Here is a 57,671-nt window from a genome sequence, read left to right as displayed (position 1 = left end):
AAGCAAAGTTCTTAAGCCGTTTAAATGAGTAATAAAGCTTTAACTCTCGCCGCTGCACATCGTCCCCCAGCGACAAGATATAGCCCTCTAAAGACGCCAAAATCTCGCGCAGCTCAGGGCTTAGCTCTGGCAATAACTCAGCCATACTTTTATCCGTGCCACGCGGTTTAACTAAGGTGTGGGCGGGCACTACAGATTGCACATTGGGGGTATTGGCAGCCTCTAGCAGCAATAAATCTTCTCCAAATAAACGATAACGCACCAGCTCAATCTGCCGGTTCATTTGCTGCACGGCATGCTCATCGTACTTGGTAAAATCAGACGCAATACAAATCACCCGAGGCCCGCTCCAATCAATAGCATCCGCCAACGGCTTGTCATAGCGCTCCATCACCAAGAGCTTGAATTCCGCCTGATGATCCATCAGCCAGTTTAAATAAAACAGACCCTGATTAATCACGCTTTCAGATTGCGAACGCTTGTATTCAATAATCACTGGGCAATTATTTTCATCCAAGCCCAGCGTATCAATCCGCCCACCATGCGTTTTACCCGTCGCATATTCAGAGGCCAAAAACCGCACCCCCAGCAAAACGTCTAAATTGCGCTCAATCAGTGTTTGTAGCGGCTTTTCCAAATCTGAAGCACGGCCCTTTAAGCGCAGCGCTTTATGCTGGGAAAGTTGAAAAAGCTGAATATCACTCATGCTTGTTTCCTGTTTTATTTAAAGGCAGCTGCTCTGCCATGTCTTCCAACACACTGATCTGCAAATGCTCGCCCTCAGCCTCTAGCAAAGCTCGCCGCTGAGCCGCAAACTGCTGATACTCCACCTCGGCATGTGCGTCTGCCTGCTGTTTAGACGCAGAACCCGCATCTGGCAACACATCCCGCTCGTTAAAAGCCAAAAAGGCATTCAACTTATCTTCCCAATCTTTTAAAAAAACCTCTTTACGGCGTAAGGCTTGGTCTTCGGCGTAATCCAGCCACATCACCACAATCCGGTTTAGCTCGCTAATTTCTGCCTCAAGCAAATAATTTTTAGCGACGGTGATATCCGCCTTTTGCACGCGGCCAGATTTCCAACTTTGCAGCCCCATATTCGGCTGATTGCTATCGGTCCGCTCGATGATTAACTCCGCCGCCGTTTTACCCGTCACCGCAAAATGCAGCTTATTTTGAATTACACGGAAAAACTGCGAGGTTTGCGCCAACGAAGGCGAATAATCCGCCGCCAGCGCAAAAATCTCCCGCACCCGTAAATACATCCGCCGCTCACTGGCACGAATATCGCGGATACGCTCAAGCAGCTCATCAAAACGATCCGGCACGCCCGACCCCGCCACCGGCGGATTCTTCAGCCGCTCATCATCCAGCGTAAAGCCCTTAATCAAATACTCACTCAAACGCTCCGTAGCCCAACGCCGAAACTGCGTACCACGGGCAGAGCGAACGCGGTAGCCCACGGCAAGGATGGCATCGAGGTTGTAGTGATCAAGGTTGCGGCTGACTTGGCGGGACCCCTCGGAACGAACTATTAGGAATTTCCTAATAGTTGCCTCAGGCTGCAGTTCCGCATCGGCATACAAGGTTTTCAAATGCTCATTGATCGTTGGCACTTTCACTTGAAAAAGCTCAGCCATCAGCGCCTGAGTTAACCACAGCGTATCTTCAACAAAACGACACTCAACACGAGTACGCCCATCGCTGGTTTCGTAGAGCAAAAACTCACCGGCGAGTGGAGCTTGCTTCTTTATGCCACTTGTTTCAGACATTTTCATTAACCTTTCTTGCCAATTTACAAACATCTTAACCGCCACAGATTATATGCACTGTTGGACTTCGTAAGCTTAACCCACCCTACTTGCTTCATCATCATAGATCTTAAACTTCTGGCCATGTTAATTTTTAACAGCTACAATGTAGCCATAAAAAATTAACATCGGAAAGATAATGGACCAAGCAATCGTCATCAGTGAACACGCCGATACTGAGCTGAAAATTTCCCATCTTGGACTCACCTTAAGTATTGCTCAAAAAGTAGCCCGTGTTGCTTCTGCAGCTAAAGCTTCGACTTTGGAGATTGATGTGGCGTTTGCTCCCGGCATGCTTGCCCACATATATGGGAATCGTCAGCTCCGTCTTGCACTCCTTCCATTAGGGTGGCGGTTGGGGCGTTTCAATAATGTTGAGACAGTAATTAACGATGATTTAGGGGTTCAAATTATCTTTCAAAACGTAGATATGGCATGCGTTCCTAGCCATTCTCCTCAGGCAATATCCAGCAAAGGCGCTGGTTCACGACAGCTAGTACAAAAAGGTATCCAAGGAGAACTTTGGGATCAACCGAATCTTAACCCAGCGGCTGTTGAAAGCCAGAATGACAAACGTGGTGTTACCCCATCGGTCTGGATGTTCTGCGTTAGTGATGATGGAAAACGTTTACGTGCAGAGCTATCTAAACCAAATCCTTTTGAAGGCAACCAATTAGAAAGCTTTAGCAAGCGCATCTTTGTTCTTGATGAAGAAACAGGGCCTCAGCCAGATATTGATATTAAATCATCCTCAAATGGGGACGATGATGAAGACTTCGACATTGAAGTCAATGTCGCAAGAAAGTGAGAATGTATGTTTAACTGCAGCAAGCTGGCCCTTGCCAGAAAAAGGCGGCAGCTTACCAAAAAGAATTTGGCAGAGAGATCTGGAATCACGGCTGTCACCCTAACAAGACTTGAAACAGGGATAACAACAGATCCTTCAATGGAAACTCTTCAAGCATTGGCTGGCGTATTAGCATACCCAGTGGATTTTTTCTTTGGAGAAAACTTCGACGAACTTACGACCGATGCGGCAAGCTTTCGTAGTCTTTCAACAATGAGTGCAGCTCAACGTGATGCCGCCTTAGGAGCAGGCCAAATTGCATTCTCCCTCACAAAATGGATCAATGCTCGTTTCGATTTGCCCGCTCCAGACCTACCGGACCTACGTGAAGACGACTCAATTTCAGCTGCTGCCTCTGTTCGGAACCATTGGGGTATAGGGTCCAAACCTATACCAAAACTGCTCTCCCTTTTTGAAGCTAAAGGCATTCGTGTTTTCACGTTGGCAGAAAGAAATAAGAATGTTGATGCGTTCTCATGTTGGAATGATGGCACCCCATATATCTTCCTTAACACTTTTAAATCTTCAGAGCGCACACGCTTTGATGCTGCGCATGAACTTGGTCACCTGCTTATGCATAGACATACCCCCTCTGGGCATCTGAATGGAGAACGGGAGGCTGATATGTTCGCAGCTGCTTTTCTAATTCCCCAAGATGATTTAATCAGCCACATGCCCAGAGTGCACTCCCTCAAGCACTTAATTGAAAAAAAAGCTCGCTGGGGTGTATCTGTGGCTGCATTGGCTCGTACAGCATTTAACAATAAGCTTATTAGCGACTGGTATTACCGAGATCTTTGTAAACAAATGAGTATGTTAGGGTATCGAACGGTAGAGCCCGAACAACGGGAGCCAGAGAAATCAGTGGTATGGAAAAAAATATTAGAAATGCTCTGGAAAGACGGAATTACCAAATCACATATCGCCAAGGAACTTTGTTTACCTATTGACGAAATTGAAGCATTAATCGGACCATTAGTTAACATTAATGTACCGACTCGAACAACTGAGTTTAAGAAACTATCAGTGGTTCGTTAATTGTTCGATAAATAGCAATCGTCACATCATCAAATAGACCGACAGGGAATATACGGCACTGTAAGCTTAAGTATCTAAATTGCATCAAAAAAAGCCCTCACAATTTCGAGGGCTTTTTTCATTTTCTAAGTTATTAATTTTTCATTAACTCGGCAGATATTTCACTTTCTTTGCCACTCGACACCCATCAAATATCCACATTCCGCGCAATCAGCGCGTTCTGTTCGATAAATTGACGGCGCGGTTCTACCTGGTCGCCCATCAGGGTGGTGAATACGGCATCCGCGCCTAGGGCGTCTTCTACGTTTACTTTCAGCAGGCGGCGCACGGTGACGTCCATAGTGGTTTCCCAGAGTTGTTCTGGGTTCATTTCGCCCAGACCAGCTCTGGATGGCTACGTTGCTGCGGATGAGGCCCAGTAGCCATTCGATGGCGACGTTAAAGTTGGTCACAGACTAGATTTGCTCGCCGCGTTTTACTTTAGCGTCGTCACCCAGCAGGCCGCTCAGCATGCCAGTGGTTTTGCGCATTTGCGCGTAATCCCCGGATAGCTCGAACGCGCCCACCAATGGCTGCGCGACTACATTGCTGATTCAGTTGAAGCACCTTGGGTTAGGCACTGCTCATTGCTGTCTATTACTTTTTCGGCAAGGCTAAAAACCAGTACAAATTGCATTGGCACAAACCCAAATAAGTAAAAAAGTTCTGTCTAAAAAAACCGACAAGGTACTTTACGATTCACTTAAGCAGCAGTGCATGAAGCAAACTATCAAATACCCATCAAGTAAAAAATAAAAACCAAACCATTGATTTTAAATAACTTTTTACATTAGCCGCACCATTGTTGCTCTATCTATCAAATACCCATCAAGTAACTCAAGCCCAGCATGGAACATACTTACGCAGCTTAGGTGGAGCCAATTCATCATGCAGCTTAATGACTTGAGCACTAAGCGCCTCTTTAAGTAAGCGCGAAGCAGTTGCACTATTCTTTGCCTAATAAAAAAACCAGCTATGCCTAGCTGGTTTTTTTGACTATCTCAACAATAAGACTACTCTTCAAAAAATTCAAATACATTTACTCAATCGTAAAAAACCACAATTATTATCTTAGATAATCACATTATTCCAGCAAGCCGCTTAACAACTTCAGGCACAAAACTACTCTTCGCAGGCTGCTCTGATAACCCCAGAAGGTGATAAATTTGCCCACCAATACCAGGCTTTACCTCGCCATCTGCATCTTTAGTACTATCCTTTGCAAAATAAATAAACTTAAACAGACTAGATATATGCTCAGGGAATTCCTCTTGTAGGTTTTGTTCTGACTTAGAATGCATAACAGGAGAAACTATATAAATATGCTTAATATTTATCAATTTCTCAATCAAAGCCAATATATTAGTCCGAACAACACAACTACCAGAGATAACAGACTTAACAATAATTAAAGAGTCAGCTTTTTCATAACCTGGTTGTAAGAATTTATGGACAATCGGTGCAACGCTTCCACCAGGAATTGAATAGTGATTATTCCAAAACACGGCAGTTAACGTATTTTTATGCTTTATCTGTAGTGTTTCTAACACACCATGAGCCAAGAAATCTGCATCTTCAGCAGTTGAAGCAACTAAACAAGTAGATTCCTCAGAGACTTCTCGCTCCAAAACGTCACCAAGTTGGCGTCCAAGAACGACCATTGCTCCTCGATATGCCTCAGGAGCGCTTGCTGCGTCAAGCAATGCATTCAGTGCTTTCTTCGCTACTTGATCGGCGTAACGGCTATAAGTTCGAGTATCAATACTCATTGCGAACCTCTATCATTTATTTCTCAGTACCTATTAGCGCTTCGGCAGCATTTTTTCTCATCAAGAAGTTTAAAAACTGCATGGGAGTCGAAAGTGTGCCGATCTCGTCTGAATCAGGTGTAACAACATTGCAAGCCAAGCCTACTTCAAGGCCATTATAGCTAACAATAAAACTCGCGGATTCTACACGCACAGTAACATTGTTAAAAGTATAGCACTTCTCAAGAAGCCAACTAGGTACCTCTGTACGTTCAATCACCGTGTCTACAAAGATATTGGGCTTACCCAAAGCTTTTGCACGCCCTAAAATGTCGTCGACCATCCTTGGTCTATCCGCATCCGTTCCCCAAATAGCCAATACCAGCTTAAATGCAGAATCAAGCAAAGATAAATCACTGGAGCCACATAACGCTTCAAGATTACTACGCAAGGGTTGAAAATCACACAATAACCTTGTAGTACTTGTATCCTGATAAGGAAAGTACTCAGAGTAGCACCTCTCCTTTAAATCGCTAGGAATTTTAGATTCATTATCCCTTGCTTTAATGGGGCAAGAAACCAATAAAACTTGAGTACTTATATTTACTTCATGGAATTCAGTATCAATTTCAAGCTGCCTGCGGAAACGCTCCTCCATCTCAGCATCCCAATTAGCAGGAGCCCCTGATGAATTTTTTGCTTGGTAATTTGTTTTAGCCCTAATCGATATTTGGCGAACACAAAGATCATCTACAAATGCGATATCTTGACTTGAAATAGAAAAATCATGCAATTCGTTGGATGGATTGGCAGCAAGTTCAAATATTTTCGCGGCAGCGTAAAAAGCTTCATATGCAGTGCCTTTTTGGTTACTATCCCCTCCCCGCCGGATATGAGCCAAATAAACCGCGGCAGCAGATCCATACTTTCCCTTAACAAATTCTGTCACACTCATACTTCGCCTCTAACAGTAGATGCTAGCAATTATTCCAACAATTACAGAAATATATTTATTAACGGCATAAAACAAGCTTATTCATATTTTTGCTCATTATTTAAAAAAGCCAGTTTTTACAAACTGGCTCTCTTAAAAAGATGCACAAAACAACAATCAATTTCTAATTATTTATTAAAACCCATTACCCATAAAATCAAATATCCACATTCCGCGCAATCAGCGCGTTTTGTTCGATAAATTGACGACGTGGTTCTACCTGATCTCCCATCAGAGTGGTAAATACCGCATCCGCACCCAAAGCGTCTTCTACGTTTACTTTCAGCAAGCGGCGGACGGTGACGTCCATGGTGGTTTCCCATAGCTGTTCTGGGTTCATTTCGCCCAGACCTTTATAGCGCTGGATGGCTACGTTGCGGCGGATTAGGCCGAGTAGCCATTCGATGGCGTCTTTAAAGTTGGTCACCGACTGGATTTGCTCGCCACGTTTTACTTTAGCGCCGTCACCCAGCAGGCCACTCAACATATCGGCGGTTTTGCGCATTTGCGCGTAATCGCCAGATAGCAGAAAGGCTTCATCCAGATATTGAATGGTGGATACACCGTGCTGACGGCGGGATACCTTGATCACAAAGCTTTCTTCTGAGCGATTAAAGCTAAAGGTGTAACGCGGGCTATTTGGGGTGGCGACTTTTTCTAAGGCAGCAGTCAGTAGATCAACGCTTTGCTGTGCTTCGGCTTCGGTGCTCAAGGCCAATGCAGGCAAACCGATCATGGCTTGCAAGACTGCGGCATCGATAAAGCGGCTATGCCTGTCGATCACGGCTTCAGAGGCGAAATATTGGCGGGCCAATTTTTCTAGCGCGTCGCCAGCAATCGCTTCCGCATCTGCGCTTGGTAGCAGCGATGCGCCGTTTAAGGCTTGGCGCAGCAGGTATTGTTTTAGCTCTGCTTCGTCTTTTAGATAAGTCTCGCTCTTGCCGTGCTTAATTTTGAATAGTGGCGGCTGGGCGATATAGATATAGCCGCGCTCAACCAATTCTGGCAGTTGGCGGTAGAAAAAGGTGAGCAGCAGGGTGCGGATGTGCGAGCCGTCCACGTCCGCATCGGTCATGATAATAATGCGGTGATAGCGCAGTTTGTCGATATTAAAATCGTCTTTACCAATGCCGCAACCCAGCGCGGTAATCAGCGTGCCAACTTCTTGGCTAGAGATCATTTTATCGAAACGTGCACGCTCTACGTTCAGGATTTTACCTTTTAAAGGCAGAATCGCTTGAAACTTACGATCGCGGCCTTGCTTGGCAGATCCACCCGCAGAATCACCCTCGACGAGGTAAATTTCAGATTTTGCAGGGTCTTTTTCTTGGCAATCGGCCAGCTTACCCGGCAGGCCAAGGCCATCTAACACGCCTTTACGACGGGTTAGCTCACGAGCGCGGCGAGCTGCATCGCGGGCACGCGCTGCATCCACAATCTTGCCGCAAATGATTTTGGCATCGTTTGGGTTTTCTAAGAGGAAATCAGCCAAAGCTTGGCTGATTACTTCGCTGACTACTGGGCCAATTTCGCTGGAAACCAGCTTATCTTTGGTTTGGCTGCTGAATTTTGGATCAGGCATTTTTACCGATAACACGCAGGTCAAGCCTTCGCGCATATCGTCGCCAGAGGTTTCTACCTTGGCCTTTTTGGCGTGATCGTTTTGCTCAATATATTGATTGAGGGTACGGGTCATCACTTGGCGCAGCGCCGTCATGTGGCTGCCGCCGTCGCGCTGCGGGATATTATTGGTAAAACATTGCACGGATTCTTGGTAAGAATCATTCCATTGCATCGCGACTTCTACAATCATGCCGTCTTTTTCGCCAACCGCATGGAAGATATGCGGATGCAATACGGATTTATTGCGGTTCATATATTGCACAAAGCCGCTTACGCCACCTTCATAGGCAAAGTTTTCTTCTTTGCCATGGCTGCGATCCAGCAATTGGATTTTTACACCATTATTTAAGAAAGACAGCTCGCGAATACGCTTTGCCAGAATCTCGAAGTGGTATTCAATCAAGCCAAACGTCTCGATCGAAGCCATAAAGTGCACTTCGGTACCACGGCGCTCGGTGTCGCCAATCACGGCCAGCGGGGATACCGCTTCGCCCTGACGGAACTCCATGCTGTGCGCTTTGCCATTACGGCGAATCGTTAGCTTTAGCCAATCAGATAGGGCATTCACCACCGATACACCCACACCGTGCAAGCCGCCAGAAACCTTGTAGCTATTCTGGTCAAACTTACCGCCGGCGTGCAGCTCGGTCATGACGATTTCGGCGGCAGAGCGCTTAAATTCGTCGTCTTCTTTGATATCAGTAGGAATACCACGGCCGTTGTCTTCCACACTGATGGAGTTATCAGCATGAATAATCACTTTAATGGTGTCGCAATGCCCTGCTAACGACTCGTCAATGGCGTTATCCAGCACTTCGAACACCATATGGTGCAGGCCGCTGCCGTCCTGTGTATCACCGATATACATGCCCGGACGTTTCCGAACGGCTTCAAGGCCTTTCAGAATTTTAATGCTATCGGCGCCATATTCTTGTTGCTCAGACATTGCTAATTCCTTAAATCAACATACGAGCTTGGCCTATTTGATGACCAAGCTAAATTTTTATAAAGATGTGCGCTGTATGTTCAAGCCCAAAAGCTTGAAGAAAAGCCAATCAAAATCATAAAAACAGTGCGAATACTTCTTCGCAACAGACATAAATCTAACATCTTACAAATGCAAAAGGCCGGGGCAACCCCGACCTTACCCGTCAACTTACCGAGGCTAGATGCGCATTGGCATGACGATATATTTGAAATGCTCGTTATCTGGAATAGTCACCAGTACCGAGGAAGTCACATCGCCAAACGAGAAATGCAGTGTTTCAACCGATGTATTGGTCAGTACGTCCAGCAAATATTGGATGTTAAAACCAATATCCAAAGGCGCGCCGCTGTAATCGACTTCTACTTCTTCCTGCGCTTCTTCCTGCTCATTGTTATTACACATAATTTTAAGCAGGCCGTCGGTCAGCACTAAGCGCACACCACGGAATTTTTCGTTCGATAAAATCGCAGCACGTTGCATCGAGGCTAACAACATCTGGCGCTCAATCAACAGGCCTTTATCATTATTTTGTGGAATCACACGGTTGTAATCGGGGAATTTACCGTCCACTACCTTGCTGTGAATCACAATATTGCCAAAAGCAAAGCGCACTTGATTGCTGGCGATATCAATGGTGACTTCGTCATCCGAATCGGCCAGTAATTTGTACAGCTCTAAAATGGTTTTGCGCGGCAAGATCACTTCGTTCTTAGCGAAATCACCCGGAATTTCTGCCGAGGCAAAGGCTAAACGATGGCCATCGGTAGCAACCAGTTTCAGTAGATTGCCTTCGGTAACCATAAACAAGCCGTTCAAGTAATAACGGATGTCTTGGTGTGCCATCGTAAATTGCGTACGGCCAAGCAGGGCTTTTAACTGGCCCTGTGGCATACGGATTGTGGCGCGCAAATTGGTATCTACTGCCAGTTGCGGGAAATCAGCCGCGGGCAGCGTTTGCAGATTAAAGCGGCTTTTGCCTGCCTTAATCGTCAGACGACCATCAGCCTCTTCCATGCTCACCACGGTTTTATCCGCAATCGCACGCAAGATATCAGACAGCTTTTTAGCTGCAACTGTAATGGCGAAATCATCGCCAGAAAAACCTTCCGCCTGACGGCTACTGATCTGAATTTCAAGATCGGTGCCGGTAAAAGACAGGGCGTCACCATCCTTCCTGATCAACACGTTAGAGAGGATGGGCAGGGTGTGCCTGCGCTCAACAATACCGGTGACCGTGGCCAGCGGCTTCAGGAGCGCATCGCGTTCGGCTTGCAAGAGTTGCATGGCGCCTCGTTCCGAAAAATGGGTTTAACCGCAGGATTCTAACCGATTTACAGCATGTGTAGGGAATGAATGGCGCTTCGCCATGTTAAATAAGCACAGCAGCATTCAAACTTACAAAACCCGCCGTTATTTATACAAAACGCATAAACGCACATTGTATTCAAACAGGCGGTAATGCAGCGGCGGTATGACCCGCCACGCTAAAGATTAACTACGCAGCATTTGCAACAACACACCGTACTGGTGAGCAATTTCGCTATCACTACCGCGCATTTCTTCAATGGTACGACAGGCATGTAAGACCGTAGTGTGATCGCGCCCGCCAAAAGCTTCACCAATTGCCGGTAAAGACATTTGGGTTAGCTCTTTAGTCAGCGCCATGGCAATTTGCCTTGGCCTTGCAATATCACGAGTGCGCTTTTTAGAGTGCATGTCTGCAATCTTGATTTTATAAAAATCTGCGACAGTTTTCTGAATATTTTCTACCGAAACCTGACGGCTACCAGACGCTAAAATATCTTTTAGCGCTTCTTTAGCTGCATCTAGTGTAATCGGCTGATTGGTAAAGCGCGAATAAGCCAATACCCGTTTCAGCGCACCTTCAAGCTCGCGCACATTAGAGCGGATATGTTTTGCCACAAAAAACGCCACATTGGCATCAAGCTTAAAGTTTTCACGCTCGGCCTTTTTCATCAGAATTGCCACGCGCATTTCTAGCTCAGGCGGCTCAATAGCAACCGTTAGCCCCCACGAGAAGCGCGAAGTTAGGCGCTCTTGCAGCCCATCAATTTCTTTTGGATAGCGATCTGAGGTAATAATAATTTGCTTGTGCGCTTCAACTAATGCGTTAAAGGCGTAGAAAAATTCTTCTTGGGTTTTATCTTTACCCACAAAAAACTGAATATCGTCGATCAGTAGTAAATCTAGCGAATGGTAGTAACGCTTAAACTCATCAAACGCTTTGTGCTGGTAAGCGCGCACCACGTCTTGCACGTATTTTTCGGCGTGGATATAACGAATCTTTGCACCAGGATTGCGCTGATGCACATAGTTACCAATAGATTGAATCAAGTGAGTCTTACCCAGGCCCACACCACCATACACAAATAGCGGGTTGTAGCTTACTCCTGGGTTCTCTGCTACCTGGATAGCCGCAGCGCGCGCCAACTGGTTGGCTTTACCAGTAACCAGCGTTTCAAAAGTAAAGTTAGGATTAAGCCGCGTGGTTTCGTGATTGGCCGCAGAAACGCTGATCACCGCTTTGGCGGGCACAGGCTTAGCAGCACCACCCTCTTGGCTACTGGCTTGTAACGCAGCCACCGGTCTTGGCATTACACCAACACGCAAAGCAATAACCGGCGCATCACCACCTTCGGCAAAAGCCGCAGCGGCTTCTTCAATCATCCCAAGATAACGATCACGGATAAATTGTAAAAAAATCTGATTAGGCACGATCAGGTTTAAACCCTCATCGGTCATTTCAACCGTAAGCGGTTTAATCCAAATACGAAACTGGTCCGCGCCCAAACGACGCTCCAACTCAGTAAGGCAGTGGGGCCAGCAATTTTCCAGCACAGACATAGGGGTATCCTGTTCGCCGTGATTTGCTCATACACAATACAGCCCCGCACTGGAGGCTCACGACGGAAACGGTGATGTTTTCAAAAGAGAACGAGGAGCGATTGTACCGCTTCATCCACGACTTATCCACAGCCCGATCATGATGGCGCTCAATAAAATGCATTGACACAAGGGCATAGAAGGCATATAAACGGCGGTTTACTTCGATTTTGTTTGGCAGGGATCCAATATTATGAAACGTACATTTCAACCTTCAGTTATCAAACGTAAACGCACTCACGGTTTTCGTGCCCGCATGAAAACCGTTGGTGGCGTTCGCGTTATCAACGCTCGCCGCGCAAAGGGCCGCAAGGTTTTGACCGCTTAATTGCGGGCAGAACCTTGATGCTAAGCTTTGTTGGGACACTCCCAAACTGGTTTTGCGCGCAATATGCGCCTGCTGAAAGCGGATGAATTTTCATCCGTTTTTAGTTTGCGCTGTTCTTCTTCCAACGATTTCTTTCAAGTACTTGGTAAGCCCAACGGGCTAGATCACGCTAGGCTTGGCGTTGTCGTCGGAAAAAAAACAGACAAACGGGCAGTAGGCCGCAATTACATCAAACGCACAGTACGAGAAACATTTCGTCTGAACGCAGATAAAGTAACCGGCATCGATCTGGTAGTACGTGCACGTCGACCATTTGGGCGAAAAGAAGGCGCTGCAGCACGTGAAGCACTTATTTCACTGCTCGGCAAGATTCACAAATGTCGAAAATAATCGTCGCCTTACTAACACTTTATCGGTTTACTATTAGCCCGCTCCTTGGGCCCCGCTGTCGCTACACGCCAACTTGCTCCCAATACGGCATTGAAGCCGTGACACGCTACGGTGTGATAAAAGGGGGCTGGCTAACTACTCGCCGGCTGTGCCGTTGCCATCCTTGGGGTGGATGCGGCCATGATCCGGTACCATAAATCCGCATACCATTTCGAGCACCAATGGATACCAAGAGACTTATCCTCTTTATCGCGTTGTCATTCGGCATTCTCTTCTTCTGGCAGAAGTGGATGGAACAGCGTTACCCTCAAATAAAAACCACGCCTGCTGCTACAGCAAGCGCCACCAATGGCTCTACACCCCAACAAGCTGCCCCAGGCCAAGCACCTCAAGATGCTGGCAGACTGCAACGCGGTCAGCGTATTACGGTAAAAACCGATCTCTTCAATGCTGAAATTGACACCAATGGTGCCGATCTTCGCCGTGTAGAGCTGCTTAAGCATGGCATGATTGATAATGCTAAAAAGCCATTTGCACTGTTACAAGACGAAGGCGAGCATATCTATGTTGCCCAAACCGGCTTGATCGGTGATGGCCTGCCTACGCATAAAAGCATTTTCACCAGCACGCAAAGCGCTTACCAATTGGCCGATGGTCAAAATGAAGTAGCGGTTCGCTTAGAAGCTGCAGGCCCAGATGGTGTAAAAATCGCCAAGGTGTATACCTTTAAGCGTAATAGCTATCTGATTGATGTGAAGTACGAAATCGTTAACGGCACAAGCAAGCCTTTAACAGCCTCGGCTTACTTCCGCCTGCTACGTGATGGCAAAACACCTGAAGGCAGCGGCGGCCATATGGGCGCAACCACCTTTACTGGCCCAGCTGTTTACACCGAGAAGAAGAAATTCCAAAAGGTAGAATTCAGCAAGCTAGATAAAGGCGAAGCCGATTATGAGCAAACCGCCAAAGACGGCTGGGTGGCCATGTTGCAACATTACTTTGCTACCGCATGGATTGTATCCCCAGTGGGTGCCCCTGCAGTAGGCGGTGAAAATGGCGTTCGCTACGAGCTGAAAAAGCTGCCAGATGGCTTGTACTCCGCCGGTGTGATTGTTGATTTGCCAGCGATTGCAGCCAATGCCAAGTACGAAACAACGGTGCCATTGTTTGTTGGCCCAGAAGAAACACGTGTACTTGAAACCGTATCGCAAGGCTTTGATCTAATTAAAGATTATGGTATTTTCACCATTTTCTCTAAACCTATCTTTGCGGTAATGGATTTCATTCACAAGATAGTAGGCAATTGGGGTTGGTCGATTATTCTACTGACCATGCTGATCAAAGCGATGTTCTTCCCACTCGCCGCTGCCAGCTACCGCTCAATGGCTAAAATGCGCAAGCTTGCACCGCGCATGGAACAGCTCAAAGCGAAGCACGGCGACGATAAGATGAAATTCCAGCAAGCCGTGATGGAAATGTATAAAACCGAGAAAGTGAACCCGCTAGGTGGTTGTCTGCCAATGCTGGTACAAATTCCTGTGTTTATTGCACTTTACTGGGCACTACTGGCATCGGTTGAATTGCGCCAAGCACCGTGGATGTTCTGGATTACTGACTTATCAGTGAAAGATCCTTACTACGTACTGCCAGTATTGATGACTATTTCGATGTATATCCAAACATCGTTATCGCCACCACCGCCAGATCCGATGCAAGCTAAGATGATGAAGATTATGCCGCTGATGTTCAGTGTGTTCTTCTTCTTCTTTCCAGCTGGTTTGGTACTGTACTGGGTCGTTAATAACGTGATTTCTATTGCCCAGCAATGGTATATCACGCGTAAGATTGAAAATGCAGATAAGGTTACTGAAGCGAAAGCCTAAGCTTGCAGCCTTATCAAAACGCCGCCCTAGGGCGGCGTTTTTACATTCACCACTAAAACCCAAATCTTGAAATATGCTCACAAAACAGTCCTCACTCAAAACCTAGCCATAAATACCATCCGCTCGATAAAATAAAGAGTGCCTGTGCTTAGATTTTTCTGTGCAACCCCGTATTTCAAGATTTGAGTTTTAAATATTTAAGTGATTAGATCAATATGCTCTACACCCCCGATACCATCGCCGCCATTGCCACCGCCCCAGGGCGAGGTGGTGTGGGCGTTATTCGCATTTCTGGCCGTCATTTAGGCGATATCGCCGATAAGCTGATCGGCAAGCCGCTTACCCCCCGCTATGCTCACTTTGCCCGCTTTAAAGCCGCAGATGGCAGCGTGGTAGATGAAGGGATTGCCCTGTATTTTCCCGGCCCCAACTCTTTTACCGGCGAAGACGTGATTGAGCTGCAAGGCCACGGCGGGCCGATTGTGATGCAAATGCTATTAGCGCGCTGCATTGAGCTGGGTGCTCGCTTTGCCGAAGCTGGGGAGTTCAGCAAACGTGCCTTCTTAAACGATAAAATGGATTTGGCTCAAGCCGAAGCCGTAGCCGATCTAATTGATGCCCAATCTACCGCCGCCGCAAAATCAGCGCTTAAATCACTGGATGGTGCGTTCTCACGCGAAATCCATGTCTTGGTCGACGAGCTGATCACACTACGTATGCTAGTAGAAGCCACACTCGATTTTCCCGAAGAAGATATCGATTTTCTAGAAGCCGCCAATGCTCACGGCAAGTTGCTAGAGCTACAAAGCCAGCTGCAGCGGGTACTTGGCACTGCCACCCAAGGCAAATTGCTGCGTGAAGGCGTGCATATCGTGCTCATTGGCCAGCCCAATGTCGGTAAAAGTAGCCTAATGAATGCGTTAGCAGGTGAAGAAATAGCCATTGTTACCGCCATTGCTGGCACCACCCGCGATACGGTACGAGAGCTGATCCAGCTTGATGGCATACCCGCGCATATTATTGACACCGCAGGCCTACGGACCACCACAGATATCGTAGAAAAAATCGGTATCGAGCGAACTTGGGCAGCCATTGCCAAGGCAGAACTCGCCCTGCTCCTTATCGATAGCCGCGAAGGCATCACCGCAGACGATCAAGCCATCTTGGATAAACTGCCACCTCAGCTGCCCGTGCTACGGGTATTTAACAAAATTGATCTAACCGGCGATGTACCCGGCATCGTGGCCGAGAATGAAATCCACGTTTCGGCCAAAGCAGGCATTGGTTTAACTGAGCTGCGCAGCAAGCTGCTCGCCTTGGTTGGCTGGCATGGCAATGACGACAGCGTGTTTATCGCCAGAGAACGCCACCTTAACGCCATCCGCCGCGCCCAAAGCCATCTTGTAACGGCAGAAACTGCCTATCTGCAAATCGAAATCTTTGCAGAGGAATTGCGCCTTGCGCAAAACGCGCTCAGCGAAATTACTGGGCAATTTACTTCTGATGACTTACTTGGGGTGATTTTTAGCCGTTTTTGTATTGGAAAGTAATTAAGCAAGCCTGCAAAAACCCGCTTTAATGCGGTTTTTTGCTTTTAAAGCCACATAAAACACATCGCGATCTGCTATAAATAAGTCATAAAACGGGAGGAGCGGCTCAATCACGCCTATCCCGCATACCACCCTCAGGACTTCGCATCACACCGTGCTTTGCACTAATCAGGTGTTTTTATGCACTACATCTAAAGGCGGAGAATGACTTTAATTAAAAAAATGCCCTCTTCAGGCTATATTCCTGAAATAGATAGCCTGCGCGCAATTGCTGTTTTATCAGTTATTTTATTTCATTTTAACCCGCTAATTTTGCCCGGTGGTTTTTCAGGGGTAGATGTTTTTTTTGTGATTTCTGGCTATGTCGTCAGTAGCAGCTTAGCCAAGAGCCAGCATCGTCATTTTATTGGCTTTGTGCTGCAATTTTACTCTAGGCGCATTATCCGTATTTACCCAGCGCTCTTAGCTTGTTTAATGATTGTTGGCCTGCTGCAAACGCTCCTTGTGCCCGCATCATGGCTAAGCCAAAGCACCAATAGTACTGCTTTATATGCCTTTGCTGGCATCAGTAATTATGCGCTGATCTGGTTTAACGATGGCTATTTCTCACCCCGTATTGAGTTTAATGCCTTTACCCATACTTGGTCTTTAGCTGTTGAAGAGCAATTTTATTTATTATTCCCCTTTATATTTTTTATTTGGATAAAACATAAAGAACAAAAAACATTTATGGGGCGCATCACTCCCTATCTATTGCCACTACTATTTATTGTTTCTTTGGTTTATTCTTGGCATGAAACCCAATCGGCTCCAAATCATGCCTATTACCTTCTGCCCAGCCGATTCTGGGAACTAGCCAGTGGCGCTATGCTGTTTATATGCCACCAGCAAAATAAACTAATTATTCAATCAAAACACAACTCAAACTTTGCAATTGCACTGGGTATTATATTAATCGCGATCGGGTTTATATATTCTGACCCAAAATCTTTTCCCTTTCCTTGGGCTCTATTAGCAGTAAGCGGCACTTTATGCCTGATTACTGGCGTTGCTAATACATCAGGCCGCTTAGCAAGCATCTTGCAATTTCCATTACTGGTTTATATCGGCAAAATATCCTATTCACTCTATTTATGGCACTGGCCTGTTTTGGTGCTATTTAGATGGACCACCGGCTTAGATCACCCAAGCAATATACTGGCTGCAGCTCTAGCCACAGGCTTATGTAGTATTTTTTCCTATCACTTTTTAGAGCGCCCAATACGCCAAAATATTTTTATTCATAGCAAACGAGACTGGCAAATTGCAGGGGGAGGGATTTCAATTATTCTGCTCTGCTTTATTTCCACCCAGCATATTTTCAAAGCACAGCCACGGCTTAGTCTAAGCGTGACGCGAGATGTACAAAACTGGTACCCCGAGGCTTGGCCCTCAGCCAGCAACGAACAAAAAACAGCTATTTTTTCCCATCGAAAAATCTTTGTGCTAGGTGATTCGCACGCTATAGCTTACCGCACCATGCTGCAAAAGCTGAGTGATGAGCAAGGTATTGAAGTTTTACCTTACTCGGCAGCAGGCTGCCCTGTCGCCAATTTACGCCAAACAGCAGACTCACAATGCGCAGAATTTATCGAGCAAGCACTCAGACAAATTGAACAGACCGCACAAGCAGGCGATCTGATTTTTTTAGCCTCGCTCAGAATGCCCCGTTTAAGCGATCAATGGACCACCTTTATCGAGGCGCAAGTTTTAGATTCCAACCAAAAAGCAGACGAGCATCGGAATCAGGTTTTGGCAGAAGCAGAGAACATTATTAGTCGCTTAGAAAAACGCTCTTTAATCGTGATGCTGGATGCCCCTAAACCCGTTTTTAAATCCCCGCCCTTTCGCTGCTCAGACTGGTTTAACGCCAGTAATCCCATTTGCCAAAGCGGTCTCAGTATAAAGCGCAGTTATTTACAAGAAATGAGTAAGCCAGCATTCACCACGCTTGCTGCCTTGCAAAAGAATCACCCAAAGCTGCTGATTTGGGAAACTTTCTCCGCCCTTTGCCCATCAGAAACCTGCTCGGCTTTTGATCAGCAATTACCTTTATTTTTTGATGGCGATCATTTAAGTGCCCATGGCAACCGAGTACTCTACCCCTCATTCCTCGCCCTATTGCGTTCAATGTGGAGATAGCTTTATATGTATTGAAAGCCAATAGAATGCGCTGTGGCATCCTGCTGACAACCCATACAAAGAAAGTGCTTAGGCAATCTAAGCGTATTATGATCAAATTATTATGCTGATAATCGGCAGGATGTAGTGGTCAAGTATTTTCAGGCACCACGATCAGTGTTTTTGCTGCCATTTCTTGTTTATAAATCATTGGTGGTTTGTGCCTCGAGCCGAGTGCAAACGCACGCAGTTGTAAAAGCCTACGATGTACTCGGTGATGTCTTTTCCCAATGATTGGCGTAATCCCGACGCCAAACCCGTTCCATTTTTAAATTCAAGAAGAAGCGCTCCATCACGGCGTTATCCCAGCAATGACCTTTTCGACTCATACTGCACTCGATGCCGTGCAACTTGAGCAGCGCTTGGTACTCATACCCGCGTATTGGCTACCCCGATCCGAATGCAGCACCAGACCCGCTCGAGGTGTGCGTGCAAAACTACAAGTGCGTGTTGCGATCTTAAACCGCTTCACGCAATTGGGCACACCAGTGACAGTGCGCTTAGCGTAAATCCGTATGGGATTTGGGGCTGTTCGTTCTTAAATTGATTTGTGCACCCTGCGGAATTGACGTCCGTACAGACGGCAGAAGCAGGTGTCAAAATAAAACAAACAATGAATTTGCGCATGAGCATTGCTATGGATAAGTGGATCAAAAATCACATCATTGGAAGCTGGCAATCATTTATCCATGCTTTTCACTCAATCCCAGATAATCTACACACCTCGACTGGGCGGCACACAACAAGCACAAACCCAGCGTTCTCAAAAAAGGAATGATTGGAGACAAGCAATGCAATTAAATAAGATTGTTACTGGGATCATGCTATCCATCGCTAGTTTTTGTGCGCTTCCAGGCCTAGTACATGCCGCAATCAATACCTCGAACCTCGGTGCCAACTACGACGCCACTGCCGCCAATGTATTATTCAAAGTCTATACATCACGCGCCACCCGCATCGAAGTGTCGGTGTACGCCACCGCCTACGGTGCGCAAGAAGTCGGCAAATACGTGTTAACCAAGAATGCCAACAATGTCTGGTCGACCAGTATCCCAGTAAACACGCTCAAGGGCTTGGGCATCAACGGCACCGTATATTATGGCTATCGCGCTTGGGGGCCGAATTGGCCATATAGCACCTCTTGGACCAAGGGCAGCAGCGTCGGTTTTATTTCTGATGTCGATGCCGCCGGTAACCGCTTCAACCCAAACAAACTGCTGATCGATCCCTATGCGCTCGAAATTAGCCATGATCCAACCAATCCCACCTGGACCGACGACACCATCTATGCAACTGGCGCGACTTATCGCAATATCGACAGCGGTACTAAAGCTCCAAAGGGCATCGTCTTAACGACCAACACCCAAAGTATCGGCACCAAGCCAACCCGTGCGCAAAAAGACGATGTGATATATGAAGTACATGTGCGCGGCTTAACCATGAACGACACCAGCATCCCAGCCAGCTTACGTGGCACATATGCGGGTGCGGGGTTGAAGGCGTCCTATTTGGCTTCGTTGGGCATCACGGCAGTCGAATTTTTGCCAGTGCAAGAAATCCAAAATGACGACATCGATGTATTGCCAACCTCAACGTTGAACGACAACTACTGGGGCTATATGACCCTAAACTATTTTTCGCCTGATCGCCGCTACTCGTCTAACAAGGCTCCCGGTGGCCCTACCCATGAATTCAAAGCGATGGTCAAGGCTTTTCATGACCAGGGCATCAAGGTCTACCTCGATGTCGTGTACAACCACACAGGCGAAGGCGGCGCATGGAGCAGCACCGACAAGACCGTGTACAACCTATTTTCGTTCCGTGGCCTAGACAATCCGACCTATTATGAATTGAGCACCGACAACCAATCGTCATATGACAATACCGGCGTCGGCGGCAACTACAACACCCACAAAACAGTGGCGCAAGACTTGATCATCGATTCACTCGCCTATTGGAGCAATACGCTTGGTGTTGACGGCTTTCGTTTTGATTTGGCGTCAGTACTCGGCAATACCTGCGAAAGCAGCTGCTACAATTTTGACAAAATGGATGCCAGTAATGCCTTGAACCGTATTACCCGCGAATTCACACCGCGTCCGGCTACTGGTGGCAGCGGTGTCGATTTGATCGCCGAACCTTGGGCGATTGGCGGCAATTCGTATCAAGTCGGCGGTTTTCCACTCGGCTGGTCAGAGTGGAACGGGATTTTCCGCGATACTTTCCGAAAACAGCAAAACAAAATGGGTATCGAGCCAATCACCCCTGGTCAAATCGCCTTACGTTTTACTGGGTCGCCAGATCTGTATCAAGGCAATGGCCGCAAACCTTGGCATTCGATTAACTTCATAACGGCACACGATGGTTTTACTCTCAAAGATATGTATATGTGCAATGCTAAAAACAACACTCAAGCTTGGCCATACGGCCCTTCCGATGGCGGCGAAGACAGCAACAATAGCTGGGATCAAGCCGGCATCGCGCCCGACCAGCGCAAGGCCGCACGCAATGGCTTTGCTGTTAATTTGCTGAGCGCAGGCACACCGATGATTACCGGTGGTGATGAGTTTATGCGCAGCGTCAATTGCAATAACAATCCATATAACTTGGATTCGAACACCAATTGGTTAAGCTACACTTGGACCGTCGATCAAACCCACTTCAATACCTTCGCCAAACGTTTGATCGCATTCCGCAAAGCCCATCCCGCCTTGCGCCCGATGGATTTTTATTCTTCAGCCGACAACAACAAAAATGGCTTAGCGCAATTGGCCTGGTTCAAACCCGATGGCGGCACTCCAGATGCGACCTATTTTGGCGATGCACGCAACCACGCACTGGCTTATCGCATTGATGGCAGCGAACTCGGCGATACCGCTTCGGCAATCTATGTGGCCTACAATGGCTGGCCCGGATTAGTCAACTTCACGCTGCCATCGCCTGGTGCTGGCAAGACTTGGTATCGTGTGATGGATACCTCGACCTGGAACGAAGGTGCCAACACCATGATGGCACCAGGATCGGAAACCTTGATCGGCGGGCAAAACATCGTGTATGGCGTGAATGCCCGAGCGATATTGTTGTTGATTGCCAAGTGAAAATTTGTAGCTTATACCGCTGGTCACGCGTTTAGGCATGAGTGAGGGATGATGGAATTAACGGACATGGTCAAGTCCCGCCAGATTGTAGACCCGTTTTTTAAATCATTCGGGCCTACAATTCCTTCATCGCCTGAATCAGGATGTGATGGCCCAGCGTCTTTTGCGGAAGGTGATGATTGTAGATCTTTATAATAAAGAGTCATGGTGGCTTTTAGCCCACACTATGATGTTGTCTGCCTGCCTGCGCGGAAAAAGTGCCCAGCGATCTAGCTGGCACGGTGGTTTTGGTGGTGGTGTACCGTTTAGAAGGCATAAGCCGAGAGATTCGAAGCCTGTATTTCGGCACGAACACGCGGTGTTGTTCTGGCTTGAGGATGGATTTTGCTCAGGCCATGCCTTGGGTGAAAGTGACTAGATCAGCTCATGCATGATGTCCCTGACTTGGAACAGAGGCCAACTATAAAATAAAGATATGATCAGCCGATACAACTCCGGCTGGATTGCCGCCTTAACTGGCCTTCGTAAATACATTGAGTGTGTAAGCTCTGATTTTCATGTCTCCGACGCCCACAATTCTGTTGGCGCTGATTGAAAACTGCCCCTCGGGGCTGCCGATTGAAAATTGACTTAGGGCGGGCTGCTTATTTTTGTACAAGCAATGTGCAAGCTATGCCTTGAACGTATTATTATGCTAATAGTAAGTATCAATACAGCAGAAACTATCTCTAACTTGGCTTGTCATTCCACTTATAACGTAATCCATCCCTTCTTTTTATATTAGCGACTACAGCAAAGGAGCCCTCCATGAGCACTACAAAGGAACAATCCGTTAAGCGACTTTTTGAACTCATTAACCTTGATGACCTTGCTGCCGTAGAAGCTCAATGGGCCGCCTTTGAGGAAGAAGTCGCTAATTTAAACGATAGTGAAGATGACGATGAAACTGAAGTTATCTGGATTATCAAAGATGTGATCGATTGGGAATCTGGCTTCTTTGTTGATTGGAAAGACACCGAATCATTTATTGCCAGCATAGATGCACTGGTAGAGCGGGTAGATATCAGCATTGATTGGGGTGTTGAAGATACCGATGATGATGATTTTCTAGACAGCATCAGCGTGCCAGATCTGATGGAAGCCGCTTACGAGCAGCTTAGATCGCAAGGCTATACGCTTTGGAACTGGGCTACCGAAGGCGATTGCTACGGTGGCTGGTTGGCAAAAAGCGCGGATGATGAAGAAATGCTGAGTCTTTCTGAGGCGCTGGGAGTGGAGTTTAGAACGGGCGACATGCCATTTTAAGCGCTTGCCATTAGTAGAGCAGGCAACATGCCGCAGCATAAAATGTAAAAAACTCAAAAAGATCCTTCCGTAGGAGCGGCTTTAGCCACTCCTACGGCATCCCTCTTAAACCAACAAAGCCCCAGCTAACGCAAACCCAGACCGATAAGCGCCTTCTACTTTGCCGCCTGCCAGCCAATCCCCGGCTAAAGCCAAGCCATCCTCACTGAGGGCGTAAGGTTTTTCTGCTGCTGGCATGGCGCTGCTGGCGAAGCGCCAGCGGTAGGCACTCATTTGTAGCAACTTAAATACCGGCAAATGATCAACCGGCATATCGTGAAATAAATCACCGAAAGCGCGGGTTAACAGGGCGCAGGCTTTATCTGGCGTTAAGGCTAAATGCTCGCGTGACCATTCTGGCGAGGCATGCACTACCCAGTTCTCTTCACTACCACGGCCTGGTTTGCTGGTATTTCTTGCCAGCCAAGTAAACGGGCCTTGATTAATAAACAAGCCATCAAAAGGCAAATCGATGGGTCTGGAAGAATGAATCAGCAGCGCCCAGCATGGCTCCATTGGGCAAGATGCGGCGACGGTGGCTAATGCATGATCGCTAGGCAATAGTGGCGCAAGCTGATCGGCTGGCATCGTCAGCACTAACTTACTCGCTTGCCAGCTTTCCTCACCTGCTAGCACTTGCCAGCGGCCATCCAGATTGCGAATGCCGTCGATATCAATCTCAAATAAAACTTCGATGCCTTCAACTAGCTGGTGCAATGGCGCATCCATACTCGGCACACCTACCCAGCGCTGTTGCGTGCTTGGCTGGCTAAAATACTCGCCATCCCATGCCTGAATTTTGCCCGCCCATTCGCCCACACAGCCCGCTTGCTGCCACTCTGCAACTTGCGCTACAAAATTGCTATCGCTAGCGGTAAAGTATTGCGCGCCATGATCCCACTCGCCTTTTGCCGTACTGCGGCAAGCCATACGCCCACCTAAACTCGGGGCTTTTTCTAAGACTAAAACCTTTTTACCTGCATCCTGTAAACGCCGCGCACAGCTCAAACCCGCCATGCCTGCGCCAAGAATAAGTACATCGTAATCGGAAGACATGTTTTCTCTCTTCAATCTTTAATTAATTAGCTACAGCCGAATCTTACCAGCCCACTACTTACTTGCGATTTATAAAGGATGGCCTGCAGCGTTTCCCATTAAGCACACCGTACATTTAATACACAAGAAGTGGCTAATGCTTGCTTCCCAGCTTACCAATTCCTAGATAAACTCTTGCGTAATATCTAAGTATTAAAATAGAACGCTCTTCCTTAGGACTTGGTTCACATTACCTCCCAAGTTGATATGTCCGTCATCCCCGAATGGTTTTATCGGGGATCCAGCAGAGCCACTGGATTCCCGACAGAAACACTCGGGAATGACGATCATAATGAATGAGCCATTTCTGGATTTATTTTGAGCCATATCCTTACCTGCATCACCTCAAGCTTTCGAGATCACTCCATATGACGCTGTTTAAATTATTGGGCGACTTTGTCCGCCGCCATTGGCATGCCTATATTTTGGCGGCACTGATGCTCTTTGCTGTAGCCGTGCTCACGGTATGGATTCCACGCCAAGTGGGCCAAATGATTGATGGCTTAGTCAATAAATCGCTGACGCCTGATTTACTGCTATGGCAACTGGCTGGTTTGGTTGCCATGGGGCTAACCATCTACTTTTTACGCGTAGGCTGGCGTTTGCAGCTGTTTACAGCGGCCTACCGTCTAGGCATTGAGCTGCGGGTGCAGCTTTACCAAAAGCTAGCTGCTCAAGGCCCGGCTTTTTATCATCGTCAGCGCACCGGCGATTTAATGGCACGCGGCACCAATGATATCGACGCGGTAGAAATGGCTGCGGGTGAAGCCATGCTGGCCGGTTTTGATGGCTCGATGACGCTGATCCTGGTGCTGGCCATGATGACACTGGGCATAGACTGGCGCTTAGCCGCCGTTGCCCTGCTGCCTTTCCCGCTGATGGCGCTTGGCTTTTGGCGACTATCGCGCCAAGTGCATCAGGCTTCTACTGATTCGCTGGAACGCTTTTCGGCCCTCAACGATCATGTGCAAGAAACACTGGCAGGGGTAAGAACGCTGCGCGCACTGGGTTTAGAGGGACGAAACAGCAAGGTGCTCTCTGACTTGGCGGCCAACGCGGCCAAAGCCAGCCTAGATGCACAACGCTGGGAAGCGGCCTTTGAGCCAGTCGTTGGCATGACGCTCACCGCCGCCAGCGTATTAACACTGTCTTTAGGCGGCTATTTGGTTTGGCACAATGAGCTAAGCATTGGTGCACTAACCAGCTTTAGCATGTATCTGGGCCAACTGATCTGGCCAATGTTTGCTGCGGGCTGGGTGCTCTCCCTCTTAGAGCGCGGCAAGGCAGCGTGGGCACGGCTTGATCCGCTGTTAAGCCAGCCACTGACTGTAGACGATCATGGCATCGTTGAAGCCGCACCCAGTGGCTTACTCAATTTTGATGCCATTGAATTTACTTACCCAGAACAAAACCACGCCGCACTAGCAGGTATTTCTCTCACCCTTGCTGCGGGGCAAACACTGGCGCTGGTTGGCCCAACCGGCTCGGGTAAATCTACCCTGCTGCGTATGCTGCTGCGCCAGTACCATCCTCAAAGCGGCGCAGTGCGTTGGAACGGCGTTAATGTTGAAGACTATAAGCTGCAGCAGTTGCGCGGCAGCATGAGCTGGGTACCGCAGGAGTCGTTTTTATTCTCGGCCTCAGTCGCAGAAAACATTGCCTTGATTAAACCAGACGCCACGCAAGCAGAGATCGAGCATGTCGCCAAGCTGGCTGCGGTGCACGACGATATCCTGCGCTTGCCGGATGGATATGCCACGCCAGTCGGTGAAAAAGGCGTGTCACTTTCAGGTGGACAGCGCCAGCGCGTCGCCATCGCACGTGCCCTGCTCTCTGATGCACCACTCTTACTGCTCGACGACGCGCTGTCGGCGGTGGATACACAGACCGAAACGCAGATTTTGGATCACCTAAGGGATGCCAAACAGGGGCGCAGCATGATTATCGTCAGCCACCGCCTCTCCGCCGTGGTCGACGCCAACCATATTGCGGTACTGAAACACGGCAAGGTAGTAGAAAGCGGCAAGCACCAGGAGCTCATCGAACAAGATGGCTGGTACGCCAGCCAATGGCGCTATCAACAGCTGGAAGCAAGCTTGGAAGAGTGATTGAATAAACCCAAATCTTAAACCACGGAGTAAAGGAGAACACGGAGTTTCAAGGTTTGGGTTTTGAAACCTTTACAGTAAATTTTTTCCTACAGATTTGAAGTTGCTTGTAAGCAAAAAGGTTGATCTATGAGCGAACGTAAGCAAGCTATTTCACTGCTTAATAAGGCCGCGCTGCCGGAGCGCCGCCATTTGTGGCTGGGATTGTTTTTTCTGATCTGTGCTGCGCTACTAGAAGCCGCTGGGCCTTTGCTTGGCAAGGCGTTTATCGATCAGTACTTATTGCCCAAAGTTTTAAACTGGCCAGAGATTTTTATGCTGCTCGGCGGTGCGCTAGCCTGCGGCTGGGCAGCGTCTATCTTGAGATACTGGCAGTTGCTGCGCCTTGCTGGTGTGGCGATGCGCTCGGTAAAACGCTTGCGTGAGCAGGTTTATAGCCATGTGCTGGCGCTACCCATGGCGTTTTTTGATAAAGCCATCACCGGCCAACTGGTTAGCCGCGTGACCAACGATACCGAATCGGTTAAAGCACTCTATGTGCAGGTACTGTTTGTGATGCTAGACAGCCTAATTGTGGTGCTCGGCACGTTGGCGGCTATGGCGTGGCTAAACTGGCGCTTAATGCTGATCGTACTGATTTTGATTCCTGCCGTGGTTCTGATTGTGTGGCTGTATCAGCGCTGGAGCGCGCCTTCGGTCACCAAAGCGCGCCAATTACGCAGCGATATCAATGCACAAATGGCCGAATCCATCGCGGGAATGAGCGTAGTACAAGCAACGAACTCTGAGCAACGCTTTAGCGCGCGCTTTGAAAAAACCAACCACAGCCTCTACGCCGCCCGTATGGCCGAGCTGCGTGCCAACGCTTGGCTGCTGCGCCCTGCGCTGGATTTCTTAAACGTGGCGCTGCTTGCCACTGTAATCTGGATGTTTGGCCGGCAAAGCTTCAGCGGGCTAGAAATTGGTGTGCTGTACGCCTTTGTTAGCTATATCGCCCGCGTAGTGGAGCCACTGATTCAGATCACCATGCAATTTAGCCAGATTCAGCAAGCGGTAGTGTCTGCTGCCCGTGTGAATGTGCTGCTGAGTGAAAAACAAGCCACCAACGGGGAAGGCGTAGGCGCGATCAGTAACGGCGCAGTGCAGTTTAAAGACGTCGCCTTTGGTTATGACGCCAAGCACCCAGTGCTACACGATCTATCCCTGAATATTCCAGCCGGTGCGTTCTACGGCATTGTGGGCCACACCGGCAGCGGTAAATCCACCCTGCTCTCTTTACTACTACGCTTTTATACGCCGCAAGCTGGCAAGATCGAAATCGATGGGTTTCCACTATTAGAAATTGGCGATGCGGCTTTTCGGGCGGGGGTGGGCTTAGTGCCACAAGACCCTTTCCTGCTGGCCGCCAGCGCACGCGACAATATCGATATGGGCCGTAATCTCAGCTTTGAAGAAATTCAAGCCGCTGCCATCGCCGCCAATGTTCATGAGCTGATTTTAAGCCTAGAAAATGGTTACGACACCGATATGGGCGAGAGTGGCACACGGCTATCTACCGGGCAAAAACAGCTGATCGCCATCGCCCGCGCACTGGCTGGCAAGCCGCGCATCCTGCTGCTGGATGAAGCCACCTCGCATATCGATAGCGAAACCGAGCAAATCGTCCAGCAAGCTTTATCTCGCCTGCACGGTAAAGTCACCATGATCTCCATCGCCCACCGCCTATCTACCATCCGCGATGCAGATCAAATCATCGTACTGAATCATGGCCGCATCGCAGAAAAAGGCCACCACGACCAGCTGATGCGGATAGATCGCGGTATCTACCAACGACTGTATCTCTTGCAGCAACTAGATACGGTGGTTTAAAAAAACCAAGATCTGTAGACACAGAGCACTCAGAGTTAAAAAGCAGCACATAGAGAAAACCTTAAGAAATTAAGACATTTTGTTTTTCTGTGTGTTTTCATTTAGCTCTGTGTCCACAGAACTTAGTTTTTAAATTCTGAAGTGTGGAGACCTTTGGGCTAGAACTTGCCAGCTTTTATGCAAAAGTGGCCAATAATCGGGCAAAATAGCGGCCTGTTGCTCCACTCTGATGCCTTAAGGAATTGCGATGACCGGCCTTACCACGACCAATTTGACCAGCCTGACTAAGATTTACTCAGGCAAAGTACGCGATCTTTACGCGATTGATGATGCGCGCATGCTGATGATCGCAACCGACCGCCTTTCAGCGTTTGACGTGATTCTGGCCGAGCCGATTCCTGAAAAAGGCAAAATCCTCACCGCTATTTCCAACTTTTGGTTTGATAAGCTAAAAGATGTGGTGCCTAGCCATTTCACTGGCGAGCGTGCAGAAGATGTCGTCAGCGCAGCAGATCTGCCACAAGTTGAAGGCCGTGCCGTGGTGGTAAAACGCCTAAAACCAGTCGCCGTAGAAGCGATTGTGCGCGGCTATATCGCAGGCTCGGGCTGGAAAGAGTATCAACAAAACGGCACCATCTGCGGCATGGCTTTGCCAGCGGGTTTACGTGAGGCAGATCAACTGCCAGAGCCTATTTTTACCCCATCGACCAAGGCTGAGCTTGGCGATCACGATGAAAATATCAGCTATGCGCGCTGCGAAGAAGTGATTGGTGTGGAGCTGGCCGCAAAGGTACGCGACACCGCGATTGCACTCTATAAAGCCGCTAGCGTTTACGCAGCCACTCGCGGCATTATCATCGCCGATACCAAGTTTGAATTTGGCTTAGATACCGATGGCACACTCTGCCTGATGGACGAAGCACTCACGCCGGATTCCAGCCGTTTCTGGCCTGCCGACCAGTATGTGCCGGGTAGCAATCCACCAAGCTACGACAAGCAGTTTGTCCGTGACTGGCTAGAAACCACTGGCTGGGACAAAACCCCTCCAGCCCCTGCCCTGCCTTTAGAAGTAGCGCAAAAAACCGCCGCTAAATACCGCGAAGCGCTGGATAAACTGACTAAATAAACCGTATTAGCCGCCCTAGCGATGCTGGGACGGCTCCTCCCACCCTCCTTGCATTAAATTCCGCCTAAAAACTTCAGCGATTCGTTACGCCAAACCGTCTTTGCGATAGCAAGCCAGTATAAAGACGGCGTGACTGCTAAACTTAGTGATCCCCGTGCATAGTGTTAAGCCAATATGCTTAAATTCTTACGAAAGCTATTTAGCAAACCGACTCAAGCTCCCACTCCTTCAAGCAAGCCAATTCCAGCAATAGCCTCTATTGCCCTGCAGTTACAGTACGTCAATATTATTGATGACAGCAGCGAAATTGTTGGCAGCTTGCTGCGTAGGCGGCAAAAAAATAAAGAAAGCCTTGCCCAAATTTTAGCCGAAGAGGCTGAATTGATACGCCATGCAGTACGCCTAGGCACGGTTATGGGGAAAAAACGCCTGCGCTTATTGGAAATTTCTGCGGGCAGCCTGCTTGAGCCTGAGCTCACTCAATTTGCCACACAAAACGGCATGCTCTTGCTTAATACCAACACCGCCCTACCCGAGGGAGGCTTAACAACCTTACAAAAACTTCAGAAATCAGGACTAGGACTCGCCCTACAGCTGCCTGCAACTTGGTCATCCGAAATCATCGCCCAAGCGCAATGGCTCGCTTTTTCTGTAAATGGCAAGCTTGCTCCTGATATAGAAAGGCTGGTACGCCGCATCAAAGCACAGGGCCCAAATAAGCCGGTGTTGATGCTTGATCTAGCATGGCACGATGAGTTTCAACTCTGCCAGCAATTAGAAATCAGCTATGCCGCAGGCCACTTATTTCATCAAAATACCTGGCAAGAAGGGCCGATTGAGGCAGGTTTTTTACGAGTGATGGATTTACTTAATTTACTACGCCAAGATGCCAGCAATAGTGAGATTGCCCTTTCACTTAAAACCGACCCACTACTCTCCTTCCGAGTATTAGCACAAGCCAATTCTGCCGCCGAAGCTAGAAATAAAAAAATTGATACACTAGACCAAGCCTTAGTGTCATTAGGGCGGGAGCGGCTTTATCGCTGGTTATCTTTACTGCTATTTTCTTTGCCTGGCCAAGAAAAACCCAATCCTTCCCTGCTAGAACATGCGCTATTACGTGCCGAGCTCACCGAGCGCTTAGGCAGCCAACGCTGGCCGCAAGAAAAAGATCATTTATATCTACTTGGCCTGTTTTCAGTGCTAGAGCAATTAATCCACCGCCCTTTATCCCAAATTGTTGGGCTACTCAAACTGCCAGAGGCTGTTTGCCTCGCCTTACTGCAAGGCACGGGGCGCTATGCACCTTTTCTCAATTTAGCCATCGCCAGCGAATCAGGGCAATGCCCAGATGGAAAACTCTTGGTCGAATGCGGGATTAACGCCAACCACTACTTCACCCTCTACTTTGAAGCCCTCCTTAGCGTTGAGGCGGCTTGTGAAGAGCATATGTAATTAAAACAATCGCTCTGCAAACAACGCCGGTTCAAAGACCTTGCGCCATGCTGGCTGGTGCGTTGGCACAAGCGTATCAGGGGCGCGGCTGCATAGGCTGGATAATGCCCCCCAGAATGGGTCCTGCCCAGGCACTAGCTGAGCCAGCTCACCTGGTAAACAAAACATCGGCTTATCGGCTAGATTACTCGCCATGCTCGCTGCCAACTCAGGCGTGCTGGCCTTGATAAATAGCGGCACTTCGGCACGCTTTCGCCACTGTACCGGTGTCAGATTGTAGGCAAATCTAAATTTGTCATTACGCTCCCCTTTCTGCCGGAAAAAAGTATCATCAAACACCCCTTTGCGGTAAAACGCGGCCGTTAATGAAGGCTTGTGATCACCAATCAGGGCGATCACAAGCGGGCGCTTGCGTTTTTTTGCCTGCGCTTCCAGCTGTTTTACAAACTTCTCTAGATAAGTAACGGCAGCGTCCAAACGCTGATTGTAATCAGCAAGGCCACCATCAAAATCTCTGTCGGTGTAATTGCCGTGCGTCATCACTGTCACCAGCGATAACATTGTTTTACCTTTGGCAGGGCCTTCTGCATAGGCCTTTAGCGCCGTATTGTATAAAAGGCCATCGTCCGGCCAAGTTCTGGTTTTCCACGACATTTCTTCTACAAAACGCGTCGAATCAAAACCAAAGCTTGGGTAAACATCCCGGCGCTTCCAGAAATTACCATGGAAGTTATGCATACCTATCGTTCGGTATCCAGCATCTTTGTATCTGGATACCAAGGTGGCTGCATTGCTGCGATAGCTACTGGCGTAATTTTGGTAATCGATCCCTGGCAAAACCGCCGAGGATAAACCCGTCAGCATTTCAAACTCGGCCTCCGCCGTGCCACCACCATATACGGGGCTGAGCATCATACTGGCGCTAAAACCTTTTTCTTTTAAGCGGGCGATCGGGGTGGTAAAACGCTCGTCATTCAGGCTGGTAAAACAGGCCTCGCACAGAATTAAGGCCACGTCTGGTTCTATGACTTCCTGTGTTTTAAGCGCGCCTAGCTGATAAAAAGTGTGTGGCCCTGCTGCGGGCAGCTTGACGCTTTCTGCCGTCTGATAAAGATGGGCTAAAAGCCCATTTTGGCGGGTATTTTGGATAAAATTATACGAAAGGTAAGGCGCATCAAAATGATCAGCTAGGTTGTTTGATATGGTCTTAGTTAAAATGCCGTGATCAAAAATACGTACCAATAACAGCGTAGGCAGCAGCAAGGCCAACACCAAACGCCACCAAGCAAAGCGTGGTCTTTTCCAAACGCCAAGGCCAATGGCCAGTATGGCCAACAGCGCAAAAACAATCATTTCCCAGTTTAAATAACTGGCCAGTGATACGCCTTGAGACACTTCAAATAAATCTCTAGCGAGCAGTGGCTCGCCTGTCTGGCCTTCTTTTAACCAACTAGCGTGGCACAACAAGCCTTCAAAACTAATGGCCGCTACCGCAGCGGCCCAACGATTCAAGGGCAGCGCTAACAACGCAAATAGCAAAACAGAAAACAAGATACGCTGTGGGCCCCAATGGCTATCCACGAAATATCGCCCGAGCAAAAGCACAGCAAGCGGCCCAACAAGCAGAGCCAACCGAGCACTTATTTTTTTAAAAGAATGAAGACTCACAAAATACGGCATAGACATAAATAAGCGAATACACATGATCCGAAAGGGCGGCAAATCTAGCATAAAATCAAGAGATTAGCGCCTTAAAATTGTTATAAAGAATAATTTTTACAGTGCATCCCGCTGTTTATAAACACCAAACTTCATATTGCGGTAATAAAATCATGCATGATTCATCTGGCATTTATACCAGACACTCCGCCTGCAGAGCCGTTATCCTCATGCACAGGTTATAACACTTAAAGGAAAAATATGTATCAGGGAGAGCGCTTCAATAGCTGGAGCCATCTAATCGGCGCGGCACTCGCGATCAGCGGGCTGATTCTGCTCGTCACCTTTGCAGCCATAACTGGCGACCCTTGGAAAGTAGTCAGCGTCGCCGTTTACGGCAGCACGCTGGTGCTGCTGTATGTGATATCCACCCTCTATCACTCGCTTAAAGGCAGGGCCAAGGCGGTTTTCCAGCGGCTGGATCACTGCGCCATTTATTTATTGATTGCAGGCAGCTACACGCCATTTGCACTCGTCACCCTACGCGGCCCTTTGGGCTGGACGATATTTGGCGTGAACTGGGCACTGGCGATTATTGGTATTGTGCAAGAAAACATTCTAGGCAAACGCACCCGCGCATTATCCCTAGTGATTTACGTGGTAATGGGCTGGTTGATTATGTTTGCAATCAAACCCTTAGCTGCAGCCTTACCAGCAGCGGGGATGGCATGGCTGGCCGCCGGTGGCGTGATCTATACGGTGGGGATTGTTTTTTACGTACTCGATACCCGCATTCCGCACGGGCATGGCATCTGGCATTTATTTGTGCTGGGTGGCAGTTTGTGCCAATTTATCAGCATATTGTTTTATGTGATTTAGGGCTTGAGGTAAAAGTTCTAAAATCTGCATGCCTTATCGTGCCCAGGCAAAGAGACAGACACGTGGGCATAAAAAATTGCCCACCTTGCATCATGGCCATTGCTAGCAGCCTGTCGGACTTAGACGGTCGAAGCGAAAAATCGCATGATCGAGACCAGATTTTGCCGGATTTGCAGCGCCAATAACGAGTTATTGGTCAAAAATCTGGTGAAATATAGGCCGATCAGGTGATTTTGCAGCTGACTGATGCTAAGTCCGACAGGCTGCTAGAGACCTTTTAAACTCAGCAAGCTCCACAGCATCTTACTTGCCAACACAATCAATAAAGCTGCAAAGCATTTTTTCAGCACAGGCACTGGCAGACGGTGTGCTGCTGCTGCCCCTACTTTTGCCATAGGAAAACTCGCCAGCACAATACCAGCCAGCGCAGGTAAGTAAACAAAGCCCAGCGCCCCTTGAGGTAGAGCGCCAGCAGACCAACCACTCACGATATAACCTAGCGCACCAGCCAACGCAATCGGCAAGCCAATCGCTGCCGATGTGCCAATCGCTTCTTTCACCGGCACATTGCATAGCGTCATAAACGGTACCGATAAAGACCCGCCACCTATCCCTACCCAGCTGGAAACCAAACCAATCGTCGTCCCTACCGCGCTCATGCCGCCCATAGCTGGTAATGCTCTGGATGGCTTAGGCTTGAAATCCAGCAACATTTGCGCCGCCACCAAATAAGCAAACACCACAAAAAACCACTGCAAGCCTAGCCCAGGTATAAACGCCGCCAGCTGTGCGCCAGCAAAAGTACCCAGCAAAATACCAGGCGTAATCGTCTTTACCACCGGCCAGCGCACCGCTCCACGCCCGTGATGCGCTTTCAGGCTGGCAATACCGGTAAACACAATCGTCGCCATCGAGGTGCCAAGAGCCAAATGCTGATGATGCTCTGGCGGTAAGCCAAGCAGAGCAAACACATACAGCAGTGCAGGCACAATCACCAAACCGCCCCCAACCCCTAACAGGCCCGCTAAAAATCCAGCAATCAAGCCAACACCTAGATAGGCCAAAATCGCGGTCAGCATAGCTTTGCCAAAATAAAAGCAGCATCAATGGCAGATACAGGGGTGATCGACAAACGCGAGCCTTTTTTCAGCAGCAGCATTTCGGCCAGCTCTGGGTAGCCTCGCAGCTCGCTCAAGCTTAGCAAGCGGGTCTTTTGCACAAAACGCACGTCAACCTGCAGCCAGCGTGGAGCTTCTTGCGTCGATTTGCTGTCAAAATACTCAGAATTAGCATCAAACTGAGTTGGGTCTGGATAGGCATGGCTGCAAACCTCGGCAAGGCCAGCAATACCCGGCTCTTTACAGCTGGAGTGATAAAAAAATACTCGATCCCCTAACTGCATCTCATCGCGCATAAAATTTCGCGCCTGATAATTGCGTACACCATACCAGCCCACCGTCTGATCTTGGCGCTTCGCCAGATCATCAATCGACACATCATCCGGCTCTGATTTCATAAACCAGTAATTCATCTTTAGCCCCTTACAAAACAAATATCTAAACCCAAATCTTGCACTACAGAGGGCCAGAGAACACGGAGAAATTCTACTTAGTTTTTCTCCGTGCACCTCCGTGTTTCAAGATTTGGGTTTAGATCTTATACTGTTTTCTGATAAGTTATTTAGTGCCGGAAAGTATCCCATACCAGCTTAGAAATTAACGTAACCGACAAGATCAAAAATAAGCGCCGTACCCAGATGTTGCCTCCTTTTAAAGCCATTTTGCTTCCCACTTGCGCACCTGCGATATTGGCGAGGCCCATCGGTATGGCGTAGCCCCAGATCAGCATTTGGGCTGGGATAAAGAACGCCAGCGCAGCCAGATTGGTAGCTAAATTCACCACTTTAGCCGATGCCGAAGCACGCAAAAAATCAAAGTGAAATAAGCGCACAAATAGAAAAATCAAAAATGAGCCTGTGCCGGGGCCAAAGAAGCCATCATAAAAACCAATCACCAACCCAATCAATAGGCCGATATAGAGATCACGGCGCGTCAACTCACGCTCTGCATCTTCATGACCAAATGAGGGTTTCAGCCATGTGTAGACCAGCATAATGGCCAGCAGGCCAATCACCAACGGACGTACCCATTCCAATGGCAGCAAATGCAAAGACCGTGCGCCCAGATAAGAGCCAACAAAAGCCGATCCGGCCGTGGGTAATAAGATATTCCAGGGTAATTTAACCCGCCGTGCATAGCGCGCCGCAGCGGAAGCCGTGCCCATCATCGAAGCTAATTTATTAGTACCAAAAAGTGCAGCTGGAATTTCACGCGGCAAGATCGCAAACAAACCCGGAATCATCACAAGGCCACCACCACCAACGGCAGCGTCGATTAAACCGGCAGTAAACGCGAGCGGAAGCAGAAGAATTAAATCAGTAAGCATAGAAACTCCCAGATGCAGGTAGCTAACCATTATCATGCAAGCTTCTGACAAGTAACAGGGGCAGATTTCTTTATCACGCACCATAACAGGCAAAATAGTCAGCAAAGCACTTTATGTAGAACGGGGTAATCCCATGCACGCTATGTACTTTGTTTTTATTATAAAAAACAACAAAGAAACGTAATCGCCACGCTCTTTGCACTGGGCTTTTACCCTCCCCTGAAAACACGCCGAGCGAGGAGCAAGCGAGGTGAGGCTGCCGTCAATTCGTGTTTGAGCGAAGCGAGTTGACACAACGCCACTGTCCGCAGCGAGGGGATTTCGTGTTTTTAAGTTTGTCGCTTGGCTTCGTTTCTTGGCGACGCAAAAAAGGAAGGTCCAGCGGGACGCCCGCACCTAAATCAACGTGCCGAAGGCACTAAAAAGATAAGTACTTCGTAACATCAGTTACTAAACATGAAAAAAACAGAGCACCGCAGCACTCTGTTTTGATAGCAGGGAAAAATACCCACCGAATAATTACCCCAACAAAATCCGTAACATACGGCGTAATGGCTCGGCAGCGCCCCAGAGCAACTGATCGCCAATCACAAAAGCGCTGATGTATTCTGGGCCCATATTGAGCTTACGCACACGGCCTACACCGATGTCCATTTTGCCGGTGATAGCCGCTGGGGTCAGCTCTTGCACTGTTACCGCACGATCATTGGGCACCCACTTCACCCACTGATTACCAGATTGAATCAGCGCTTCAATTTCGGCGAGCGGCAGGTCTTTATTCAGCTTAATCGTTAAGGCAAGGCTGTGGCAGCGCATTGCGCCAATACGCACACAGAGGCCATCAACAGGAATTGGCGCTTCATTACCAAGGATTTTGTTTACCTCAGCTTGGCCTTTCCACTCTTCCTTAGTCTGGCCATTTTCAAGCTGGGCATCGATCCAAGGGATCAAACCGCCCGCCAATGGCGCGCCAAAAAATTCTGTAGGCACATCACTGCGAATTGTTTCTGCAACCTTACGATCGATTTCTAAAATCGCTGACGCTGGCGTTGCCAATTCATCGGCCACCGAGCCATAAACCACGCCCATGCCCTTAATCAGCTCGCGCATATGATTTGCGCCGCCACCGGATGCCGCTTGATAAGTCATTGAGCTAACCCAATCCACCAAGCCTGCTTTAAACAAGCCCCCCATCCCCATCAGCATGATGGAATTAGTACAGTTGCCGCCGATATAGTTTTTAACGCCTTTAGCTAGGGAAGCACGAATCAAATCGTCGTTTACAGGATCGAGCACGATCACCGCGTTTTCTTCCATACGCAGGGTAGAAGCCGCATCGATCCAATAACCATTCCAGCCTGCAGCGCGCAGTTTTGGGAAGATATCCGAGGTGTAATCGCCACCTTGGCAAGAAATAATCACGTCCATCGCGGATAGCTCAGCGATATCGTTAGCGTTTTTAAGTGTGCCTGCATCTTTACCAAAATTCGGAGCGGCTTGGCCAGCTTGCGAAGTCGTAAAAAACACCGGATCAATCACATCAAAATCTTTTTCTTCCTGCATGCGTTGCATGAGGACAGAACCCACCATGCCGCGCCAACCAACCAGACCTACTTTTTTCATGGGTTTATCCCTAGCGATAAAATGATTCAGAATACTGAATATTTAGCCCCTTTGCCAGAGCTTCAGTTTCTTACTTGTAAATAGATATTTTCCTCAATTAAACAACAGTATATAATTACACAATACTTTCATTCAATTGCACCTCATGCTAATAAATCTATTCAAGCGGCTTAGCCAAAAAACACCACAGCTACAAAAACGGGGCCGCAATTTTTTTCGCCCAGCTTCAAACATAAAAATTGAAAAAACAATTTTATTAAGCCCAAACTCAGCGTTACCACCTAGTGTGGTGCGTAAAGATTTATTCGATCTAAAATTCCGCATTCAAATGGCAAGAATGTCTGGATTAGCCCGCTACTTTGGTAAATTAGAACAACCTCTACTCCTTGAAAGCATCCTTACTGATTTAGATAAAATGGCTCACTTACACCCACAATTGTCCGCAAGACTAAAAAATGATTTGCTTAACATCCACAATCCTGAGGAAGCCAGCTCAGCACAACGCTTTGCCGAAGCGGCTCGCTCTGCACGCAGCAGCCAATGTAAAAATTAACTGCATACTTAGGGTCTGTTGACGTTTCATTCGCAAAACTGCAGCCAACGCAGCCGCGAATGAAACGTCAACAGACACTAATATATTCCTATTTAATCGGAACAATTAAGCAAAAAAATAGTCTATCGCTGGTGATATTTAGAGAATCAGCATGCGCGTATTAATTCAAAGAGTTAGCCAAGCCAAAGTTAGCGTTGCAGAGAATATCTCTGGCCAAATTGCCCATGGCCTATTAGTTTTGATTGCGATTGAAAATAACGATACAGAAACCGATTTAAACTGGGCCGCCAATAAAATATGCAATTTGCGTATTTTTGAAGACGATGAGCAAAGGATGAATCGCTCGGTATTAGATACCCAAGGTGATATTTTAGCCGTGTCGCAATTCACGCTATTTGGCTCTTATAGCAAAGGGAATCGTCCCTCTTGGGGCAGGGCGGCCAAAGGCGAAGTTTCTGAGCCGCTTTTTAACACCATGGTGCTCAAGCTTAGCGAGTTGCTTGGCAAACCCGTCCCAACGGGTGTTTTTGGGGCCGATATGCAAGTAGCGCTGATCAATGATGGGCCCATCACCTTAATGATCGATTCAAAAAATCCTGAGTAAAGCGGCTTGACAGCAAGCAGACTCGCCGCCAGAATGAAACACACAGCGCCGAGTTGATTTTGCCAGCTTGCGGGCGCTTTATAAATGCAGCTAAAGCGCCCTAACCCGCGCTTGCGGGTTTTTTGTTTTACGCGCCAATTAATCGACAACTTGCGAGGCGCGCCCTAGGGAAAATATCGCTAAAGCGTTGGCCGCATCCAATTTAGAAAACCTTGCGACCAGCTTCCCACTATGTGAATTAGGAATGCTGCCATGTACGACTGCCTAGCCCCAGAATTAACTCACGTTGCTCGCGAAATTCACCCCGCTCTGCGTTGGAAAAAACAAAGCTGGCTGCGCCTAAGTGCCAAGCGCAACACCTCGCCACTGGCACTATCCAAGGCCTTTGCAGCAGCAACTAGCTTAGGCTTTCGTACCGAAAATTTGGCCAACGGCAGCGTCGTTATTTTGAATGTGGATTTGCAAGATGCTCTGATGTTTAGCCGACGATATCCCGATTTACTTGCCGAATACGAACCTATTAATCCATTTTGCTTGCATAAGTAGCAGCTTAGGATATGGCTCAAAATAACTTCTCGTTGAACTTATCAAACACCCCGTCCGCTGGATTCCCGCCAAAAACACGCGGGAATGACGATGTTTTGAAAATGAGGAGTTAATCATGAGCCACGCCCTTAAAGACTGATCTACTCCAAGCAAACACAAAAAAATGTAGATCACTATGACCTCCCGACTCACCGATATTCGCGCCACTTGGCACCTTGCATGGCCCATTGCTATTGGGCAACTCGCCACCTCTGGCACGGCCTTTATTGATGCGGTGATGGCTGGCCATGTTTCGGCAGGCGATCTGGCGGCGGTATCCGTGGGCTCTTCAATCTGGGTCACCATGATGGTGACGCTGATGGGGTTTTTACTGGCGATTAGCCCGCTGGTGGCGCAAAAAATTGGTGCTAACGATCTAAAGCCCATCCCCAATTTAACTCAACAAGCCTTATTACAAGCCCTACTGCTATCCCTCATCGGCCTGATATTAATCCGCTTTTTGCTGCCAATTTTTAATCACCTAGGGCTTGAGCCTGTTGTTGCATATAAAGCTGGGGAGTTTTTAAAAGCAGTCAGTTGGGGCTTACCCGCTTTTGCCTGCTACCGCGTTTTATATTGCTATAGCGCCGCACTAAATCAAACCAAGCCCATGATGGTGATTTCCATCTTTTGCCTCTTGCTTAATATCCCTTGTAACTGGGTGTTGATCTACGGCCACTGGGGCTTTCCAGCCATGGGTGGCGTGGGTTGCGGCTGGGCAACGGCCTTTTGCGTATGGGTTAATTTCTTGTTATTAGCCGCGTGGATTCGTTATTCGCACGTTTATAAAAACACCCATCCATTTCGCGCATGGCAACGCATCGATTGGCACGCTCAAAAGCAGCTGATCAAGCTGGGCCTGCCCATTGGCATGATGTTTTTTGTAGAAGTCAGCGCGTTTAGCCTGATCGGCCTATTAATTGCCCGCCTTGGCACCGTCACCGTGGCAGCGCATCAGATCACGCTGAATTTCTCTTCGCTCACCTTTATGATACCGATGGCCCTCGGTACAGCGCTCACAGTCAGAGTGGGCCACGCCATTGGTGCAGGGGATTACAAAGCGGCGCGCTTTATTGGCCAGAGCGGCATCCGCATGGGCCTGTGCATTGCCCTCTTAACCGGCACCACCATGATTTTTGCCTCGCGCCTGATCGCAGGGTTTTACACCAGCGATACCGTCGTACTGATGCTGGCCAGCCAGCTGCTGGTATTGGCAGGATTCTTCCAGTTTTCAGATGCTACGCAAGTAGTGGTGGCCGGCGTATTACGCGGCTACAAATCCACCCGTGGCCCCATGCTGATTCACCTCACCGCCTTCTGGGTGATCGGCATTCCGCTGGGCTATTTGCTCACCTTCGGTACCTCCACCCTGCCAGGCCACGGTGTGCAAGGCTACTGGATCGCCCTAGTCGCCGCCCTCACCTGCGCGGCACTATCGCTGATGGCGCTGTTCCGTAGGGTAAGTTTGAAGCAGCTGGGGATTTGATTTTGCTTTAAGCGCCAAGCTGGATAAGCAAAGCGCTTAAGATGATGCCCCCTCCATTTCAAGCTTAGCAAGCATGTGCTGAAGCATGATTTTCGGATCACTCTCCAGCGCATCAAAGTGCGGGGTAAAGCAAAAGCCCATTCGCTCGTAGAGCGCGCACGCGGTTTTGTTGAGTGGGGAAACAAGCAGGCTCACCTCAGATTCACCGCATGACGCGGCGACAGTCAATACTTTTGCAACCAACGATCTTCCAACGCCAAGACCGCGATGTGAAGGGGCAACCCACATGGCGATAAGGTTGAAATCGTTGCCCGCTTTAACTCCGCCGATCAGCCCAATGGGATTGCCCTCATCGCGAGCAATAAAGTACATAGGAAGCGTTCTATTGCCAGCCCCATCCTGCCATTGAGCATCTGTGAAAGCTGACGCAGCCTCATAGCTTAGGCCAAACGCATGCGGAGATTCTAAGAGAGAGTGAAGCCTGATCTTCTTCAGATCGAGCCAATCTGCTTCAGTTGTCTGTTGAATATTAATGCTCATAACGTGGACTACTGCTCAATACCTAACGTCAACAGTAAGTACGGGACGAGGTATATCGTTTTAATTCAAAAGGAAAGAGCAACCCCTAGAAAAACGCTGACAGGGAATAACGCCTAAGGCTTAAGAGTGCAACAAAGCCTAAGAATTAGGCCGCCACGGGCAAAGGCAAAATATGCAGCACTTCAAAAACGCAGCATACAACCGGCATGCTCTCCGCAGGCTGGCGGCCTAACTGCTCGCATGCTCGTGCAAAAAACGCCCAATGCGCCTGCCGCCAGTATTCTAAAGAGCCATCGCCTTCACCCTCAATCGCTGCGTATTCGGCAGTCACTTCTGCATACGGCAAAATATAAGTGCTCACAACACGCGTAATCAGCGCTGGCTCGTTGTGGTGATCAAGCACAATCTGTAAATCACCCACGCATGGCACAGGCACTTGATCCGCTTCATGCCCCCACAAAAGGCCAGTACCTGCACGTTTTTTGCCTTGGCGAATTAACGCCAAGAGCTCTTCGGATAGCTCCGGCGAATCGCCATAGCCATCCAGCAAAACCGGGCCATCTGGCAAAGAAATACCCAGAACGTTTAACTTTGACAGCACTTGCGCTAGAGGTGGAAATACTTCCATGGTGTGTATCCTAAAGTTTGACCAGATCGTTATGCATTTGAGTCATCTTTAAAAACGCCGACAAATTTATAGTTATCTGTATGACGTTTGAGATGGGGAGCCTAGCAGGGTAAGGCCGCCCCACTTCACTACAAGAACTAACGCTCGGGCTAATTAATAGGGCCTTTTGTGATATTTGATAAGTCCACATTTACATCAAAAATCTTGGCATTCACTTCAGAAACGCCGAAGCCTTTTAATCTAGCAGTGTGTTTATCAAGATCAGCCCTAGCAGCCTGTCGGACTTAGCATCAGTCAGCTGCAAAATCACCTGATCGGCCTATATTTCACCAGCTTTTTGACCAATAACTCGTTATTGGCGCTGCAAATCCGGCAAAATCTGGTCTCGACCATGCGATTTTTCGCTTCGACCGTCTAAGTCCGACAGGCTGCTAGCGGTTTCTTCATTTTGAAACAAATAAATACCACCCGCGTCTTTGGCACTTTCATTCTCTGTTCAGATTTTTCAAATAAACCCTGGCTCTGCAACAATTGAGCGGGCAAGCTCTTTAAATTCATCTGCCATTTGCTGATTAAATGGCCCGTTGAATGGAAAATCTATTTGTAATAACTTTATCATTTTTGGCGAGCTCCAAACTCAATACAAATCGCATCCAGAAAAAAATAATTGGCAGAGTTATTAACAGGGGCCAGCATCAAAGCGTTTTTTCGAAAAACACCACCCGCTCAGTTTCATCAAAACCAAGTGATTGATGCATGGCATGGCTCTGGGTATTGTCTATTGCAGCATCAGAGGCAAATTCCTTGCAGCCATGCTCTTTGGCCCATTGCTCGGCAGCGGCAACCAGCTTACCCGCGATGCCGCGCCGTCTTGCGCTGGGCTCAACATAAATGCCTTCAAGAAATGCCACCGGCGAAGACGCCGTGCCATTTACATAATCGCCCCGCACGGCCAGCTCAATAAACCCAAGCGCCCTGCCTGATTGATCGTATTCCACAAACTGGGCAAAACGCTGCGGCGAAGCTAAAAACAGCGCCATTTCTGCCAAGTGCTCAGCACTTGAGCAATCAGGCCAAAGCGCGGCCCGAAGATCAAGCCAGCCCAGCTGATTAAGAGATTTACAGTGAGTGATCATTCCAATACCTAAAAAGATGCAGGGTGCTGATAAGCGTTTAATCCTAGCAGCCTGTCGGACTTAAGCGATCGTAGCGAGGGAAAGACCGGTTTGAGACAAATTTCGCGGGTTTTTGAGGCGAATAGCTGGCTATTCAACGAGAAAATGCGTGAAATATGGCCAAATCCGGCTTTTCCGTAGTAGATCAGTCTTAAGTCCGACAGGCTGCTAGCCCTATTTCGACGTTTGCAAGGATCGTGACGGCCAAGATATCAGCCGCAAAACTCAAAAAAGGGAAAGGGATATGCGGCACGAGATATTTACAGGCTCTAAGATATCGGCCCATCAGGATCGGCCACCTTCAACGAATGGTGAGTTTCATTCAGTTTTACAACTGCAATTACGCCAGGATATTTTCTATGCCAATACTCTAGATTTCGCGATTTCTCCGGAAATGACCACGCAATAATGTCTGGGCAGACGGATAGCTTAATAAATGAAATTAGTTCAGAGACTCGTGCCTCATCAAATGACTGTCCTTCCAAATAATGCGGCGTGAAAAACGCTATTCCAATTCTTCGTATTGTTTTTTCTATTCCGGAAAATAGTTTCTCGTTGCTCGAATAGCTCTGCGCGTCTGCGCATGCATTGCTCATTTTGTCTTTGATTATTGATTTCGAAGGCAGTCTTAGCAGGCTGAACTCCCACCATTTAGACTCAACAATATCCAAATATCGATCTGACACCAATGCTAAGTCTAGTCTCGCCGAAAAATCATTCCTTTTTCCCATCACCTCTCGAATAGTTGCATAACCTTCCATTGCCGCTGAAACTCCGAAATGATGGGTATTCCCATGCTCACAATGAACATATGGCGCCTCAAGACCACCTGTAATTTCTAGAATTTTATCCAGCTCCTGAATCCACCTTTCGAAAATGCCGCCCCAATCATCCAGTTTTTCGCTTTTAAGTATTTCTATGCCGTGCATACGATAGTTACCTAGTGGAAGCTAACGATTAAAAGCCAAGTGACGCGGGCCCCCGACGTAACTAGGGCCAGAGCAAGCTTAAATCCTACTATGCTTCATGCCCTTAAAGCTAAAGCAAGCGGATTTAACTTTACTCTGACCCCAGTTATTTCTTCTATTTCTTCAGTTATTTCTATTTCTATTTATTTACTATTTCTCTATTTCTCCAATTTTTTCGCCGCGTGTTTTAATGCTTCAATCACTTTTTTATCTGTCTCTTTGTTTATAGCAATATAAAGATTGCTGTCTAGCCCACTTAAAGGGTAAGCAATGGATACAAGCGAGGAATCCAGATTTAATTGTTCCAATTTTGCATTAAGGCCAATTTCAGTCAGAGCAATCACATCACAACGCCCTGCTATAAATTTCTTGAAGTTCACTGTTGAATCAATCGACTCATCAATCATGGGAAAGCCACTGTGCTTCAAATACTCTGCCCGATAATCGCCACGAACAACACATACCGAATATTTCTTTGCTTCATTCACATTGCTAATAACAATATCCTTGCGTGCAGAGAGGCGATAGAAAAAAACAACCGCATCAAATATTTTATAAATATATTCAAGTTTTTCTAATCTTTCTGCCGTTTTTGCTATCGGATATATCATAACATTTGGTTTGCCTAGCACTTCTAAGTAAGAGCGAACCCAAGGTTTAATCTCGATATTTTCTTCCGTTAACTTGATAGCCTTAAGAAAGTTATTCAGTTTATTTGTTGCTAGACCCCCAATTTTCCCTTTAGCATCAACAGTGACATAAGGAGGGTCATTCTCAGTATAAATTATGAGCCCTTTGAATTCGTCATTAGCATATGCAAAATCAGAATGCGCAAGTAACATTTGGCATAAAAACAAAATAAATATAGCATTTAAAAAAAACCTTTCGACCGTAATCATTTTTTACGCCTTTTTTAAATCAATAAATATAAAAAATATTAGCTACCAAGTTTTTATTTTATTTACCAAAAATGAATTTACAACTATAAAAAACACAATGGAGTGTACTTAATTTAGAAGATAAAAGTCGATAGTTCAAGCGGTGAAGCAATAACACAGATCTTGGAGACAGGTTTAATCTTCAAGTAAAAAAATTAAAGTCGTAAAATAACAAAAATCAGCAATATATTCTGGTGCCATCAAAGCATCGCTCTCAGGCATCAACCTCCTGCTGCTTAAAGTGAAAACTCGGGGAAAACTACGATTAAATACAAAATAAAAAATAACTGGGGTCAGAGTAAAGTTAAATCCGCTAGCAGCCTGTCGGACTTAGACGGTCGAAGCGAAAAATCGCATGATCGAGACCAGATTTTGCCGGATTTGCAGCGCCAATAACGAGTCATTGGCCAAAAATCTGGTGAAATATAGCCCGATCAGGTGATTTTGCAGCTGACTAATGCTAAGTCCGACAGGCTGCTAGCTTCAGCACCATAAAAACGGGGCCGCGAAAGCTTCAATCATTCCTCTGGTTTTTTGCGCCAGCCAACAGGCTGCCCATGTTTTTACATGGGCGAAACGGGCAATATCACCGTCCCACCCAAATCGTATGGCATGGATGATGTTCCCTAATGGTTTCTACTGCACCTTCAATTCCAGCACTATCCCCAAGCTCTAGCGTGTAGTTGAAATTCGAGACATCGATACCTTCCGCCCGCAAGGTTGCCAACTCCTCACTAGAAATTACACCCGCCGAAACCCAAAGCGGCGTGGCCACTAGACCCAGGCTGACATAACACTCGAACGCACCGCGCGAAATCGCAAAAAACACCACGAAAGACTCCTAACATGGAGCTAACCAGCAAGTAACGGTCAGAACAAACTTAAATCCTACTCTGACCCCAGTTATTCTTTCCATATTTCCAAGCCCTGTAAGCGCCCCGATTGCGCTTCTGCTTCGCTGAGCAATTGCGCCCAGTCATCAGGAGGATGACCCCCCTCTAACATACGGCGAAAAACTCGATAAGCATCATCGGGACTATCGTAGGCACGCAACGTTTGATCATCATTCACCCAAGTAAATACAATGATTCGACTGGCCTGATGAAAACGAAAAAATAAACGGTACTGCTGAAAGAATTTCGCTCGAAACCAATGCTTATGCCCATCGCCTAAAGTACTTCCTTGGCGATATTCTGCACGCGTTGGATCTTGGGGTATCACTTCAAAAATAAGTTTAGCAATCGCCGCAAGCCGCTTACTGGCATTCTTTTTTTGATACTGATCGGGATGCTTGGCGCGTAGGCTTTCTACCTGATTAAGTAATATTTCCAGCTGATTCAAAAATAATGGGTGAGCATAAATAGCCCACCCATTAATCAGCAACGGCGCGGAGGCTGGCTTCATTCATCCTCCTCAGACAGCGGCGCATCCAAGTCCACATCAATCGATGCAGTGAGTAACAAAATGCGAGCTTGTAAAGCCGAACTCATTGCCTGCAACCGCTCTGGATTTTGTTGCATATCTTGAGCCAAAAAGCCCAAAAATGAATTTAAAACAGGATCATCCTGCTCGGCTTCAGTAGCCCGCGACAAAATAACCAGCCCATCTTCACGCACAGAATAATGGACTTTATCGCGCTTCCCCAGCTTAAGCACTCGCCGTACCGCATCGGGTACGGTGGTTTGATAACGATCGGTTAGTGTTGATTCCAGTTCTAGTGTAGCGGCCATCATGAGTCCTCTTAAAAGTATAGGCTCACTCAGCCTACATCCAAAATGGTAATGCAATTGCATTACCATTTCAAGCTTTGATGGTATGAAGGGCGCTGAAATAACTACTGAAATAACTACTGAAATAACTGGGGTAAATAACTGGGGTCAGAGTAAAGTTAAATCCGCTGGCTTCAGCACCATAAAAACGGGGCCGCGAAAGCTTCAATCATTCCTCTGGTTTTTTGCGCCAGCCAACAGGCTGCCCCATCTTTTTTTGGGGGCATGCAGCGCCCAGTCAGGCTTTTGACCTCAGCTTCATGGGCATGTTGTGCGACATTTGAAGTTGAGAATATGAAGCATAGCTGGGTTTAAGTTTGCTCTGACCACAGTTATTCGTTAAAAAAAATTAATTAACTGAATTAACCGTGGTCTGTCCCTAGTTATTAATTAGAGAGGAGAGGCCTCAACAATTGATTCATTAATTATGACAGCAAAGCTATCTGATGACTCTTTTATAGATGTTTTCTCCACGTTTTTCTTAATAGCGTCTCGAAGAATTTCTAAGAAAGTATGATTACGAGCCTCTGCATCGGAAACAATTGCGTCAAATGAAAGAACAAATATTGGAGTAGGAACAAAACCCCCACCTACTTTCGGAGCTTGAAATTCTTGATAAAAAACCTTACCTTTTGAATATAAAGGTGCCCATTTTTGAATTTGTAGTGTTTCAGCAAACTCATCATTAACATTGACAACAGCGTAATACCATATTCGTTGGATATTGCTACAATATTTTGATAGCTTTACTGCTCTTTGTATAAGCTGGTTTATTGCGTATTGATTTTCTTTTTCAGAATCTGTTATCTTTTTTACCTCAACAACAACAACATCAACTGGACCATTATCATTAGGGTCTGCAGAGAATATCATAGCAATATCTGGCCGGCCAGCTTCCCCCTCAACCTCATCAGACAACAAAATATTATTAATTATTTCATCCATTCTTTTTTCGCTTAGAATGGTTCTGAAAGTCATAAATTTATCATCCAGCAGCCATGCATTATTTTCATAAACACCTGAAAGAATAGAATCTTGATGATATTCTTTCCTACGTGGAACAATTAAATTATGAATTTCATCTTCAGAGTTATCTGAGGTCATCAACTTTAATTTTGAGATTATTTTTTCACGATACAAAATATACTCAGTTAGAGTTCGTGATGACGCATCAAGAGATTTTTCATAAAGAGCATCACTAAGATGTTCACACTGCAAAATCTCTTTTTGCTGCTTAAATAACTTTTGCTGTGCGCTATTTAGCGCCTCCTCTCCATCAATCAATCCAACAACATCACAATCGATATATCCTAAAAGATGCGGAAACTGTTGTTCAAACCGTTTTTTTGCTTTTTTATTAAATTCTGATATTTGAGGGATCTCATCTACCAATATTTTTCCAATCTCTCTACGTAGCAAAGAATATAAGGCCGACTCTGAAACATTTTCAGGCAATACCAACTTCTGGCGAGAGCTATCGGCGCAACCAAAAAACATATCAGATGAAAATATAAATACTGCAGAACAGCCTATTGGAATTACTGAAGGCAAAACAAGATTAATTGGTACGGTTCTTCCATCAATACTAATAGCAGTCAATAAATTCCTGCCAACATAATAATTATTTATATAGAAATTAATCTTAATTGATGAAAACGCATCTAGAGTATTTTTAGCAATTTCAACAGACTGCATTTTAGGCAAATCTACTGAATTTATTTCAACCGATGTAGAAATGAATTCTCTTTGTAAATTTTCCTCTTCAACATTCAGAGATATTCTAATCTTAAAATTGTGGCCTTTATCTTTCAAATCCTTTAGCGTCAATAAAAAATGCGCAATAATACGCTCCTTGAGACTTCCGGGCAGCAGATCATCATATGATTTAATTTTTTCCTTTGCAAAGCCCGTGAAATTAAGCGTAGTCTTGCTTGGGCGCTCGCTTTCAAACTCTACTATCTCCGAATTACCAACAAATTCTTTGTTATACACAAAGTTTCTATATTTATTACTCCATTGGCTCAACACATGTACATTCGAAAAATAATCTAAAAAAACAAGCCTACCAATCCCCTTATGAAAGGCATCGCGAGGTTTCATTAATTTTTTAAACCTCTCAAAACTCTCATCAGAGAACCCACAACCATTATCAATAATTTTTACATTAAGTGATGATGCTAATGAAAATGATTGAATTGATATATCAATCCCAATTTCACTTGCACCAGCATCAAATGCATTAGCAATTGCCTCATAAAAAACCAAGACCAATGAGGGGTTAGGAAAAAATAATTTAATAGCACTAGACGTTTCAATTTCCATAACATCCTCACAGTTAAAATCAAGCCACCAACCAAAAATGAAAGCTAGGTTGTATCCAAAACCATAAAGCACAATATATACGATTTATAAAACAACTGGGGTCAGAGTAAAGTTAAATCCGCTGGCTTCAGCACCATAAAAATGGGACCACGAAAGCTTCAATCATTCCTCTGGTTTTTTGCGCCAGCCAACAGGCTGCCCCATCTTTTTTTGGGGGCATGCAGCGCCCAGTCAGGCTTTTGACCTCAGCTTCATGGGCATGCTGTGCGGCATTTGAAGTTGAAAATATGAAGCATAGCTGGATTTAAGTTTGCTCTGCCCCCAGTTATTTAAGTGGTAACTCTCAAGCGCCGAAATGTGAATGAATTTATTTTTCTTCTTCACGCCACAATATTTTTTTACATTTCGTACACATCAGCTTTCTGCGGTAATCAGTGATTCGAATCAAACCAGTATCAAGTTGCTCTGTGTGGCCGCATTTTGAGCATGAAATTTTTTCGCCATGTTTTGCTGTTGGATTTTTAGCTAAGTATTCGTCCAGCGTCGGGAGACGCTCCCAATCTTTTTGGGCAGGCGGCATGTACGTTGTGTAATAAAAGATCACAGCAAATAAAAGGAGTGGTGCAATGATGTAAATGACGGTCATTACTTTATATTTCCAGACGTAGAGTTAAGGCAAGCCTGCAGGGCGGGTTAGCCACAGGCGTAACCCGCCCTGCAGGCTTGGCGATAAAGATAAGTTAGCTTAACGCGAGTTGATAAAACTAAGCTGCCCTACGGGGCTGGACATCGCAAGAATAATACGATGCTGAAAAATGCCCACTCCCTATTCAGCGGAGTTTCCACATTATTCGCACAGCCCAAAACTAAACAACTAACCCAACATAGTATCAGCAAAAAGTAAGTAATATTTATTATATCTTACGCCAAACACTAAACTCCTCACTCTTATCCGTAGCCCTTGTGGTTTTCTTCAACAAGCTATATTCCCCAATATTCGCAGGCATGGCGCTGCCCTGGATAAGTAGCTGCGGGCATTCTTTGCCGCGGCCTATTTCGAAGCGCTCCACCCGCATCGTGGTGTAGTAGTGGAAGTTGCCTCTTTCGTGCTCGCCTAGGCCAAAGCTGGCTAGGCACTGGGTTTTGTCCAGTTGGCTGGCTAAATCCAGCATCATGGGTTTATAGCTTTTACTGTAATTTAAGCCGGGTAGCAGCAGGCTAAAGACTAGGCCGTAGCTCATGACCAGCACGGCCAGCCAGCGCACGGCGCCTTGGTGTTTGGCCCACTGCGGCGCTCGCCAGGCTAGATTCCACACGATGATGGTGAGCGCGAGTGCGGACAGCATACCCAGCCAGTTTAGCTTTTCTGCAAAGCCCGGTAAGAAATGCAGCAGGCGCGCTTGTAAGGGCAGGCCAAAGTAAAGCGCGGCCCATGCCCACCATACTAGTAAGGCGCTGATGGCAAGCAAGCACAAGGCGACAAGGCCAAAGCGGCGCTCGAAAGCGGCAGGGACGCTGGATGCTTGCGCGCCCATCCATACGGCAAACGCCACCACGGCGGGTACGGCGTATAGCTCCATCGAGGTTTTAGCCAAGGATAAGATGGTGTAAGTCAGCAGGCAAAGCAGCGCTGCCGGGGCCGCATTTTTAAATGCATCCAAGCGATGCCTGAAAAATAATACCGGCAGATAAAGAATCAGCGGGAAGGCATGCCAAGGCAGAATCTTCAGGTAAAAACCATGCTCGTATTCTGGGCCAAGGTTATTCTCGCCCAAGAAACGCCCTAGGTTATTCACCCAAAACCAAGTGTGAAATAACTCAGGTGAGGCCAGCCATAAACGCCAAGGCCAGATTAGCCACCAAGGCAAAGCGGCCAGCAGAGCGATGCTCAGCGTCAGTAAATAAGCTTTTTTCCGGTAGGGATGATCAACAATCGGCAGCAGCAAAGCCGCCAAACCAAGGCAGCCCGGCCCTAATAATCCCTTAGTTAAAAACGCCATTCCCCAAGCCGTGCCCATCAGCAGGCCGCTGGCGAGTGGCCACTGCGGGAAGACAGAGAATGCGTAGAGGGCGATGGCAAAGCTGGCAAATAGAGCGCTATCGGTCAAAATATGATGGCCATTGCCAACCAGGCCCAGCGTGCCTGCCAGCAAAATGGCGGTGAGCCATGCGGCTTGCGATGGATCTTTGGCTCGGCTGCGGGCGGCAAATTGCCCTGCGGCCAGAGCGGCAAAGATAAAGGTCAGCGCAATATAAAATGCCGCAGCCAGCCTTGCCGCCGTGTGCACAGGCAGCCAGGTAAACACATAACGAGAGAAGCCCGCTGCCGTCCAGAAAAACAGCGGCGGTTTTTCCATAAAAGGCTCGCCAGACAGCATCGGCACCAGCCAGTTATCCCGCAGCGTGTATTCATAAACTAGGCCAAGGATATAGCTTTCATCAGGCTTCCAAGGATCGTGCGGGGCGAACGAGGGCCAAAACCACAGAGCAAGCAGGGCAAAGCAGCACCACTTCCAGTTAACTCTAAAACTCATCCCTTATCCCCCCAGCGCTGCATAAGCTGATGCGGAATTTGGAACTGATCCAAGATTCTTGCCACCACAAAATCGACCAAATCGGCGATGGTTTTAGGGTGGTGATAAAAAGCCGGATTAGGTGGCAGAATCACCACACCCAGCCTTGCCAGCTTGAGCATATTCTCCAGATGCAGCACCGAAAAAGGTGCTTCACGTGGAACAACCACTAATTTTTTGCCTTCTTTAATCATCACATCCGCAGCGCGCTCTAATAAATTATCCGAAGCGCCCACTGCAATCGCCGATAAAGCGCCCATAGTGCAAGGGCAAACAATCATGCCATCGCCAGGATTAGAGCCAGATGCCATCGGGGCAAACCATTCTTGCTGACCAAAAACTTGCAGCTTCGATTGGTCAGTAACGCCATAGCGCTGGCGAAAAAGCACAGCCAGATCAGCCGCACGCGAAGGCCAAGTTTCATCTAGCTCTTGCTTGGTCACAATTTGCGCCGCTTGGGTATAGAGCACATGCACGGTGCAACCCGCCGCCAGCAAGCATTCAAGCGTGCGTAAACCATAAGGCATGCCGGATGCGCCGGTAAAAGCCAATGTTATTGTTTTCATTTGAAACCTATTAAAAGTGCGAAATACTTAAAGGTCTGTCGACACAGAGAACACGGAGAAAACCATCGAATCTATCGTTTCCTCTGTGAAACGCTGTGATTCGATATTTTGCCCTCTCAACATTAAGCTGAAGCATTTTTGTAATCTGAAAGCAAAAAACTGCTTCCTATGTGATCTGCATTCTTGATTCTCTCTGTTCTCAGATTTTTTTGAATTTACTCATGGGCCATCAGCTTTGCTGCAATCACGCCGTTTACCAACCCAAACACCAGCGCCGCTGCCGCAAAAATAGGGACAAGATGAATGATGCCATTATGCGGAATCAACCAAAGCCGCGCCAATAATAGCTGCCCTGCCATATGCGCAAATGCCGCCAGCAAGGAATAGCTTACTGGGCCAAACCAGCGCTTAGGCAAGCCAGAAGCCAGCGCAAGTGCCAGCAAGCTGCATAGCCCGCCCGTTAGGCTCATAGCAAAGCCTGGCGATAGAAATCCGCCTAAGACAATGGCACTGCCCATAATTCTAAGCAGGCAAATCCATGCCGCATCCCGCCAGCCAAAGCGCCATAAAGTAATCAAGGTGATGATATTAGCCAGCCCTGGTTTAATCCCAGGGATAGGCGAAGGAATGCCCGCCTCTAATACCGATAGCGCAATGGCTAGCGCGGCATAACGGGCAATACGCACATCGTCCAAGCTGGGCTTAAGGCGGATTTCAGTAACTGAGGCTGTCGAAGTCATGAGGGCGAGCACCTAAAAGCTCAATGCTAATTCGATTGGGTAAGCAAATCGCCATTTGGCCCGCCTGATCCAACCAGCCCATTCGCACACAATATTGGCGAGGGCTTGGGTCGGCGCTAATTCGCACTCGGCCCGCTTTAATCTCAATTGAAGTCATTCCAAGTGGGCCTGCTACCTGTAACTTTCGCTCTGCGCTTAAATCTACTTCAGCAAAGATTTTGCCCTCTTGGTAGACCCGTACCCGCGTGGCACCATCCTGCTGCCAGCTCCATGCGGCTAGGTAGGCCACCAAGGCCAAAGCTAGACAAAAAAACGGCCAGTCACCTGGCCGCATTATTTTATTATTCCCTCTTCCCTCCCCCATAAGCGAGCGAGGGGGGCAATCAACGCCAGCAGCACATTTTGTTTTAGCCATGCTGCTCACGGTGCCTGAGCAACACCTGCCTATGCTCAGCAAAGTGTTTGGCCAATTGTTCGGCGATATAAACGGATCGATGCTGCCCGCCCGTGCAACCAATAGCCACAGTTATATAGCTGCGATTATCTGCCTCAAACTCTGGCAGCCATGCCTGCATAAAGGTTTTAATCTGCTCTTGAAACCGCACGACCACAGCTTGCCGCTGCAAAAATTCAATCACCGGCTGATCTTTACCCGTAAGGGGGCGCAAAGCTTTGTCGTAATAAGGATTAGGCAGGCATCTGGCATCAAACACAAAATCAGCATCAAGTGGTAAGCCATGCTTAAAACCAAAGGATTCAAAGATCACGGTAAGCTGGGATCGATCCAAAGCCACAAACTGACGAATCCAGCTGCGTAGCTGATTGGCGGATAAATCACTGCTGTCGATGCGATGGGCCACTTCTGAAAAAGCCCCTAACATCTCTCGTTCTAAGGCGATCGCCTCGCTAACCGTTAACTCACCACTTGATAAGGGATGGCTACGCCGCGTTTCAGAAAACCGCTTCACTAGCGTTTCATTATTGGCTTCTAAAAACAGCATTTGCACGTCTAGCCCAAACTCAAACAGGGCTTCTAGATGATTGGGGAAGCTGGCAAAGTTATGTGCGCTGCGCACATCCACAGAAATAGCGACTTGCGGATAACCATCCTCATCCAGCAACGCAACTGTCTGCGGCAATAAAGGCGCAGGTAAATTATCAATACAAAAATAACCTAAATCTTCTAAAGATTTAAGTGCAACGCTTTTACCCGCACCTGATAAGCCAGATAGCAAAATTAACTGCTGGCGACTCATTCACCCATCTCCATAAATTTTTGATGCCTTTCTATAAACTCGCGTGTTGAATCAATACCGCGTAATTGCAGAATATAATTTCGCACTGCAGCTTCAACCAATACCGCTAAATTTCGACCGGCCGCCACGGGAATTACTAATTTGCGAATCGGCACGCCTAAAATATCCTGCGTTGCCGCCTGCATTTGCAGCCTATCTATCGGGGCTAATTTTTCTGCTCCCGCCTTGGCCAAATGCATAATCAGCTTTAAGGTTTTACGCGGCCTAACCGCCGTTTCACCAAAAATAGTGCGGATATTCAACACGCCAATTCCGCGCACTTCTAGAAAATCGCGCAGCATGGGCGGGCAACGCCCTTCCAGCGTTTCTGGATTGGTGCGATACACCTCAACCACATCGTCGGCCACTAGGCCATGCCCACGCGAGATCAGCTCCAGCGCCAGCTCGCTCTTACCCATCGATGATTCACCCGTCAGCAGTACACCCACTTCGAGCACATCCAAAAACACCCCGTGCAGGTGAGTCGAAACCGCCAGCGCTTTTGATAGGTAATAGCGCAACACGTCCATCAAATAGGGAGATTGCTCAGGGGAGGTGAGCAGCGGCACATGAAAGCGCTCGGAAGCTTCGCGCAGGCAATCGCCCACAATCTGGCCATTAGCCACAATCACCGCCGCCATTTCATTTGAGAACAATCGATCGAGTGATTCTCTTTGCGCCTCAACGCTAAGCTGCAGCAAATAAACCGTTTCTGCCACCCCAAGCACCTGAATGCGGTTGGGGTGGATAAAATTCAGGTGACCTACCAAAGATAAGGTCGGTTTTTGCTCCGACGCGTCATTAGATAACAGATTATTAGCGCCAGATTGCCCTGCAACCCAGGTTAGGCGCAGTTTTTCGGCGTTATCAATAAAAAGTTGTCTAACTGAAATCTGTGGCATAAGGCTCCCAAGTACTGATTAACTTCCAGATTTGCCCTGGCTCCGTTGCTGCCAGCAAGCCCTCACGCAATACTTTATCTGAAAAAAGCTGAGCTAATTCAGACAAGATTTGTAAGTGCAGATCGGTAGCGTGTGCAGGTACGAGCAAGACAAACACTAAGGAGACTGGCTTGCCATCGGGCGCATCATAAGGAATGGCCTCGTCTAAACGCACAAAAGCACCGGTTGCTTCTTTTAGGCCCTTAATACGCCCGTGTGGAATAGCCACGCCTTGACCAAGGCCGGTGGAACCGAGTTTTTCTCTAGCAAACAAGCTATCAAAAATAACGCTACGGGCAATGCCGTGGCTATTTTCAAATAGAATCCCTACTTGTTCAAAAATACGTTTTTTGCTGCCGACTTCCATATCGAGGAAGACATTGCCGCTTGGCAGAATTTGGGCGATCAGACTCATTGTAGGCAGACCAAAACAAGGACGACAGCTATTGTAGCGCCGTAGCTTGAAAACAAAAACGGGAACCCGATTAAACCGGTTCCCGCTAAGGTGAAAGAAATCGCTTTATTCAGCGCTAGGTTGATGCTGTTTGATGGATTCGTTGCGATGATCCATTGATTTTTCTTTGTGCTTTACAACTTGACGATCAAGTTTATCTGCCAAAAAATCAATCGCTGCGTACATATTTTCATCCGTTGCTTCAACGTGGATATCGCGTCCGCGAACATGAACGGTAGCTTCAACTTGGTGTTGCAGTTTCTCCACGGAGAGGATGACATTAACGTCAATCACATTATCAAAGTGCCTGATAACCCGCTCCATTTTACTGTTCACGTACTCACGAATGGATGGGGTTACTTCAAGATGATGGCCACTGATATTCAAATTCATAGGGTTACTCCTTCCGTTGGGGCCTTACAAACTTTTGCGCTGACTTACTGGGTAAATCTGCAACGCCTCACGGTATTTAGCAACGGTACGACGCGCTACCACAATACCTTGGGCGGATAATGCTTCTGCCAATACGCTATCACTTAAAGGTTTTTTCTTATCTTCTTGCTGCACCATCTGCTTTATCAAAGCTTTGATAGCGGTTGCAGAACATTCACCACCGGCGTCCGTATCTACATGGCTACCAAAAAAGTACTTAAACTCATACAAACCACGCGGCGTTAACATGTATTTTTGCGTGGTGACTCTAGAAATAGTTGATTCGTGTAAATCGAGCTCTTCAGCGATATCCCTCAACACCAAAGGGCGCATCGCCACTTCACCGTACTCAAAAAATGCCCGCTGCCGCTCTACAATTGCTGTTGCTACTCGTAAAATCGTATCAAAACGCTGCTGCACACTTTTTACCAACCAACGCGCTTCTTGTAACTCGCGCGCTAAATGAGCACCATCGCCTTTTTGTAAGATATCTGCATAAAGCCGGTTAACGCGTAATTTTGGCATAGATGCATCGTGTAATCTAACCCGCCAAACCCCGCGTACTTTTTGCACAACCACATCAGGGCTTACATATCTTGGTGAGGTTACAGACCACTGTGCACTCGGCCTTGGGTTTAAACTTACAATCAATTCTTGCGCAGCTTTTAACTCAGCATCCTCGCATTTAAAGGCTCGTTTAAGCTTAGTGTAGTCCCGTCCAGCTAATAAATCGAGTGAATTTTGGGCAATTTTCAAGGCTAAATCTTTAGCGGCACTCGGCTGTTTTTGACGCAACTGTAAGCATAATGAATCGGCGGTATCCCGAGCTCCAACGCCTAAGGGCTCTAAATGTTGTAAGCGAATTAAAGCAATCTTCAAGTCATCAAGTTCGAGTTCATAATCTTGGATAAGTTCCTCTGGCAGCTGAGAATAGACTTCATCTAAGGGCTGAGAAAGAAAACCATCATCATCCAAAGCTTCAATCAACATCAACAACAAAGACTTATCCCGATGCGGCAGCTGCAGCAGACCTGCTTGCTGCAGCAGGTATTCACGTAAATCTAAATCACGCGCAATATTGGTGGCGGGGTCGAAGTCATTATCGTCATCTGAGCTTCCATGACTAGTACCTTCCCAGCGCAAACCATCATCATCCCCGCCCATTTCCCACTGCGGCTCGGGCTGCTCAGCTTCCCCTGCGGGGGCCTCCTCGCCACGCTCCAGCAAGGGGTTGTCGTTTAGATACTGTTCAAGCTCTTGTTGAAACTCAAGCGTAGAAAGCTGCAGCAGCTTAATAGCCTGCTGCAATTGTGGCGTGAGGTTAAGTTGCTGGGAAAGCCGCAGCTGCAGGGTTTGTTTCATTTACATACGGAAATGTTCACCGAGATACACTCGACGCACACTTTCATTAGCCACAATATCTTTTGGAACACCAGACGCCATCACCGCACCTTCTGAGATGATGTACGCACGATCACAAATACCTAAGGTTTCACGCACATTATGATCAGTGATTAGCACACCGATTCCACGTTGCTTTAAAAAACCAATAATACGTTGAATATCCATCACTGCAATCGGGTCTACACCTGCAAATGGCTCATCCAGCAAGATAAAACGTGGGTTTGCCGCAAGTGCACGGGCAATTTCTACCCGCCGCCGCTCACCACCTGATAAGCCCATTGCCCCAGCATCCCGCAAATGAGCAATATGCAAATCATTGAGCAGCTCGTCAAGGCGGGCATCAATCTCAACACGATTTTTGTAATGCAGCTCTAGCACTGCAGTTATGTTTTGCGCCACCGTCATTTTACGAAAGATAGATGCTTCCTGAGGTAAATAACCTAAACCTCGCCGTGCTCGCTGATGAATGGGTAAATGGCCGATATCTTCACCATCGAGCATAATCCGCCCGCCATTCATCGCCACCAAGCCTACCAACATATAAAAGCTAGTGGTTTTGCCCGCGCCATTAGGGCCTAACAAGCCAACCACTTCGCCACTAAAAATTTCCATCGTGACATCACGCACTACAGTA

The 57,671-nt window shown here is 47.5% G+C and carries 54 protein-coding genes and 3 pseudogenes (2 of these 57 only partly in view); 20 read left to right on the top strand and 37 right to left on the bottom strand.

What is annotated here, in order from left to right:
* A protein-coding gene (locus C1H71_RS09855; protein ID WP_130106406.1) for a DUF5655 domain-containing protein crosses the window boundary here: on the bottom strand, window positions 1-706 show its 5' portion. Its footprint begins 191 nt before the window's first position; 706 of the gene's 897 nt are visible here — the first part of the coding sequence; it begins with the start codon at window positions 704-706; its stop codon lies off the left edge, out of view.
* Entirely contained in the window at window positions 699-1,772 is a 1,074-nt protein-coding gene (locus tag C1H71_RS09850) for a virulence RhuM family protein (RefSeq protein ID WP_130106405.1), read from the bottom strand. The genes C1H71_RS09855 and C1H71_RS09850 overlap by 8 nt, the downstream gene beginning before the upstream one ends.
* A gap of 178 nt (window positions 1,773-1,950) precedes the next feature.
* Between C1H71_RS09850 and C1H71_RS09845 the strand changes: the two genes are divergently transcribed.
* The gene (locus C1H71_RS09845) at window positions 1,951-2,619 is read left to right on the top strand and encodes a hypothetical protein (RefSeq protein WP_130106404.1); all 669 of its coding nucleotides are present in this window, start codon (window positions 1,951-1,953) and stop codon (window positions 2,617-2,619) included.
* Between the two features lie 6 nt (window positions 2,620-2,625).
* Complete coding sequence (locus C1H71_RS09840) at window positions 2,626-3,696, top strand: helix-turn-helix domain-containing protein (protein ID WP_130106403.1); 1,071 nt, start codon at window positions 2,626-2,628, stop codon at window positions 3,694-3,696.
* 187 nt (window positions 3,697-3,883) lie between these two features.
* On the opposite strand, the pseudogene C1H71_RS21940 reads toward C1H71_RS09840, so the two are convergent.
* The 7 genes and pseudogenes from C1H71_RS21940 to dnaA form a co-directional block, all read right to left on the bottom strand.
* A pseudogene (locus C1H71_RS21940) lies at window positions 3,884-4,084 on the bottom strand (hypothetical protein); the annotation flags it as partial.
* Between the two features lie 67 nt (window positions 4,085-4,151).
* Entirely contained in the window at window positions 4,152-4,262 is a 111-nt protein-coding gene (locus C1H71_RS21935; RefSeq protein WP_188053702.1) for a hypothetical protein, read from the bottom strand.
* Window positions 4,263-4,814: 552 nt separating this feature from the next.
* The gene (locus C1H71_RS09830; RefSeq protein WP_130106401.1) at window positions 4,815-5,504 is read right to left on the bottom strand and encodes a hypothetical protein; all 690 of its coding nucleotides are present in this window, start codon (window positions 5,502-5,504) and stop codon (window positions 4,815-4,817) included.
* 16 nt (window positions 5,505-5,520) lie between these two features.
* Window positions 5,521-6,438, bottom strand: a complete 918-nt coding sequence (locus tag C1H71_RS09825; RefSeq protein WP_130106400.1) for a hypothetical protein — start codon at window positions 6,436-6,438, stop codon at window positions 5,521-5,523.
* 196 nt (window positions 6,439-6,634) lie between these two features.
* Window positions 6,635-9,046 carry a DNA topoisomerase (ATP-hydrolyzing) subunit B gene (gyrB, locus tag C1H71_RS09820; protein ID WP_130106399.1) on the bottom strand — a complete coding sequence of 804 codons (2,412 nt, stop codon included), beginning with the start codon at window positions 9,044-9,046 and terminating at the stop codon, window positions 6,635-6,637.
* 219 nt (window positions 9,047-9,265) lie between these two features.
* Window positions 9,266-10,372, bottom strand: a complete 1,107-nt coding sequence (dnaN, locus tag C1H71_RS09815) for a DNA polymerase III subunit beta (RefSeq protein ID WP_130106398.1) — start codon at window positions 10,370-10,372, stop codon at window positions 9,266-9,268.
* 207 nt (window positions 10,373-10,579) lie between these two features.
* Complete coding sequence (gene dnaA, locus C1H71_RS09810; protein WP_130106397.1) at window positions 10,580-11,953, bottom strand: chromosomal replication initiator protein DnaA; 1,374 nt, start codon at window positions 11,951-11,953, stop codon at window positions 10,580-10,582.
* A 232-nt stretch (window positions 11,954-12,185) separates the two neighbouring features.
* On the opposite strand from dnaA, the gene rpmH reads away from it, so the two are divergent.
* From rpmH to C1H71_RS09780, 6 genes are all read left to right on the top strand, one after another.
* Window positions 12,186-12,320: a 50S ribosomal protein L34 gene (rpmH, locus tag C1H71_RS09805; RefSeq protein ID WP_082752850.1), complete on the top strand. Its 135-nt coding sequence runs from the start codon at window positions 12,186-12,188 to the stop codon at window positions 12,318-12,320.
* A gap of 63 nt (window positions 12,321-12,383) precedes the next feature.
* Window positions 12,384-12,710: a ribonuclease P protein component gene (gene rnpA, locus C1H71_RS09800; RefSeq protein WP_130106396.1), complete on the top strand. Its 327-nt coding sequence runs from the start codon at window positions 12,384-12,386 to the stop codon at window positions 12,708-12,710.
* Window positions 12,698-12,907, top strand: a complete 210-nt coding sequence (yidD, locus tag C1H71_RS09795) for a membrane protein insertion efficiency factor YidD (RefSeq protein WP_130106395.1) — start codon at window positions 12,698-12,700, stop codon at window positions 12,905-12,907. The genes rnpA and yidD overlap by 13 nt, the downstream gene beginning before the upstream one ends.
* Before the next feature lie 24 nt (window positions 12,908-12,931).
* On the top strand, window positions 12,932-14,593 hold the full coding sequence (yidC, locus tag C1H71_RS09790; protein WP_130106394.1) for a membrane protein insertase YidC: 1,662 nt from the start codon (window positions 12,932-12,934) through the stop codon (window positions 14,591-14,593).
* Between the two features lie 215 nt (window positions 14,594-14,808).
* Complete coding sequence (gene mnmE / locus C1H71_RS09785; RefSeq protein ID WP_130106393.1) at window positions 14,809-16,143, top strand: tRNA uridine-5-carboxymethylaminomethyl(34) synthesis GTPase MnmE; 1,335 nt, start codon at window positions 14,809-14,811, stop codon at window positions 16,141-16,143.
* Window positions 16,144-16,347: 204 nt separating this feature from the next.
* A complete protein-coding gene (locus C1H71_RS09780) occupies window positions 16,348-18,324 on the top strand; it encodes an acyltransferase family protein (RefSeq protein WP_130106392.1) in 1,977 nt (658 codons plus the stop codon).
* Window positions 18,325-18,454: 130 nt separating this feature from the next.
* Here the strand turns inward: C1H71_RS09780 and C1H71_RS09775 are convergent.
* Window positions 18,455-18,793 (bottom strand): annotated as a pseudogene (locus tag C1H71_RS09775) (transposase); the annotation flags it as partial.
* 361 nt (window positions 18,794-19,154) lie between these two features.
* Between C1H71_RS09775 and C1H71_RS09770 the strand changes: the two are divergent.
* The 3 genes from C1H71_RS09770 to C1H71_RS09760 all read left to right on the top strand — a co-directional run bounded on the left by C1H71_RS09770 (window position 19,155) and on the right by C1H71_RS09760 (window position 22,766).
* Complete coding sequence (locus C1H71_RS09770) at window positions 19,155-21,461, top strand: glycogen debranching protein (protein ID WP_130106391.1); 2,307 nt, start codon at window positions 19,155-19,157, stop codon at window positions 21,459-21,461.
* A 148-nt stretch (window positions 21,462-21,609) separates the two neighbouring features.
* Window positions 21,610-21,879 carry a hypothetical protein gene (locus C1H71_RS09765; RefSeq protein ID WP_130106390.1) on the top strand — a complete coding sequence of 90 codons (270 nt, stop codon included), beginning with the start codon at window positions 21,610-21,612 and terminating at the stop codon, window positions 21,877-21,879.
* A 389-nt stretch (window positions 21,880-22,268) separates the two neighbouring features.
* Window positions 22,269-22,766 (top strand): DUF6630 family protein, encoded by a 498-nt coding sequence (locus C1H71_RS09760; protein WP_130106389.1) that lies wholly within the window; start codon window positions 22,269-22,271, stop codon window positions 22,764-22,766.
* Window positions 22,767-22,871: 105 nt separating this feature from the next.
* On the opposite strand, the gene C1H71_RS09755 is transcribed toward C1H71_RS09760, so the two are convergent.
* Complete coding sequence (locus C1H71_RS09755; protein ID WP_130106388.1) at window positions 22,872-23,861, bottom strand: NAD(P)/FAD-dependent oxidoreductase; 990 nt, start codon at window positions 23,859-23,861, stop codon at window positions 22,872-22,874.
* 407 nt (window positions 23,862-24,268) lie between these two features.
* On the opposite strand from C1H71_RS09755, the gene C1H71_RS09750 reads away from it, so the two are divergent.
* The 4 genes from C1H71_RS09750 to C1H71_RS09735 all read left to right on the top strand — a co-directional run bounded on the left by C1H71_RS09750 (window position 24,269) and on the right by C1H71_RS09735 (window position 30,458).
* Window positions 24,269-26,008, top strand: coding sequence for an ABC transporter ATP-binding protein (locus C1H71_RS09750; RefSeq protein WP_130106387.1), 1,740 nt, complete (start codon window positions 24,269-24,271; stop codon window positions 26,006-26,008).
* Between the two features lie 129 nt (window positions 26,009-26,137).
* Window positions 26,138-27,877 (top strand): ABC transporter ATP-binding protein, encoded by a 1,740-nt coding sequence (locus tag C1H71_RS09745; RefSeq protein ID WP_130106386.1) that lies wholly within the window; start codon window positions 26,138-26,140, stop codon window positions 27,875-27,877.
* 247 nt (window positions 27,878-28,124) lie between these two features.
* Complete coding sequence (locus C1H71_RS09740) at window positions 28,125-29,003, top strand: phosphoribosylaminoimidazolesuccinocarboxamide synthase (protein ID WP_130106385.1); 879 nt, start codon at window positions 28,125-28,127, stop codon at window positions 29,001-29,003.
* A gap of 174 nt (window positions 29,004-29,177) precedes the next feature.
* A complete protein-coding gene (locus tag C1H71_RS09735; RefSeq protein ID WP_130106384.1) occupies window positions 29,178-30,458 on the top strand; it encodes an EAL and HDOD domain-containing protein in 1,281 nt (426 codons plus the stop codon).
* Here C1H71_RS09735 and C1H71_RS09730 read toward each other — a convergent pair whose 3' ends face one another.
* Window positions 30,459-32,039, bottom strand: a complete 1,581-nt coding sequence (locus C1H71_RS09730; RefSeq protein WP_188053700.1) for an LTA synthase family protein — start codon at window positions 32,037-32,039, stop codon at window positions 30,459-30,461. It lies immediately after the preceding gene.
* A 339-nt stretch (window positions 32,040-32,378) separates the two neighbouring features.
* On the opposite strand from C1H71_RS09730, the gene trhA reads away from it, so the two are divergent.
* Window positions 32,379-32,996, top strand: coding sequence for a PAQR family membrane homeostasis protein TrhA (gene trhA / locus C1H71_RS09725; RefSeq protein ID WP_130106382.1), 618 nt, complete (start codon window positions 32,379-32,381; stop codon window positions 32,994-32,996).
* A 266-nt stretch (window positions 32,997-33,262) separates the two neighbouring features.
* Here trhA and C1H71_RS09720 read toward each other — a convergent pair whose 3' ends face one another.
* From C1H71_RS09720 to asd, 4 genes are all read right to left on the bottom strand, one after another.
* Window positions 33,263-34,075, bottom strand: a complete 813-nt coding sequence (locus tag C1H71_RS09720; RefSeq protein WP_130106381.1) for a sulfite exporter TauE/SafE family protein — start codon at window positions 34,073-34,075, stop codon at window positions 33,263-33,265.
* The gene (locus C1H71_RS09715) at window positions 34,069-34,527 is read right to left on the bottom strand and encodes an EVE domain-containing protein (protein ID WP_130106380.1); all 459 of its coding nucleotides are present in this window, start codon (window positions 34,525-34,527) and stop codon (window positions 34,069-34,071) included. The genes C1H71_RS09720 and C1H71_RS09715 overlap by 7 nt, the downstream gene beginning before the upstream one ends.
* Window positions 34,528-34,676: 149 nt before the next feature.
* A complete protein-coding gene (locus C1H71_RS09710; protein WP_130106379.1) occupies window positions 34,677-35,441 on the bottom strand; it encodes a sulfite exporter TauE/SafE family protein in 765 nt (254 codons plus the stop codon).
* 519 nt (window positions 35,442-35,960) lie between these two features.
* Entirely contained in the window at window positions 35,961-37,064 is a 1,104-nt protein-coding gene (gene asd, locus C1H71_RS09705; protein WP_130106378.1) for an aspartate-semialdehyde dehydrogenase, read from the bottom strand.
* A 145-nt stretch (window positions 37,065-37,209) separates the two neighbouring features.
* Here asd and C1H71_RS09700 point away from each other — a divergent pair, with 145 nt between their 5' ends.
* From C1H71_RS09700 to C1H71_RS09685, 4 genes are all read left to right on the top strand, one after another.
* Window positions 37,210-37,617, top strand: a complete 408-nt coding sequence (locus C1H71_RS09700) for a hypothetical protein (RefSeq protein ID WP_130106377.1) — start codon at window positions 37,210-37,212, stop codon at window positions 37,615-37,617.
* Between the two features lie 151 nt (window positions 37,618-37,768).
* Window positions 37,769-38,221 carry a D-aminoacyl-tRNA deacylase gene (gene dtd / locus C1H71_RS09695; protein ID WP_130106376.1) on the top strand — a complete coding sequence of 151 codons (453 nt, stop codon included), beginning with the start codon at window positions 37,769-37,771 and terminating at the stop codon, window positions 38,219-38,221.
* Between the two features lie 252 nt (window positions 38,222-38,473).
* The gene (locus C1H71_RS09690; protein ID WP_130106375.1) at window positions 38,474-38,767 is read left to right on the top strand and encodes a hypothetical protein; all 294 of its coding nucleotides are present in this window, start codon (window positions 38,474-38,476) and stop codon (window positions 38,765-38,767) included.
* Window positions 38,768-38,942: 175 nt separating this feature from the next.
* On the top strand, window positions 38,943-40,292 hold the full coding sequence (locus tag C1H71_RS09685) for an MATE family efflux transporter (RefSeq protein ID WP_130106374.1): 1,350 nt from the start codon (window positions 38,943-38,945) through the stop codon (window positions 40,290-40,292).
* A gap of 36 nt (window positions 40,293-40,328) precedes the next feature.
* Here the strand turns inward: C1H71_RS09685 and C1H71_RS09680 are convergent, their stop codons facing one another.
* The 21 genes and pseudogenes from C1H71_RS09680 to lptB all read right to left on the bottom strand — a co-directional run.
* Window positions 40,329-40,832 carry a GNAT family N-acetyltransferase gene (locus C1H71_RS09680; protein WP_130106373.1) on the bottom strand — a complete coding sequence of 168 codons (504 nt, stop codon included), beginning with the start codon at window positions 40,830-40,832 and terminating at the stop codon, window positions 40,329-40,331.
* A gap of 145 nt (window positions 40,833-40,977) precedes the next feature.
* Window positions 40,978-41,460 (bottom strand): ASCH domain-containing protein, encoded by a 483-nt coding sequence (locus C1H71_RS09675; RefSeq protein WP_130106372.1) that lies wholly within the window; start codon window positions 41,458-41,460, stop codon window positions 40,978-40,980.
* A 149-nt stretch (window positions 41,461-41,609) separates the two neighbouring features.
* Window positions 41,610-41,726: pseudogene (locus C1H71_RS21930) on the bottom strand (YdhR family protein); the annotation flags it as partial.
* Window positions 41,727-41,965: 239 nt separating this feature from the next.
* Entirely contained in the window at window positions 41,966-42,079 is a 114-nt protein-coding gene (locus C1H71_RS21025) for a YdhR family protein (protein ID WP_223146030.1), read from the bottom strand.
* 76 nt (window positions 42,080-42,155) lie between these two features.
* A complete protein-coding gene (gene aac(6'), locus C1H71_RS09660; RefSeq protein ID WP_130106371.1) occupies window positions 42,156-42,596 on the bottom strand; it encodes an aminoglycoside 6'-N-acetyltransferase in 441 nt (146 codons plus the stop codon).
* A gap of 308 nt (window positions 42,597-42,904) precedes the next feature.
* Window positions 42,905-43,564 (bottom strand): hypothetical protein, encoded by a 660-nt coding sequence (locus tag C1H71_RS09655; protein ID WP_130106370.1) that lies wholly within the window; start codon window positions 43,562-43,564, stop codon window positions 42,905-42,907.
* Between the two features lie 197 nt (window positions 43,565-43,761).
* Window positions 43,762-44,502: a substrate-binding periplasmic protein gene (locus tag C1H71_RS09650; RefSeq protein WP_130106369.1), complete on the bottom strand. Its 741-nt coding sequence runs from the start codon at window positions 44,500-44,502 to the stop codon at window positions 43,762-43,764.
* Window positions 44,503-45,444: 942 nt separating this feature from the next.
* Window positions 45,445-45,945, bottom strand: coding sequence for a type II toxin-antitoxin system YhaV family toxin (locus C1H71_RS09645; RefSeq protein WP_130106368.1), 501 nt, complete (start codon window positions 45,943-45,945; stop codon window positions 45,445-45,447).
* Window positions 45,942-46,274, bottom strand: a complete 333-nt coding sequence (locus C1H71_RS09640) for a type II toxin-antitoxin system PrlF family antitoxin (RefSeq protein ID WP_223146029.1) — start codon at window positions 46,272-46,274, stop codon at window positions 45,942-45,944. The genes C1H71_RS09645 and C1H71_RS09640 overlap by 4 nt, the downstream gene beginning before the upstream one ends.
* Window positions 46,275-46,700: 426 nt before the next feature.
* A complete protein-coding gene (locus C1H71_RS09635; RefSeq protein WP_188053698.1) occupies window positions 46,701-48,632 on the bottom strand; it encodes an ATP-binding protein in 1,932 nt (643 codons plus the stop codon).
* Between the two features lie 367 nt (window positions 48,633-48,999).
* Window positions 49,000-49,278, bottom strand: coding sequence for a hypothetical protein (locus C1H71_RS09630; RefSeq protein ID WP_223146028.1), 279 nt, complete (start codon window positions 49,276-49,278; stop codon window positions 49,000-49,002).
* A 268-nt stretch (window positions 49,279-49,546) separates the two neighbouring features.
* The gene (locus tag C1H71_RS09625; protein ID WP_130106367.1) at window positions 49,547-51,166 is read right to left on the bottom strand and encodes an ArnT family glycosyltransferase; all 1,620 of its coding nucleotides are present in this window, start codon (window positions 51,164-51,166) and stop codon (window positions 49,547-49,549) included.
* Entirely contained in the window at window positions 51,163-51,771 is a 609-nt protein-coding gene (locus C1H71_RS09620) for a flavin prenyltransferase UbiX (protein ID WP_130106366.1), read from the bottom strand. Before C1H71_RS09620 ends, C1H71_RS09625 begins: the two co-directional genes overlap by 4 nt.
* A 215-nt stretch (window positions 51,772-51,986) precedes the next feature.
* Window positions 51,987-52,511 (bottom strand): Gx transporter family protein, encoded by a 525-nt coding sequence (locus C1H71_RS09615; protein ID WP_130106365.1) that lies wholly within the window; start codon window positions 52,509-52,511, stop codon window positions 51,987-51,989.
* A complete protein-coding gene (locus tag C1H71_RS09610) occupies window positions 52,486-52,845 on the bottom strand; it encodes a NusG domain II-containing protein (RefSeq protein ID WP_188053696.1) in 360 nt (119 codons plus the stop codon). The genes C1H71_RS09615 and C1H71_RS09610 overlap by 26 nt, the downstream gene beginning before the upstream one ends.
* Before the next feature lie 73 nt (window positions 52,846-52,918).
* Window positions 52,919-53,767 carry an RNase adapter RapZ gene (gene rapZ / locus C1H71_RS09605; protein WP_130106364.1) on the bottom strand — a complete coding sequence of 283 codons (849 nt, stop codon included), beginning with the start codon at window positions 53,765-53,767 and terminating at the stop codon, window positions 52,919-52,921.
* Window positions 53,764-54,708, bottom strand: a complete 945-nt coding sequence (gene hprK / locus C1H71_RS09600; protein ID WP_130106363.1) for an HPr(Ser) kinase/phosphatase — start codon at window positions 54,706-54,708, stop codon at window positions 53,764-53,766. Before hprK ends, rapZ begins: the two co-directional genes overlap by 4 nt.
* Window positions 54,689-55,162, bottom strand: a complete 474-nt coding sequence (locus C1H71_RS09595) for a PTS sugar transporter subunit IIA (protein ID WP_130106362.1) — start codon at window positions 55,160-55,162, stop codon at window positions 54,689-54,691. Before C1H71_RS09595 ends, hprK begins: the two co-directional genes overlap by 20 nt.
* Before the next feature lie 105 nt (window positions 55,163-55,267).
* Complete coding sequence (gene hpf, locus C1H71_RS09590) at window positions 55,268-55,594, bottom strand: ribosome hibernation-promoting factor, HPF/YfiA family (RefSeq protein WP_130106361.1); 327 nt, start codon at window positions 55,592-55,594, stop codon at window positions 55,268-55,270.
* A 24-nt stretch (window positions 55,595-55,618) separates the two neighbouring features.
* Window positions 55,619-56,995 (bottom strand): RNA polymerase factor sigma-54, encoded by a 1,377-nt coding sequence (locus C1H71_RS09585; RefSeq protein WP_130106360.1) that lies wholly within the window; start codon window positions 56,993-56,995, stop codon window positions 55,619-55,621.
* A protein-coding gene (gene lptB / locus C1H71_RS09580) for an LPS export ABC transporter ATP-binding protein (RefSeq protein ID WP_130106359.1) crosses the window boundary here: on the bottom strand, window positions 56,996-57,671 show its 3' portion. Its footprint extends 50 nt past the window's final position; the window shows 676 of its 726 coding nt (coding positions 51-726); its start codon lies off the right edge, out of view; its stop codon occupies window positions 56,996-56,998.

The sequence above is a fragment of the Iodobacter fluviatilis genome (genome assembly GCF_004194535.1).
GTDB classification, from domain to species: domain Bacteria; phylum Pseudomonadota; class Gammaproteobacteria; order Burkholderiales; family Chitinibacteraceae; genus Iodobacter; species Iodobacter fluviatilis_A.
The sequence above is the reverse complement of the archived record's forward strand: the minus strand, read 5'-3'. Positions and strand labels throughout refer to the sequence as shown.

Bases quoted from the DNA above. Each gene is read 5' to 3' on its own strand.
- C1H71_RS09760 (WP_130106389.1), top strand. From the start codon at position 22,269: ATGAGCACTACAAAGGAACAATCCGTTAAGCGACTTTTTGAACTCATT.
- C1H71_RS09620 (WP_130106366.1), bottom strand. From the start codon at position 51,771: ATGAAAACAATAACATTGGCTTTTACCGGCGCATCCGGCATGCCTTAT.
- C1H71_RS09720 (WP_130106381.1), bottom strand. From the start codon at position 34,075: ATGCTGACCGCGATTTTGGCCTATCTAGGTGTTGGCTTGATTGCTGGA.
- C1H71_RS09840 (WP_130106403.1), top strand. From the start codon at position 2,626: ATGTTTAACTGCAGCAAGCTGGCCCTTGCCAGAAAAAGGCGGCAGCTT.
- mnmE (WP_130106393.1), top strand. From the start codon at position 14,809: ATGCTCTACACCCCCGATACCATCGCCGCCATTGCCACCGCCCCAGGG.
- C1H71_RS09830 (WP_130106401.1), bottom strand. From the start codon at position 5,504: ATGAGTATTGATACTCGAACTTATAGCCGTTACGCCGATCAAGTAGCG.
- dnaN (WP_130106398.1), bottom strand. From the start codon at position 10,372: ATGCAACTCTTGCAAGCCGAACGCGATGCGCTCCTGAAGCCGCTGGCC.
- asd (WP_130106378.1), bottom strand. From the start codon at position 37,064: ATGAAAAAAGTAGGTCTGGTTGGTTGGCGCGGCATGGTGGGTTCTGTC.
- C1H71_RS21025 (WP_223146030.1), bottom strand. From the start codon at position 42,079: ATGATAAAGTTATTACAAATAGATTTTCCATTCAACGGGCCATTTAAT.
- dtd (WP_130106376.1), top strand. From the start codon at position 37,769: ATGCGCGTATTAATTCAAAGAGTTAGCCAAGCCAAAGTTAGCGTTGCA.
- rapZ (WP_130106364.1), bottom strand. From the start codon at position 53,767: ATGAGTCGCCAGCAGTTAATTTTGCTATCTGGCTTATCAGGTGCGGGT.
- C1H71_RS09715 (WP_130106380.1), bottom strand. From the start codon at position 34,527: ATGAATTACTGGTTTATGAAATCAGAGCCGGATGATGTGTCGATTGAT.
- C1H71_RS09745 (WP_130106386.1), top strand. From the start codon at position 26,138: ATGAGCGAACGTAAGCAAGCTATTTCACTGCTTAATAAGGCCGCGCTG.
- C1H71_RS09625 (WP_130106367.1), bottom strand. From the start codon at position 51,166: ATGAGTTTTAGAGTTAACTGGAAGTGGTGCTGCTTTGCCCTGCTTGCT.
- C1H71_RS09710 (WP_130106379.1), bottom strand. From the start codon at position 35,441: ATGCTTACTGATTTAATTCTTCTGCTTCCGCTCGCGTTTACTGCCGGT.
- C1H71_RS09850 (WP_130106405.1), bottom strand. From the start codon at position 1,772: ATGTCTGAAACAAGTGGCATAAAGAAGCAAGCTCCACTCGCCGGTGAG.
- C1H71_RS09740 (WP_130106385.1), top strand. From the start codon at position 28,125: ATGACCGGCCTTACCACGACCAATTTGACCAGCCTGACTAAGATTTAC.
- C1H71_RS09750 (WP_130106387.1), top strand. From the start codon at position 24,269: ATGACGCTGTTTAAATTATTGGGCGACTTTGTCCGCCGCCATTGGCAT.
- C1H71_RS09765 (WP_130106390.1), top strand. From the start codon at position 21,610: ATGGCCCAGCGTCTTTTGCGGAAGGTGATGATTGTAGATCTTTATAAT.
- C1H71_RS09825 (WP_130106400.1), bottom strand. From the start codon at position 6,438: ATGAGTGTGACAGAATTTGTTAAGGGAAAGTATGGATCTGCTGCCGCG.
- C1H71_RS09755 (WP_130106388.1), bottom strand. From the start codon at position 23,861: ATGTCTTCCGATTACGATGTACTTATTCTTGGCGCAGGCATGGCGGGT.
- yidD (WP_130106395.1), top strand. From the start codon at position 12,698: ATGTCGAAAATAATCGTCGCCTTACTAACACTTTATCGGTTTACTATT.
- C1H71_RS09780 (WP_130106392.1), top strand. From the start codon at position 16,348: ATGACTTTAATTAAAAAAATGCCCTCTTCAGGCTATATTCCTGAAATA.
- C1H71_RS09585 (WP_130106360.1), bottom strand. From the start codon at position 56,995: ATGAAACAAACCCTGCAGCTGCGGCTTTCCCAGCAACTTAACCTCACG.
- gyrB (WP_130106399.1), bottom strand. From the start codon at position 9,046: ATGTCTGAGCAACAAGAATATGGCGCCGATAGCATTAAAATTCTGAAA.
- C1H71_RS09680 (WP_130106373.1), bottom strand. From the start codon at position 40,832: ATGAGCATTAATATTCAACAGACAACTGAAGCAGATTGGCTCGATCTG.
- dnaA (WP_130106397.1), bottom strand. From the start codon at position 11,953: ATGTCTGTGCTGGAAAATTGCTGGCCCCACTGCCTTACTGAGTTGGAG.
- C1H71_RS09630 (WP_223146028.1), bottom strand. From the start codon at position 49,278: ATGACCGTCATTTACATCATTGCACCACTCCTTTTATTTGCTGTGATC.
- hprK (WP_130106363.1), bottom strand. From the start codon at position 54,708: ATGCCACAGATTTCAGTTAGACAACTTTTTATTGATAACGCCGAAAAA.
- C1H71_RS09655 (WP_130106370.1), bottom strand. From the start codon at position 43,564: ATGCACGGCATAGAAATACTTAAAAGCGAAAAACTGGATGATTGGGGC.
- C1H71_RS09675 (WP_130106372.1), bottom strand. From the start codon at position 41,460: ATGGAAGTATTTCCACCTCTAGCGCAAGTGCTGTCAAAGTTAAACGTT.
- C1H71_RS09770 (WP_130106391.1), top strand. From the start codon at position 19,155: ATGCAATTAAATAAGATTGTTACTGGGATCATGCTATCCATCGCTAGT.
- trhA (WP_130106382.1), top strand. From the start codon at position 32,379: ATGTATCAGGGAGAGCGCTTCAATAGCTGGAGCCATCTAATCGGCGCG.
- C1H71_RS09640 (WP_223146029.1), bottom strand. From the start codon at position 46,274: ATGATGGCCGCTACACTAGAACTGGAATCAACACTAACCGATCGTTAT.
- hpf (WP_130106361.1), bottom strand. From the start codon at position 55,594: ATGAATTTGAATATCAGTGGCCATCATCTTGAAGTAACCCCATCCATT.
- C1H71_RS09635 (WP_188053698.1), bottom strand. From the start codon at position 48,632: ATGGAAATTGAAACGTCTAGTGCTATTAAATTATTTTTTCCTAACCCC.
- rnpA (WP_130106396.1), top strand. From the start codon at position 12,384: ATGCGCCTGCTGAAAGCGGATGAATTTTCATCCGTTTTTAGTTTGCGC.
- C1H71_RS09595 (WP_130106362.1), bottom strand. From the start codon at position 55,162: ATGAGTCTGATCGCCCAAATTCTGCCAAGCGGCAATGTCTTCCTCGAT.
- C1H71_RS09700 (WP_130106377.1), top strand. From the start codon at position 37,210: ATGCTAATAAATCTATTCAAGCGGCTTAGCCAAAAAACACCACAGCTA.
- rpmH (WP_082752850.1), top strand. From the start codon at position 12,186: ATGAAACGTACATTTCAACCTTCAGTTATCAAACGTAAACGCACTCAC.
- C1H71_RS09645 (WP_130106368.1), bottom strand. From the start codon at position 45,945: ATGAAGCCAGCCTCCGCGCCGTTGCTGATTAATGGGTGGGCTATTTAT.
- C1H71_RS09610 (WP_188053696.1), bottom strand. From the start codon at position 52,845: ATGCGGCCAGGTGACTGGCCGTTTTTTTGTCTAGCTTTGGCCTTGGTG.
- C1H71_RS09845 (WP_130106404.1), top strand. From the start codon at position 1,951: ATGGACCAAGCAATCGTCATCAGTGAACACGCCGATACTGAGCTGAAA.
- C1H71_RS09650 (WP_130106369.1), bottom strand. From the start codon at position 44,502: ATGATTACGGTCGAAAGGTTTTTTTTAAATGCTATATTTATTTTGTTT.
- C1H71_RS09685 (WP_130106374.1), top strand. From the start codon at position 38,943: ATGACCTCCCGACTCACCGATATTCGCGCCACTTGGCACCTTGCATGG.
- C1H71_RS09735 (WP_130106384.1), top strand. From the start codon at position 29,178: ATGCTTAAATTCTTACGAAAGCTATTTAGCAAACCGACTCAAGCTCCC.
- C1H71_RS09690 (WP_130106375.1), top strand. From the start codon at position 38,474: ATGTACGACTGCCTAGCCCCAGAATTAACTCACGTTGCTCGCGAAATT.
- C1H71_RS09615 (WP_130106365.1), bottom strand. From the start codon at position 52,511: ATGACTTCGACAGCCTCAGTTACTGAAATCCGCCTTAAGCCCAGCTTG.
- yidC (WP_130106394.1), top strand. From the start codon at position 12,932: ATGGATACCAAGAGACTTATCCTCTTTATCGCGTTGTCATTCGGCATT.